43 protein-coding genes and 3 pseudogenes are annotated in these 57,671 nt (G+C 70.4%); 17 read left to right on the top strand and 29 right to left on the bottom strand.

The features are described from left to right. Window positions 1-64 precede the first annotated feature (64 nt). Complete coding sequence (locus ACQY0Z_RS24195) at window positions 65-1,282, top strand: thiolase family protein (RefSeq protein ID WP_189899263.1); 1,218 nt, start codon at window positions 65-67, stop codon at window positions 1,280-1,282. Continuing rightward, complete coding sequence (locus ACQY0Z_RS24190; protein WP_439812795.1) at window positions 1,279-3,408, top strand: 3-hydroxyacyl-CoA dehydrogenase NAD-binding domain-containing protein; 2,130 nt, start codon at window positions 1,279-1,281, stop codon at window positions 3,406-3,408. Before ACQY0Z_RS24195 ends, ACQY0Z_RS24190 begins: the two co-directional genes overlap by 4 nt. Before the next feature lie 92 nt (window positions 3,409-3,500). Here the strand turns inward: ACQY0Z_RS24190 and ACQY0Z_RS24185 are convergent, their stop codons facing one another. The 5 genes from ACQY0Z_RS24185 to ACQY0Z_RS24165 all read right to left on the bottom strand — a co-directional run bounded on the left by ACQY0Z_RS24185 (window position 3,501) and on the right by ACQY0Z_RS24165 (window position 12,031). Next, complete coding sequence (locus ACQY0Z_RS24185) at window positions 3,501-4,889, bottom strand: GDSL-type esterase/lipase family protein (RefSeq protein WP_439812794.1); 1,389 nt, start codon at window positions 4,887-4,889, stop codon at window positions 3,501-3,503. Between the two features lie 94 nt (window positions 4,890-4,983). Further along, entirely contained in the window at window positions 4,984-7,860 is a 2,877-nt protein-coding gene (locus ACQY0Z_RS24180; protein WP_347225918.1) for a stealth conserved region 3 domain-containing protein, read from the bottom strand. Window positions 7,861-7,869: 9 nt separating this feature from the next. After that, a complete protein-coding gene (locus tag ACQY0Z_RS24175) occupies window positions 7,870-8,817 on the bottom strand; it encodes a hypothetical protein (protein ID WP_347225917.1) in 948 nt (315 codons plus the stop codon). Beyond that, a complete protein-coding gene (locus ACQY0Z_RS24170) occupies window positions 8,814-10,538 on the bottom strand; it encodes a stealth conserved region 3 domain-containing protein (RefSeq protein WP_189899270.1) in 1,725 nt (574 codons plus the stop codon). The genes ACQY0Z_RS24175 and ACQY0Z_RS24170 overlap by 4 nt, the downstream gene beginning before the upstream one ends. Before the next feature lie 371 nt (window positions 10,539-10,909). Beyond that, window positions 10,910-12,031, bottom strand: coding sequence for a hypothetical protein (locus ACQY0Z_RS24165; RefSeq protein WP_381731176.1), 1,122 nt, complete (start codon window positions 12,029-12,031; stop codon window positions 10,910-10,912). 332 nt (window positions 12,032-12,363) lie between these two features. Between ACQY0Z_RS24165 and ACQY0Z_RS24160 the strand changes: the two genes are divergently transcribed. Next, on the top strand, window positions 12,364-13,446 hold the full coding sequence (locus tag ACQY0Z_RS24160; protein ID WP_189899272.1) for an LCP family protein: 1,083 nt from the start codon (window positions 12,364-12,366) through the stop codon (window positions 13,444-13,446). Window positions 13,447-13,497: 51 nt separating this feature from the next. On the opposite strand, the gene ACQY0Z_RS24155 is transcribed toward ACQY0Z_RS24160, so the two are convergent. After that, entirely contained in the window at window positions 13,498-14,517 is a 1,020-nt protein-coding gene (locus ACQY0Z_RS24155) for a hypothetical protein (RefSeq protein ID WP_189899274.1), read from the bottom strand. Window positions 14,518-14,619: 102 nt separating this feature from the next. On the opposite strand from ACQY0Z_RS24155, the gene ACQY0Z_RS24150 reads away from it, so the two are divergent. Then, window positions 14,620-15,015, top strand: a complete 396-nt coding sequence (locus ACQY0Z_RS24150; protein ID WP_189899276.1) for an NTP pyrophosphohydrolase — start codon at window positions 14,620-14,622, stop codon at window positions 15,013-15,015. A gap of 80 nt (window positions 15,016-15,095) precedes the next feature. Here ACQY0Z_RS24150 and ACQY0Z_RS24145 read toward each other — a convergent pair whose 3' ends face one another. From ACQY0Z_RS24145 to ngcE, 9 genes are all read right to left on the bottom strand, one after another. Then, entirely contained in the window at window positions 15,096-16,592 is a 1,497-nt protein-coding gene (locus tag ACQY0Z_RS24145; RefSeq protein WP_254585245.1) for an amino acid permease, read from the bottom strand. A 180-nt stretch (window positions 16,593-16,772) separates the two neighbouring features. Beyond that, window positions 16,773-18,707, bottom strand: coding sequence for a 1-deoxy-D-xylulose-5-phosphate synthase (gene dxs / locus ACQY0Z_RS24140; RefSeq protein ID WP_189899278.1), 1,935 nt, complete (start codon window positions 18,705-18,707; stop codon window positions 16,773-16,775). A gap of 225 nt (window positions 18,708-18,932) precedes the next feature. Continuing rightward, window positions 18,933-20,228, bottom strand: a complete 1,296-nt coding sequence (locus ACQY0Z_RS24135; protein ID WP_189899280.1) for a sugar ABC transporter permease — start codon at window positions 20,226-20,228, stop codon at window positions 18,933-18,935. Next, window positions 20,225-21,016 carry an ATP-binding cassette domain-containing protein gene (locus tag ACQY0Z_RS24130; RefSeq protein WP_026243626.1) on the bottom strand — a complete coding sequence of 264 codons (792 nt, stop codon included), beginning with the start codon at window positions 21,014-21,016 and terminating at the stop codon, window positions 20,225-20,227. The genes ACQY0Z_RS24135 and ACQY0Z_RS24130 overlap by 4 nt, the downstream gene beginning before the upstream one ends. Window positions 21,017-21,195: 179 nt before the next feature. Beyond that, entirely contained in the window at window positions 21,196-22,296 is a 1,101-nt protein-coding gene (locus tag ACQY0Z_RS24125; protein ID WP_347225913.1) for an ABC transporter substrate-binding protein, read from the bottom strand. A 134-nt stretch (window positions 22,297-22,430) separates the two neighbouring features. Next, on the bottom strand, window positions 22,431-23,642 hold the full coding sequence (locus ACQY0Z_RS24120) for an ROK family transcriptional regulator (protein ID WP_439812793.1): 1,212 nt from the start codon (window positions 23,640-23,642) through the stop codon (window positions 22,431-22,433). Window positions 23,643-23,868: 226 nt separating this feature from the next. Further along, window positions 23,869-24,777, bottom strand: coding sequence for a carbohydrate ABC transporter permease (locus tag ACQY0Z_RS24115; protein ID WP_189899284.1), 909 nt, complete (start codon window positions 24,775-24,777; stop codon window positions 23,869-23,871). Continuing rightward, window positions 24,774-25,835, bottom strand: coding sequence for a carbohydrate ABC transporter permease (locus tag ACQY0Z_RS24110; protein WP_189899286.1), 1,062 nt, complete (start codon window positions 25,833-25,835; stop codon window positions 24,774-24,776). Before ACQY0Z_RS24110 ends, ACQY0Z_RS24115 begins: the two co-directional genes overlap by 4 nt. 6 nt (window positions 25,836-25,841) lie before the next feature. Further along, on the bottom strand, window positions 25,842-27,185 hold the full coding sequence (gene ngcE, locus ACQY0Z_RS24105) for an N-acetylglucosamine/diacetylchitobiose ABC transporter substrate-binding protein (RefSeq protein ID WP_198427667.1): 1,344 nt from the start codon (window positions 27,183-27,185) through the stop codon (window positions 25,842-25,844). A gap of 676 nt (window positions 27,186-27,861) precedes the next feature. On the opposite strand from ngcE, the gene ACQY0Z_RS24100 reads away from it, so the two are divergent. Next, on the top strand, window positions 27,862-31,665 hold the full coding sequence (locus tag ACQY0Z_RS24100; protein ID WP_439812792.1) for a GH92 family glycosyl hydrolase: 3,804 nt from the start codon (window positions 27,862-27,864) through the stop codon (window positions 31,663-31,665). A 134-nt stretch (window positions 31,666-31,799) separates the two neighbouring features. Next, window positions 31,800-33,758 carry an alpha-glucuronidase gene (locus ACQY0Z_RS24095; RefSeq protein WP_439812791.1) on the top strand — a complete coding sequence of 653 codons (1,959 nt, stop codon included), beginning with the start codon at window positions 31,800-31,802 and terminating at the stop codon, window positions 33,756-33,758. Between the two features lie 13 nt (window positions 33,759-33,771). Here ACQY0Z_RS24095 and ACQY0Z_RS24090 read toward each other — a convergent pair whose 3' ends face one another. Genes ACQY0Z_RS24090 through ACQY0Z_RS24070 form a run of 5 tightly spaced genes read right to left on the bottom strand, consistent with a single transcriptional unit; the run spans window position 33,772 to window position 39,537 of the window. Then, on the bottom strand, window positions 33,772-34,455 hold the full coding sequence (locus tag ACQY0Z_RS24090) for a hypothetical protein (RefSeq protein ID WP_254585242.1): 684 nt from the start codon (window positions 34,453-34,455) through the stop codon (window positions 33,772-33,774). Then, complete coding sequence (locus ACQY0Z_RS24085; RefSeq protein WP_254585241.1) at window positions 34,452-35,960, bottom strand: GH39 family glycosyl hydrolase; 1,509 nt, start codon at window positions 35,958-35,960, stop codon at window positions 34,452-34,454. The genes ACQY0Z_RS24090 and ACQY0Z_RS24085 overlap by 4 nt, the downstream gene beginning before the upstream one ends. Next, window positions 35,957-37,612 (bottom strand): ABC transporter substrate-binding protein, encoded by a 1,656-nt coding sequence (locus ACQY0Z_RS24080; RefSeq protein WP_189899296.1) that lies wholly within the window; start codon window positions 37,610-37,612, stop codon window positions 35,957-35,959. The genes ACQY0Z_RS24085 and ACQY0Z_RS24080 overlap by 4 nt, the downstream gene beginning before the upstream one ends. Before the next feature lie 57 nt (window positions 37,613-37,669). Next, window positions 37,670-38,551, bottom strand: a complete 882-nt coding sequence (locus ACQY0Z_RS24075) for a carbohydrate ABC transporter permease (RefSeq protein ID WP_254585240.1) — start codon at window positions 38,549-38,551, stop codon at window positions 37,670-37,672. Next, the gene (locus tag ACQY0Z_RS24070; protein WP_381727378.1) at window positions 38,545-39,537 is read right to left on the bottom strand and encodes an ABC transporter permease; all 993 of its coding nucleotides are present in this window, start codon (window positions 39,535-39,537) and stop codon (window positions 38,545-38,547) included. The genes ACQY0Z_RS24075 and ACQY0Z_RS24070 overlap by 7 nt, the downstream gene beginning before the upstream one ends. Before the next feature lie 254 nt (window positions 39,538-39,791). Between ACQY0Z_RS24070 and ACQY0Z_RS24065 the strand changes: the two genes are divergently transcribed. Next, window positions 39,792-40,784, top strand: a complete 993-nt coding sequence (locus ACQY0Z_RS24065; protein ID WP_439812790.1) for an acetylxylan esterase — start codon at window positions 39,792-39,794, stop codon at window positions 40,782-40,784. Between the two features lie 464 nt (window positions 40,785-41,248). Here ACQY0Z_RS24065 and acnA read toward each other — a convergent pair whose 3' ends face one another. Beyond that, window positions 41,249-43,972, bottom strand: coding sequence for an aconitate hydratase AcnA (acnA, locus tag ACQY0Z_RS24060; RefSeq protein WP_337662753.1), 2,724 nt, complete (start codon window positions 43,970-43,972; stop codon window positions 41,249-41,251). Window positions 43,973-44,426: 454 nt separating this feature from the next. On the opposite strand from acnA, the gene ACQY0Z_RS24055 reads away from it, so the two are divergent. The 7 genes and pseudogenes from ACQY0Z_RS24055 (at window position 44,427) to ACQY0Z_RS24025 (ending at window position 50,376) form a co-directional block, all read left to right on the top strand. Further along, window positions 44,427-44,630 carry a DUF4236 domain-containing protein gene (locus tag ACQY0Z_RS24055; protein ID WP_387831996.1) on the top strand — a complete coding sequence of 68 codons (204 nt, stop codon included), beginning with the start codon at window positions 44,427-44,429 and terminating at the stop codon, window positions 44,628-44,630. Window positions 44,631-44,723: 93 nt separating this feature from the next. Next, window positions 44,724-46,253 carry a helix-turn-helix domain-containing protein gene (locus ACQY0Z_RS24050; RefSeq protein WP_019523500.1) on the top strand — a complete coding sequence of 510 codons (1,530 nt, stop codon included), beginning with the start codon at window positions 44,724-44,726 and terminating at the stop codon, window positions 46,251-46,253. Window positions 46,254-46,390: 137 nt separating this feature from the next. Then, complete coding sequence (locus ACQY0Z_RS24045; protein WP_161107131.1) at window positions 46,391-47,155, top strand: hypothetical protein; 765 nt, start codon at window positions 46,391-46,393, stop codon at window positions 47,153-47,155. A 136-nt stretch (window positions 47,156-47,291) separates the two neighbouring features. After that, window positions 47,292-47,657: pseudogene (gene arr / locus ACQY0Z_RS24040) on the top strand (NAD(+)--rifampin ADP-ribosyltransferase); the annotation flags it as partial. Between the two features lie 199 nt (window positions 47,658-47,856). After that, on the top strand, window positions 47,857-48,135 hold the full coding sequence (locus tag ACQY0Z_RS24035; RefSeq protein WP_158688200.1) for a hypothetical protein: 279 nt from the start codon (window positions 47,857-47,859) through the stop codon (window positions 48,133-48,135). Next, a complete protein-coding gene (locus ACQY0Z_RS24030) occupies window positions 48,132-49,709 on the top strand; it encodes a sodium:solute symporter family transporter (protein WP_189899309.1) in 1,578 nt (525 codons plus the stop codon). Before ACQY0Z_RS24035 ends, ACQY0Z_RS24030 begins: the two co-directional genes overlap by 4 nt. A gap of 58 nt (window positions 49,710-49,767) precedes the next feature. Next, the gene (locus tag ACQY0Z_RS24025) at window positions 49,768-50,376 is read left to right on the top strand and encodes a dihydrofolate reductase family protein (protein WP_028961656.1); all 609 of its coding nucleotides are present in this window, start codon (window positions 49,768-49,770) and stop codon (window positions 50,374-50,376) included. Between the two features lie 85 nt (window positions 50,377-50,461). On the opposite strand, the gene ACQY0Z_RS24020 is transcribed toward ACQY0Z_RS24025, so the two are convergent. Then, window positions 50,462-50,653 carry a DUF397 domain-containing protein gene (locus tag ACQY0Z_RS24020; RefSeq protein WP_439812789.1) on the bottom strand — a complete coding sequence of 64 codons (192 nt, stop codon included), beginning with the start codon at window positions 50,651-50,653 and terminating at the stop codon, window positions 50,462-50,464. Further along, window positions 50,650-51,549 carry a helix-turn-helix domain-containing protein gene (locus ACQY0Z_RS24015; RefSeq protein WP_439812788.1) on the bottom strand — a complete coding sequence of 300 codons (900 nt, stop codon included), beginning with the start codon at window positions 51,547-51,549 and terminating at the stop codon, window positions 50,650-50,652. The genes ACQY0Z_RS24020 and ACQY0Z_RS24015 overlap by 4 nt, the downstream gene beginning before the upstream one ends. A gap of 318 nt (window positions 51,550-51,867) precedes the next feature. On the opposite strand from ACQY0Z_RS24015, the gene ACQY0Z_RS24010 reads away from it, so the two are divergent. Beyond that, window positions 51,868-52,092, top strand: coding sequence for a DUF397 domain-containing protein (locus ACQY0Z_RS24010; RefSeq protein WP_189902167.1), 225 nt, complete (start codon window positions 51,868-51,870; stop codon window positions 52,090-52,092). A gap of 91 nt (window positions 52,093-52,183) precedes the next feature. Continuing rightward, a complete protein-coding gene (locus tag ACQY0Z_RS24005; RefSeq protein WP_189902169.1) occupies window positions 52,184-52,651 on the top strand; it encodes a hypothetical protein in 468 nt (155 codons plus the stop codon). A 7-nt stretch (window positions 52,652-52,658) separates the two neighbouring features. Here the strand turns inward: ACQY0Z_RS24005 and ACQY0Z_RS24000 are convergent, their stop codons facing one another. From ACQY0Z_RS24000 to ACQY0Z_RS23980, 5 genes and pseudogenes are all read right to left on the bottom strand, one after another. Continuing rightward, a complete protein-coding gene (locus ACQY0Z_RS24000) occupies window positions 52,659-53,732 on the bottom strand; it encodes a hypothetical protein (protein WP_198427678.1) in 1,074 nt (357 codons plus the stop codon). A gap of 180 nt (window positions 53,733-53,912) precedes the next feature. Beyond that, a pseudogene (locus tag ACQY0Z_RS23995) lies at window positions 53,913-55,283 on the bottom strand (phytoene desaturase family protein); the annotation flags it as partial. A gap of 92 nt (window positions 55,284-55,375) precedes the next feature. Beyond that, window positions 55,376-55,582: a hypothetical protein gene (locus ACQY0Z_RS23990; RefSeq protein WP_189902171.1), complete on the bottom strand. Its 207-nt coding sequence runs from the start codon at window positions 55,580-55,582 to the stop codon at window positions 55,376-55,378. 40 nt (window positions 55,583-55,622) lie between these two features. After that, the gene (locus tag ACQY0Z_RS23985; protein ID WP_439812787.1) at window positions 55,623-55,955 is read right to left on the bottom strand and encodes a hypothetical protein; all 333 of its coding nucleotides are present in this window, start codon (window positions 55,953-55,955) and stop codon (window positions 55,623-55,625) included. Window positions 55,956-56,108: 153 nt separating this feature from the next. Further along, window positions 56,109-56,342, bottom strand: a complete 234-nt coding sequence (locus ACQY0Z_RS23980) for a response regulator transcription factor (RefSeq protein WP_439812786.1) — start codon at window positions 56,340-56,342, stop codon at window positions 56,109-56,111. Between the two features lie 378 nt (window positions 56,343-56,720). Between ACQY0Z_RS23980 and ACQY0Z_RS23975 the strand changes: the two genes are divergently transcribed. Then, a complete protein-coding gene (locus ACQY0Z_RS23975; protein WP_381727367.1) occupies window positions 56,721-57,155 on the top strand; it encodes an ATP-binding protein in 435 nt (144 codons plus the stop codon). 146 nt (window positions 57,156-57,301) lie between these two features. On the opposite strand, the pseudogene ACQY0Z_RS23970 reads toward ACQY0Z_RS23975, so the two are convergent. Further along, a pseudogene (locus ACQY0Z_RS23970) lies at window positions 57,302-57,652 on the bottom strand (protein kinase domain-containing protein); the annotation flags it as partial. Between the last annotated feature and the right edge of the window lie 19 nt (window positions 57,653-57,671).

Genomic DNA, 57,671 nt, shown 5'->3' with positions numbered 1-57,671 from the left:
TTACCCGCAAGTAGCATGGGCCGTAAGCAAGCGCTCAGCATCCCGTACCTGGAGGAGAGCCATCGTGCCTCGTACCGTCAGGGACGTCGTCTTCGTCGACGGCGTCCGTACCCCGTTCGGCAAGGCGGGCCCGAAGGGCATCTACCACGAGACCCGTGCCGATGACCTCGTCGTCAAGGCGATCCGGGAGCTGCTGCGCCGCAACCCGGGCCTGGACCCGAAGAAGATCGACGAGGTCGCCATCGCCGCGACCACGCAGATCGGCGACCAGGGCCTGACCATCGGCCGTACGGCGGGCATCCTCGCGGGTCTGCCGCAGTCCGTGCCGGGTTACTCCATCGACCGCATGTGCGCCGGCGCGCTGACCGCCGTCACCACGGTGGCCGGCTCCGTCGCCTTCGGCGCGTACGACGTCGCCATCGCGGGCGGTGTCGAGCACATGGGCCGCCACCCGATGGGCGAGGGCGTGGACCCGAACCCGCGGTTCGTCTCCGAGAAGCTGGTCGACGAGTCCGCCCTGTTCATGGGCATGACCGCGGAGAACCTGCACGACCGCTACCCGTCGATCACCAAGCAGCGCGCCGACGAGTACGCGGTGCGCTCCCAGGAGAAGGCCGCCAAGGCGTACGCCAACGGCAAGATCCAGGCCGACCTGGTGCCGGTCTCGGTGCGCCGCACCAGCCCCGAGGGCGGGGAGACGGGCTGGGGCCTGGTCACGGCCGACGAGCCGATGCGCCCGGGCACCACCCTGGAGAACCTGGCCGGTCTGAAGACGCCGTTCCGCGTGCACGGCCGGGTCACCGCGGGCAACGCGGCCGGTCTGAACGACGGCGCCACCGCCTCGGTCATCGCCTCCGAGGACTTCGCCCGCGAGAACGGGCTGCCGGTCAAGATGCGCCTGGTCTCCTACTCCTTCGCAGGCGTGGAGCCCGAGGTCATGGGCTACGGCCCGATCCCGGCCACGGAGAAGGCGCTCGCCCAGGCGGGCCTGTCCATCTCCGACATCGGCCTGTTCGAGATCAACGAGGCCTTCGCCGTCCAGGTCCTCGCGTTCCTGGAGCACTACGGCATCGCCGACGACGACGCCCGCGTCAACCAGTACGGCGGCGCCATCGCGTTCGGCCACCCGCTGGCCTCCTCCGGCGTCCGCCTGATGACGCAGCTGGCCCGCCAGTTCGAGGAGCAGCCGCACGTCCGCTACGGCCTGACCACCATGTGCGTCGGCTTCGGCATGGGCGCGACGGTCATCTGGGAGAACCCGCACTTCGAGGGGGACAAGTGAGCACCACCGCTGAGCTTTTGAAGGGTGCGGCCGAGCTGTTCCCGGGTGAGGTCGTCACGCAGGCGCACGTGCGCCACTTCGACCTGCCGCTGGGTGCCGGGCGCTTCGCCCTGATCACCCTGGACAACGGCCACGACCACACCAAGCCGACCACCCTCGGCCCGCAGTCGCTGGCGAACATCGACGCCGCGATCGACCAGGTCGAGAAGGAGGCCGCGGACGGCGAGATCGTCGGCGTCGGCGTCACCGGCAAGCCGTTCATCTTCGCGGTCGGCGCCGACCTCAAGGGCGTCGAGCTGCTGAAGCGCCACGAGGACGCGCTGGCCATCGGCAAGGGCGGCCACGACGTCTTCAAGCGTCTGGCGAAGCTGGCCGTGCCGACCTTCGCGTACTACAACGGCGCCGCCATGGGCGGTGGCGTGGAGATCGGTCTGCACTGCACCTACCGCACGGTGTCCGCGGCGCTGCCCGCGTTCTCCCTGCCCGAGGTCTTTCTCGGCCTGGTGCCCGGCTGGGGCGGCTGCACCCTGCTGCCCAACCTGATCGGCGCGGAGAAGGCCGTCTCGGTGATCATCGAGAACAGCCTCAACCAGAACCGGCAGCTCAAGGGCAAGCAGGTCTACGAACTCGGCATCGCGGACGCGCTGTTCGAGGGCGCGGACTTCCTGGAGCAGTCGCTGATCTGGACCGCGTCCGTCCTCAAGGGCGAGATCACGGTCGAGCGTCCGGCGATCGACCGCGGCGAGGCCTGGGACCAGGCCGTCGCCAAGGGCCGCTTCGTCGCGGACTCCAAGGTGCACGGCGCGGCCCCGGCCGCCTACCGCGCCCTGGACATCATCGCCGAGGCCAAGGACGGCGACCTGCAGAAGGGCTACGACGCCGAGGACCAGGCGCTCGCCGACCTGATCATGGGCGGTGAACTGCGCGCCGGCATCTACGCGTTCAACCTGGTGCAGAAGCGCGGCAAGCGTCCCGCGGGCGCCCCGGACAAGAGCCTGGCGCGCCCGGTCACCAAGGTGGGCGTCGTCGGCGCCGGCCTGATGGCCAGCCAGCTCGCCCTCCTCTTCCTGCGCCGCCTCGAGGTCCCGGTCGTCCTCACGGACATCGACCAGGAGCGCATCGACAAGGGTGTGGGCTACGTCCACTCCGAGATCGACAAGCTGCTCGGCAAGGGCCGGATCAACCAGGACAAGGCCAACCGCCTGAAGGCCCTGGTCACCGGTGTGCTGGACAAGGCCCAGGGCTTCGCGGACGCCGACTTCGTCATCGAAGCGGTCTTCGAGGAGATGGGCGTCAAGCAGCAGGTGTTCGCGGAGGTCGAGGCGGTCGCCCCGGCGCACGCGATCCTCGCCACCAACACCTCCTCGCTGTCGGTCTCGGAGATGGCGTCGAAGCTCCAGCACCCCGAGCGGGTCGTGGGCTTCCACTTCTTCAACCCGGTCGCGGTGCTCCCCCTGCTGGAGATCGTGCGCGGCGAGAAGACGGACGACGCGTCGCTGGCCACGGCGTTCGGCGTCGCCAAGAAGCTGAAGAAGACCGCGGTGCTGGTGAAGGACGCCCCGGCGTTCGTCGTCAACCGCATCCTGACCCGCTTCATGGGCGAGATCCAGAACGTCATCGACGAGGGCACGCCCGTCGAGGTCGCGGAGAAGGCGGTGGAGCCGCTCGGCCTGCCGATGTCCCCGCTGGTCCTCCTCGAACTGGTCGGCCCCGCGATCGGCCTGCACGTCTCGGAGACGCTCAACCGGGCGTTCCCGGACCGCTTCACGGTCTCCCCGAACCTGAAGGCGGTCGTCGAGGCCGGCAAGCGCGGCTTCTACGTCTACGACTCGGGCAAGCCGGAGCTCGACCCGGAGGTCGCGGCGCTGCTGAAGCAGGGCGACACCGTCCTGACGGAGGAGCAGGTCCGCGACCGGGTGCTGGACGCGGTGGCCCAGGAGATCGGCCTGATGCTCGACGAGGGCGTCGTCGCCGAGGCCCAGGACATCGACCTCTGCCTGATCACGGGCGCCGGCTGGCCCTTCCACCTGGGCGGAATCACTCCGTACCTGGACCGGGAGGGTGTGTCGGAGCGGGTGAACGGGAAGCGGTTCCTGGAGCCGGGGGTTGCCTCGGTTCCGGCGTGAACCGGGTGTGACGCGCGGATGTGACGCGTGAAGGGGGCCTCCGCCATGGGCGGGGGCCCCTTTGTCGTGGGTGCCGCTTCACGGCACGCGGGTCACCACTCGGGCATCGCCGGGTAGTGCTCGCACGAACCCGAGCAGGGCTCCCGGGAGGACAACGACGTGTTCAGCCAGCTGTCCTCGGGGATGCCGTGCACCCGCAGCGGGTGGGAGACGGCCGGCGAACGGATGGCGCTGAACACCGACACGAACTGCACCTCGTAGGTGCCGGGCCGCCAGTCGTGCGCATGGGTCACCCGCCAGGTCCCGTCCTCCTGCACGGGGGCCTCGGCGATGAGCCTGCCCTGTTCCAGCATCATCACCTTCTGCGTGCCGCGGGCCGCCGTGCCCGAGAAACGGGGCCGCGGGCCGCACCAGCCGTCGGGCCGGGGCCCGGTGACCACCGGGGGATCCAGCCGGTCCAGGACGTGGAATTCGGCGACGGCCGTCGGTGACACGGCGTTGCCGGTGACGCCGAGCACGTCGACGGTGTGCGGTCCCGCCGGCCAGTTGACGACGCGGCGCCACTGCCAGGTCCCGGAGGGGGAGACGGTGGTGCCGCCGAGGTACCGGCCCTGTTCGTAGAAGAGGACGTAACCGGTTCCCGCAGGCGCCTTGCCCGTCAGCTTCCGTGCCGCGCCCACGACTTCCCCGGGCGCGGGTGAGACGACGACTGGTCCCTCGGGCACACTCGGAGCCATGGTGAGGGCCAGCTCCGGGCGGCTCACGGTGAACTCGGCCAGCACCGGGGGAATCGTGCCGGCGGCGAGGGTCTGGGGGTCGACCATGTTCTGCGGCAGCCCGGCCGTGTCGAGCGTGCTGATGGCCACGCGCCGCGCCACCTCGCGCGCTCCGACGTCGTTGAAGTGGCTGGCGTCGATGATGCCGTAGGGGTGGTTCGGATGCTCCCCGGGGTCCAGCCACCGGTAGAGCCGGCGCGCCCGTGTGGGCCCCAGTTCGGCAAGCATGTTCGTGGTGAGGGCGGTCATGTCGATCAGCGGGCTGCCCGTCTCCGCCGCGGCCTCACGCGTGAGGTCGGGGTACTCGTCGTGGGTGTTCACGACGTTCCCGGCCTCGTCGAACGCGCAGCGTGCCGCTGGTGTGAGCAGGACGGGAATCGCCCCCTCGCCACGGATGGCCTCGGCGTACAGACGCAGGTACTCCTTGTACTCGCGCGGTCCGTGATGGCGGTTGAGCTGGTTGATGCGTTGTTCGACGTCGCCGAAGGCGAGGAACACCATGTCGCCGGGGGCGAGAGCGGTGAGGAGTGTGGCGAACCGCCCGGTGAAGTAGCGACGCAGGGTCATGGCGTCGCGGGCGTAGTTGCGCACTTCGTACCGGGGGCCCAGGAAGCCGCCGAGGTACTGGCCCCAGCCCGCGAGCGGTGCTTCCTCGGCGGTCCGCGGGGCAGCCACGGAGTTCCCGATGACGCAGATCTTGTTCATGTGTTCCTCACATCGTCCCGTCACGCCGTGACGTACGGGATCACCGTGTCTCGCAGGGGCGGACGTCCGTGGAGCCGGAGCCGGACGGCGGGCCTCACAGCGGCCAGTCCCCGAGGCGGCCCTCGAGGGCGAACTGGTTGCGCCGGGATCCTGTCTCGAACTGGCTGGGCACAGGGAAGTAGCTGGGCAGGAAGGCCGCGAGAACGGCGTCCTGCTCCTCCTCCGGCACGTCGCCGTCGTGGTAGTCGTTCAGGCAGAACACGTCGTGCGGGCGCACGGACAGGATCCGGTTGAGCCGTGGGGCGTGCTCGCTCAGGCCGACGTTGACGAAGCCGCAGGAGATGCTGCCGGGGACGCTGCGCAGGGTGTGGAAGCCGACGTAGTGGTGCAGGGAGGAGGCGACCGACACGTCGCTGTGGTCGCGCAGCCGGTTGGCCGCGGTGGTGGCCACGGCGTGCCGGTAGTGCTCCTCGATGTCGGCGAGGACGCTGCGCCGCAACGGGTGCGGCGCGTGCAGGAAGGAGTGGACCAGGGTCTGCCCGAAGGACTGCTCGACGAGGGCCCTGTTGTTCTTGGCGGCACTGATGTTGAACTCGTCGTCGCGCGACGCCGGGGCCATCGGCACGGAGGTGGGCGACATGAAGTACTTCGCCTGCCCGTTGCCCAGGAAGAACATGTCGGGCTGCAGCGTGCGCCCCAGGAAGACGTCGTCGTTGAAGTACAGGAAGTGCTCGGCCAGGCCCTCGATGTGGTGCAGCCGGCTCTCGATGGCGTGCGAGTTGTACGTGGGCAGGGCGCCGCGGTCACCGAAGATCTCGGTGTGGTCGACGACCCGCACACGCGGGTGGGAGAGGTCGAGCCACTCGGGTACCTGCTGGTCGGTGACGAGGTAAATGTTGCGGATCCAGGGGGCGTACATGTCGATGGACCGCAGGGAGTACCGCAGTTCGTCGCGGTCCCGGAAGCGCGCGGCGCTGGTGGCGGCGTCCTCCGTCTCCATCCCCATCGCGGCCAGGACGGCGTTCTTGCGCTCGAGCCAGGCGAGGTCTGCGCCGTTCACCCAGGTGTAGACGGCGTCCACGGGGAACCCGATGTCACCGTGGAGCACACGGCGGAAGGCCTCGATCGTCGGGTACGTGCGGCCGCCCAGAGTGCAGGCGCTGCGCCGCAGCGCTGAGTTGGGCACCCGGTCGCCGATGAGGGTGCGCGCCGGCGCCTTGAGGTGCGAGCCGCTCTCGTCGTCGGGGTCGGTGTCCCAGAACGAGATGGTGCAGCCGTAGACGGCGCCCAGGCGCAGGGTTCGGGAGGGCGACACGAGGTTTCGGTACACCCGGACGCCCGACGAGGGCATGTCGGTGTACGCCGCCACGTGACCGGCGAGGACGGTGGCCACGGTGTTCTGTCCCTCGTTGAGGACGGCGGCGTACACCGCCTCCTGCGCGTACCGGTCGGCGAGGGCCTTGAAAACCGCCTCGCGGTACATCGCGTGCACCGCGACGGTGTGCCGCACCAGATGGTCGCGGACCACGAAGTAGGGGATGTCGGCGCCCTCGAGCACATCGGCCGCCAGCGCCAGGTTCTGCTGAACGGCGTCCCAGGGGGATTCCCACTCCAACAGCCGGCAGATCTGCCCGCCGTCGCTCACCAGTCCGCTCCGCTTGAGCAGGCGTGCTTCCAGGGCGCGCTGGTCAGAGGTGCGCACCGTGCTGGCGGGGGCCGCGGCAGCCGCGGAGACAGTGCCGTCGGGGCCGCTGCGGACGTCGTGCACGGCCTGCCGTTCGGCCTTGACGACTGCGCGACGGCCACTGTCGCGCTCCGCCACCAGCTCGTGGAACAGGCGTTCCCAGGTGGCGGTCACCACCGCGGGAGAGAAGCGGTTGGCCGCGGCGAGGGCCGCGGCCCCCATCCGTCCGCGCAGTTCCGTGTCCCGGATGAGCAGCATCAGGGCCGAGGCGAGTGCGTCGGTGTCGCCGGGCGGCACGAGGATGCCGGTCTGCCCGTCGATGACCACCTCGCGGGGGCCGTTGGGCGAGTCGTAGGAGACGACCGGGACTCCGGCCGCCTGTGCCTCGGCCAGGACCAGGCCGAACGCCTCGTTGCGGGAGGTGAGGGTGGCGATGCTGGCCTTCGCCCACTCCTCCGCCAGGTACTGGGAGTTGCCGTTGAGCTGGACGCAGTCGTGCAGCCCGAGCGTGTCGATCTGCCGGCGCAGGGCCCCGCTGAGCGGTCCGTCGCCGAAGATGCGCAGCTGCCAGTCGGGGTGTTCGCGGGCCACGGTGGCCCAGGCGGTCACGGCGTGGTCGATCTGCTTCTCCGCGACCAGGCGGCCGGCGATCACCACGGTGCGGGTCTGCAGGGTGGAGCGCGGCCGGAAACCTCCCGGCAGAGCGTTGGGCACGACCTCCAGGCGGGGCGCGGCGCCGGCGAGGGTCTCGGCGAACCAGTCCCTGGTGCGTTCGCTGAGGACGGCGAGCGCGTCCAGCCGGGGCGTGTACCGGCGCAGCGGCTCGCCGCTGGTGCCGCGCAGTTCGGAAACCCGGTGTTCCTGGTGGACCGTGATGACGTGTGCCGGCGCCAGTTCCACGGCGAGTGCCATCAGGGCCGGGGTCGTGGTGACCAGGACGTCCGTGTCGGTGGCCTGGAGGGCGAGTTCGAGTTCGAGGTCTGAGAGCCTGCTGAAGGCCGCCTCCCAGGAGCGGTCGACGATCCGGCTGGGCTGCGTGGCCAGTTCAGCCCGTACGCTCTCGTCCATACCGGTGGTTCGGAACGGGCGCGGGGTGCCGGACGTGAGGTCGACGAGGTAGCCGAGCCGCACCCGTTCGTGCGGAGTGAAGAACTGCTCACGTCTGCTCTTGAAGACGCTGAGGACCCGGACGTCGTGCCGTCCGGCGAGCTCCGACGCCTGGTTGAACACGGCGCGTTCGGTGCCGCCCACCGCGTCGGCGGTGGTCAGCAAGTAGGTGATCTTCATCGGTGGGTGTCAGCCTGCCTCGGGCATACGCGTGCAGGTGACCCGGAGATTGCCTGCTGGGGTGTAACGGGGTTGGACGATCATCGGCGGGTGGCCCGGCGGGGTGATCGCGAGACTGCGCATGGCGAAGACACGCAGGGGGTTGCGGACGTCGTGCAGCCGGCGTCCGAGCCGGAGCCGCCGTCCGTCGGCGCCGCACAGGACGACGTCCCAGTGGTCGGGCCGGTTTCCGCGGGGCGGCATCCGGTCCAGCGGCACGTCGACGCGGAGGACGCCGGGGGCCGGGCAGGTGACTGGCTGCTCGAGCCGGCGTCCGGAGGCGACGAACTCGGCCCACGGCTGCTCGGCCCGGATGCCCAGGAGCCGGAAGTCGACGGTGACGCCGGCATGGGTGAGGTGCACCTTGAGCACTTCCGCCGAGGGGCGCGCCCCGGTGCTGACGACGCGGGCGCTTCCCCGGAAGGAGCGTCCTAGCCGGTGCCGTTCTCCCGTGACCGAGGAGGCCGTCATGGGCTTGGTGGGTCCGCTGTACGGCACCGGAGGGGTGACCAGCAGCAGGGGCACGACGCGGGTGCGGCGCCCGGAGCGCAGGCGCAGCCGCAGCCGCCAGCGGCCGGGTTCCGTGGGCGCTCCGCCGACCTCGGCGCCGAGCAGGACGACGGCGTCCACCAGGGCCTCACCGTCCGGCCCTTCGTACACGCGGGCCTCCGCGGTGAAGGTGTGCCTGCCGCGGCTGAGGACGACCTCGGCGCTCTCGGGCAAGCCGGCCGACTCGGGCAGCCGGGCGTGCAGATTGACGGTGTGGCCGTCGAGGATGGCGGCGTACCGGAGCTGGGCGGTCCGGTCCTGTCGAAGGGGCAGGAAGACGCTCTGCAGGAGCTGGTTGCGCAGTGCGGCGGCCCGGGCGCGGGCGGCGCGGCCCGGACGGGCCACGGCGGACTTGGGGCGAGGACTCATCGGCCGGAGTACCCCAGTTCCGCCATGCGCTCGGCCTGCGGTGCGAGCCGGTGCGGTGCGGGTGTACCGGTAACCGCCTCGAACGGGCTCGGCACGGGGAAGTAGGCGTCCAGGAACTCCGCCACCATCCGGGACTGCGCCGCCTTGTCGGCGGCGGGGACCGTGTCGTTCATGCAGAAGGTGTCGAAGTTGCGCCGGGCGAGGAGGTTGTCGAGCCGGCGCTGGGCCGTGTCGGCGGCCAGGTCGACGTAGACGTAGCGGATGTCGCCGACCGTGGCGCGGGCCGAGTGGTAGGCGTAGTAGTGGTGCAGTGACGACGCGATCGGGACGTCGTGCGGCGAGCGGAACCGGGAATGCTGCGTCACCCGGTGCGCCTTGGCGTAGACCTGCTCGATCTCGGCGAGCACGCTGCGCCGCAGGGCGTGGGGGGTGTGCTTCATCTTCTGGGAGATGACGGTGCCGAACTGCTGGGCGACCAGGCCTCGGCTGTTCTTCCCCGCCGCGTCGACCGGCAGGTCCCCGGTGCGGGCGCGTCCGGACGGGATGAGCGCCTTGGACGGGAAGAACTTGGTCAGGCCGTTGGCGTGGAAGAACTGGCCGGGGTGGGCGGGACGGCCGAAGAACACGTCGTCGTTCAGGTAGAGGAAGTGCTCGGCGAGTTCGGGGATGTGGTGCAGCTGGCTCTCGATCGCGTGCGAGTTGAACGTCGGCAGCGCGCTCGGGTCCGAGAAGATCTCGCGGTGGTCCACCACCCGCAGGCCCGGGAACTCGGTGCTCAGCCAGGACGGCACCTGCCCGGCGGTGACCAGGAAGATGTTCCGCACCCACGGGGCGTACTGGTGGATCGAGCGCAGGGAGTACCGCAGCTCGTCACGGCTGGTGTAGCGCGAGTCGTTGGCCGCCAGGTCGTGCAGGCCGCCGCCGGGGATGCCGGTGAGCCGCGCACGTGCGGCGTCCCGGCTCGCCCGCCAGCGCGGGTCGGAGTCGTCGACCCAGGTGTAGACGACGTCGATCGGGAAGGCGTGGTCGTCGGGAAGCGTGGCCGCGAATTCGGGCAGGGTGCGGGCGTGGCCGGTGTTGTAGACGGCGGGAATGACGCTGAATCGGTTCTGCTCCGCCCAGCACCGCCCCGCGTCCACCGGGACCTCGGTCACCACCTTGTTGGGGCGGGGGGCGACCAGCCGGCCGTCCTGCTCCGCCCAGAACTCGATGTCGCACCCCTGGTCGGGGCCGAAGACCAGGTTCCCGGTCGGGTCGCAGACCACCCAGGTCATGCGCAGCACGCGCTGCCCGCGCAGGGCGCGCCAGGAGCCCTGCGCGGAGGCGGGCCGCGGCTGCCCCTGGGACGCCTGGCTCACGTAGCCGGGGTGCTCGGCGCAGGTGACACGCAGCAGTTCCTCGACGTCGGCGCGCCACCGCCCGGGCACGGCCACGCACGGCGTCCGGGACCCGTTGCCCCGCACGCAGAAGTAGTCGATCCCGGCTTCCTCCAGGAGGGCGACGAGGATGTGCAGATTGCGGGCGCGGGCGGCCCAGGCAGTGGCGCCGGGCACCTCCACGGCGCGCAGGTGCCGCCCTTCCAGGCGGACGACCCGCACGCACGGTTCGTCCTGCTTGCCCGCCTTACGGGTGCCGCCCAGAGCTCGGACGACCACGGCCGAACGCACGGCGTCGGCGGACGCGAGCGAGCGCTTCACCGAGTTGCGTACCGGCCCCGGCACCCGACGGACGATCCGGCGCCTCGCCCCTGCAGGCACCAAAGATCGATATGTCGACACGAGCGCGCTCGCCTCGGGGTTGTTGAGGCTCACCAGACTTCCGCACCATTCACATCAAGGCCGGAGCTCGTCGCTCCGGAAAATGACCCCACCCTGGTCGGCGTGCGCACCTGCGGCGTGCCGTGTACGGGGACCGGTTGGAACCGGCCTGTTCACCGTCAGCACCACCAGTTGTCACACACTACTCACCGACCTGGCGGAATGTTTACATTACAAGCACTTCATGTCCACCGAAGATCGCCGTTGTCGGCGATCTGTCAGACATGCCACATCGGTACAACCTTTTCGGCTGTCGCCGTATCCGCGTGCGAGCGTCACGACGGCATCCGCAGCCAGTCCGTGAACGTCAGCCCCGGACCGTCGCCCTGCCTCGTCACCCACAGTTCCCCGCCGGAGCCGACGACGGCGAGCACGACCCTGCCCTGGGCGTCGTGCGCCAGGGCCGGGTCGCCCAGACAGGCCCGCCCGGTGTCCCCCCACCAGAGACCTGACGCCTCGGCCTCCGTCCCGCAGACGCCGACAAGCACCGTACCGGCGCGACCCCGGTGGGCGATGACCGTGCAGTCGTACCCGTCGAGGACCTGACGCAGCAGCACATTGGCCCCGTCCGCGGGGGTGCCGCTCAGCGGGACGGCCCACGAGCCGGGCCGCAGACAGACCAGACCTGCGCCGGCCGGGTCGGTCCAGAACCAGGTGAGCCGGCCGGACGCGGTCTCCAGGGCGGCGGCCGATCCCGGCAACGCACCGGGCCGTACGTCGGGGAACCGCCGCGGCACGGCGCCGGGCTCCGGCTGACTCCAGGTCAGCGTGACGCCGCCCGCCGGGGCGAACACCTCGACCCGCCCGGCCGCGGCGGTCGCCGTCACCCCGTCCCGCAGACCGGCCCCCCGCAGATCGGCCCAGGGCTCCCATCGGCCGCCCCGCCCCTCCCTGCGCATCATGAGCCCGCCGCCCGCGTTCCGTGCGAAGACGTGGACGTCGCCGGACGGGGTGACCGCCGCGGCCGGCGCCCCGAGCAGCGCCGCCTTCTCGGGCGCGCGGTGCGGATTGCCCAGGGAGCGCCACTCCGTGAGGGGCCGTCCGGTCTGGTACTGCACGGCGTGCACCAGGTCGACCTCGGCACCGCCGTCGGCTCGCCGCTCGCGGCGGCCCAGGAAGTGCACATAGGCGTCGGCGCCCTGGGCCACGGTCAGGTGGGTGAGGTCGTCGACGGGGAAGAAGGCGGGTTCCGACCAGTCGGGCCCGCCGGGCCGGTTTTCGGTCCAGCGCAGCAGTCCGCCCTCGCAGGGGACGTAGGCCGTGAGCCGGCCGTCCTTGCCGCGGAGCAGCCAGGAGCCGGTCGCCGTGCCGGTCACCGGCGGGCGCGCGGGTATGGAAGCGGCTCCGCCGGCGCGGCCGCGGCGCGGGGTGCGCGCGGACCGATCCCGTATCGCCATGCCGGACTCCCTGGAACGTTCACCCGATATGGACACGGGACCTGGAACGCACACATGATATGCACACTGCATACATGTATCGGACACCCAGCGATCGCGCCGGTCCGTGACGGACGAGAGCCGCTCGCCCGCCCCTCCCCCGCCGCAGACGACGTTCGTGATGTGGATCACTGTCGTACAACGCCGGGGCGGGGTCGTGGGTCTGTCCGTTCGCCCGAGCAGCCGCGTGCCGGGCATCCCGCGCCCGGCACCACCGCCGGGCCGCGTACCCGCAGTTCCGGCATCACACGCACCGGCACCATGCGCCGCGCACAGACGAGGACACCCATCGGATGACGACCCCAGCCACCGACACCCCCAGCACGTCGCGCCGCCGGCGCGGGCAGGAGGCGCCCCGCCGGCGGCGCACCGGCCGGTGGATCCTGCTGACGCTGGCCGTACTCCTCGTCGCGGGCGCCGGCGCCGCGTACTGGCTCTGGAGCGATCTCGACGGCAACATCAACGGCGTCGACATCAACGAGGCGATCGGTGACGACCGCCCCGAGAAGCTGCCCACCTCCGGCCAGAACATCTTGATCCTCGGCTCCGACTCCCGCGCCGGCGACAACGCGGAACTGAACACCGGCAAGATCGCCGGCGCCCGCTCGGACACGGCGCTCGTGATGCACATACCCGAGGGCCGCACCCAGGCCGTCGCCGTCAGCATCCCGCGCGACACCCTGGTGACCCGGCCCGAGTGCAAGGACGCGAACGGCTCCACGGTGGCCGGGGCCGAGCGCGTGATGTTCAACTCCATCTACTCGCAGGCCGGTCCGGCCTGTGTGGTCAAGACCGTGGAGAAGATGTCCGGCGTCCGCATGGACCACTACGTCGAGATCGACTTCGCCGGCTTCAAGGACCTCGTGGACGCCATCGGCGGCGTCGAGGTCACCGTCGACCAGGACATCCACGACAAGTCCAGCGGCCTCGACCTGACCGCCGGAACCCACCGCCTCGACGGCACCGAGTCCCTGCAGTTCGTCCGCACCCGGCACGGCATCGGCGACGGCAGCGACCTCGGCCGCATCGGTCTCCAGCAGGAGTTCATGATCGCCCTGCTCGGCGAGATCAAGAAGCAGGACCTGCTGGGCAGCCCCACCAAGACCTACAAGATCGCGGACACCCTGACCGCGGCGCTGACCACCGACTCCGAGCTCGCCTCCCTCACCGCGCTCGCCGACTTCGGGCGCAGCATGAACGGGGTCGACCCGGGCTCCATGGAGACGATCATGCTGCCGGTGGCGTACGACAAGCAGGACCCCAACCGGGTCGTGGCCGCCGAACCGCAGGCGTCCACGCTCTGGAAGGCCATCCGCAGCGACCAGGAGATCCCGGAGTCGGCGAAGAAGTCCCCGGCCACCGGGGGCGGTTCCTGACCTGACGGCCCGGGTCGGGAGACGCCGCGACCGGCGTCTCCCGGCGGGATCTCAGACCTCCCGCCACCCCTCCAACGCCAGCCCCGCCTCCTCCTTCCGCCGCGTGACGCGGAGCGTCGACGTCGTCGGGTCGAGGGTCGCGGCGACCAGGGTGCCCTGGGCGTCGACCGCCAGGGCGAGCGCCGCCGTGGGCGGGAGGGGCGGGCCGGACTCGGTCCACCAGGCGCCCGCCTGTTCCTGCTCCGTGGGGTACGCCGCGAACGCCACCCGGCCGCTCGCCGCGCGCTGCGCCAGCACCGTGCAGTCGTGGCCGTCTATCGCGCAGCGCACCGCCGCGACCGGGCCGGGGCCCGCCGCCCGGAGCAGCGGCACCGGCTTGTTGCCGGGGCGCCAGGACCACAACTCGCCGTCCTGGCCGGTGAAGAAGAGGGTGGTCCGCTCGGCGGAGGTGCGCAGGGCGCGCAGGGTGCCGGGGAGGGCGGCCACGTCGGCGGTCTCGTCCCGCGTGGGCGTCCTGCCGGGCTCCTCCTGACGCCAGTGGAGTATTCGCTCCGGCGTGGACGCGTAGACCTCGACCAGGCCCGACTCCCGGCTCGCGGCGGCGAGTTGGTCCTGGACGCCGGAGCCCTTGAGGTCCCGCCACGGGTACCAGCCGCCCCGCTCCTTCTGCACCAGCAGGCTGACCCCGCCACCCGCGTTGCGCACGAAGACGTACGCCCGCCTGCGGTCGTCCACGGCCACCGCGGGCGTGCCCGTGCGGTCGCCCTTGCCGTTGGGGTGGCCCACCGGGGACCAGTCCAGCGGGGCGAGCAGCGGGCGGAAGTGCGTGCAGTGCACCAGCCGGGACTCCCCCGGCCCCGCCTGCCGCCACGCGGCCAGATGGGCGTACCCGTCCGCGCCCTGTCCCACGGCCGCGGGTCCCTGCTGGAGCCCCAGGTCGCCGCCGGCCCGGCGGAAGGGCTCCCAGGGGCCGCCGGGTGCTGTTTCCGCGCGGCACAGGACGGCGTCGTCCGATTTCATATAGACGGTGAGGCGGCCGTCGCGGCCGCGGAGAAGCCAGTCGCCGTTCACCTGTTCACCTTACGCACTGCGGTGCGTGCCGTGGACGCGGGATCCCGCCGTACGGCCTCCCCCGCGGGGGTATTGCCCGGGCTTGCGTGGGACCCTGACCGTATGGAAGACGCCGGTTCCCTGCTCGTGATCGTCGACGCCGCGAACGTCGTGGGGTCGGTGCCCGACGGGTGGTGGCGGGACCGCCGGGGCGCCGCCGAGCGGCTGCGGGACCATCTCGCGGCCCAGGGCGTGCCCGGGCACGAGGGGCCCGTGGACATCGTGCTGGTGGTGGAGGGCGCGGCCCGGGGTGTGGAGCCGGTCCCGGGCGTCCGGGTGGCGGCCGCGCCCGGCAGCGGGGACGACCACATCGTCGACCTGGTGGCGGAGGCCGGCGACCGTCCGGTGCTGGTCGTCACCGCCGACCGCGAGCTGCGCCGCCGGGTGGAGGAGCTGGGCGCCGACGTCGCCGGGCCGCGTACGGTACGTCCCGCCCCGCGCCGGGACGGGACCGACTGAGCCCCGGTCACGGCACAGCACGGAACGGCCCCGCACCCCCGGTCGGGCCGAGAGCATGGGGCCGCGGAACCGTCGGGCGGTCAGGCCGCCGGTGACGTGGTGTTCTCCTCCTTCGCCATCCGGCTGTGCGTCCGGCTGTACAGGAAGTACACGACGATGCCGATCGCCATCCAGATGCCGAACCGGACCCACGTCTCGGCCGGCAGGTTGAGCATCAGCCACAGCGAGGCGGCCACCGACACGATCGGCAGCACAGGCACCCACGGGGTGCGGAACGCCCGGTGCAGGTCGGGGCGGGTACGGCGGAGGATGATCACGCTGATCGCGACGATGACGAACGCGAACAGCGTGCCGATGTTCACCAGGGCCGCCAGTTCGTTCAGCGGGGTGAAGCCGGCCAGCACGGCGATGAGGACGCCGAGCAGGATCGTCGGCCGGTGCGGGGTGCGGAAGCGCGGGTGGACCCGGGAGAAGAAGGTGGGCAGCAGCCCGTCGCGGCTCATCGCGAAGAAGACGCGGGTCTGGCCGAGCAGCAGGATCATGCAGACGGTCGTCAGGCCGACGGCGGCGCCGAAGCTGATGAAGCCGGCGAACCAGGGATGCCCGGTGGCCTTGAACGCGTCCGCGAGCGGGGCGTCCACCGAGAGTTCGCTGTAGTGCTGCATACCGGTGACGACGATCGACACCAGGACGTACAGCAGGGTGCAGATGAACAGCGAACCGAGGATGCCGCGCGGCATGTCGCGCTGCGGGTTGTGGGTCTCCTCGGCGGCCGTGGCGACGATGTCGAAGCCGATGAACGCGAAGAACACCACCGACGCGGCGGTGAAGATGCCCATCACGCCGAAGTTGGCCGGGGCCCAGCCGAAGATGAGCTGGATGAGCGGGGAGTCCAGACTCTGGCCTGCCGGTACGGGCTCGGACTCGGGGATGAACGGGTCGTAGTTGTCCGCCGTGATGAAGAAGGCCCCGGCGATGATGACGACCAGGACGACGGTCACCTTGATGGCGACGACGAGCGTGGTGACCCGGGCGGACAGCTTCACGCCGAGGACCAGGATGCCGGTGAGGACCAGCACCAGGACGGCGGCGAGGATGTCGAAGCCGAAGACGTCGGAGCCCTCACGGCTGCCGAGCGCGGCGGGCATCTCCCACCCGGCGTTCTCCATCAGCGACTGGATGTAGCCCGACCAGCCGACGGCCACCACCGCCGTGCCGAGCGCGAACTCCAGGACCAGGTCCCAGCCGATGATCCAGGCCGGCAGCTCGCCCAGGGAGGCATACGAGAACGTGTACGCGGAGCCCGCCACGGGGACCGTGGAGGCGAACTCGGCATAGCAGAGCGCGGCGAGCGCGCAGACGACACCGGCCACCACGAACGCGAGGGCGGTGGCCGGACCGGCGTTGTCCTTGGCGACGGTGCCGGTGAGGACGAAGATGCCGGTGCCGATGATGACACCGACACCGAAGACGGTCAGATCCAGCGCGGACAGGGATTTCTTGAGCGCGTGCTCGGGCTCCTCGGTGTCGCGGATGGACTGCTCTACCTTCTTCGTCCGGAAGAGGGGGCTTGTCACGGGTACCTCCCACGCTTGTCGTCCTCGACATGATCGAGAGGGGGCGTGATGCGTATGCCCCGGCGCGGGCGCCCTCACGCGAACGGGCCGCGCGCGCCACTCTTCACAGTGGCCCGCGCGGCCCATCCGGGCTACGCCCGCACGACCGCCCCGTGACGGCGTGTCGCGCGTGGCGGCGGGTCAGTCCCTGGCGGGCTCCACCGAGTCGACGGCGTCCGCGGAGGAGCGCTCGTACTTCCCGTCCAGCTTGGCCACCAGGCCGGTGACCTGGCGGGCGACGTCCGGGGCCGTCAGCCCGATCTCCGCCATGACCTCGGCGCGCGAGGCGTGGTCGAGGAAGCGCGGCGGGATGCCGAAGTCGCGCAGCGGCATGTCCACCCCGGCGTCGCGCAGCGCCTGGGCGATCGCGGAGCCGACGCCGCCGACGCGCGAGTTGTCCTCGACGGTGACGACGACGCGGTGCTTGGCGGCGAGCGGGGCCATGGCCTCGTCGACGGGCTTGACCCAGCGCGGGTCGACGACGGTGGTGGAGATGCCCTGCCGGTCCAGCAGGGAGGCGATCTCCAGGCACATCGGGGCGAGCGCGCCCACGGAGACCAGCAGCACGTCGGGGGTGTCGGTGCCGGGCTCGCGCAGCACGTCCATGCCGCCGACGCGGCCCACGGCGGGCACGGCGGGGCCGACGGCGCCCTTGGAGAAGCGCACCACGGTGGGCGCGTCGTCGACGGCGACGGCCTCGCGGAGCTGGGCGCGGACCTGGTCGGCGTCGCGCGGGGCGGCGAGCCTGAGGCCGGGCACGACCTGGAGGATCGACATGTCCCACATGCCGTTGTGGGAGGCGCCGTCGGTGCCGGTGATGCCGGCCCGGTCCAGCACGAACGTCACGCCGCACTTGTGCAGGGCGACGTCCATGAGCACCTGGTCGAAGGCGCGGTTCAGGAAGGTGGCGTACACGGCGAAGACGGGGTGCACGCCCGCGTGGGCGAGGCCGGCGGCGGAGACGGCGCCGTGCTGCTCGGCGATGCCGACGTCGTAGACGCGGTCGGGGAAGCGCTTGGCGAACTTGTCCAGGCCGACCGGCTGGAGCATGGCGGCCGTGATGGCGACGACGTCCTCGCGCTCCTCGCCGAGTTTGACCATCTCCTCGCCGAAGACGGACGTCCAGTCGGCGCCGGAGGTGGCGATCGGCAGGCCCGTGTCGGGGTGGATCTTGCCGACGGCGTGGAAGCGGTCGGCCTCGTCCTGGAGGGCGGGCTGGTAGCCGCGGCCCTTCTCGGTGATGCAGTGGACGATGACCGGGCCGTTGAACCGCTTGGCGCGGGCCAGCGCGGACTCCAGGGCCTCGATGTCGTGGCCGTCGATGGGGCCGACGTACTTCAGGCCGAGGTCCTCGAACATGCCCTGCGGGGCGATGAAGTCCTTCAGGCCCTTCTTCGCGCCGTGCAGCGTGTCGTAGAGGGCCTGGCCGACGACCGGGGTGCGCTCCAGGAGGTCCTTGGTGCGGGTCAGGAAGCGCTCGTAGCCGTCGGTGGTGCGCAGGGTCGCCAGGTGGTTCGCCAGGCCGCCGATGGTGGGCGAGTAGGAGCGCTCGTTGTCGTTGACGACGATGACCAGCGGGCGGTCCTTGGCGTCGGCGATGTTGTTGAGCGCCTCCCAGGCCATGCCGCCGGTGAGGGCGCCGTCGCCGATGACCGCGACGACGTGGCTGTCGTCCCGCTTCATCAGCTGGTTGGCCTTGGCGATGCCGTCGGCCCAGCCGAGCACCGTGGAGGCGTGGCTGTTCTCGATGACGTCGTGCTCGGACTCCGCCTGCGAGGGGTAGCCGGACAGGCCGCCCTTCATCTTCAGCTTGGAGAAGTCCTGCCGGCCGGTCAGCAGCTTGTGCACGTAGGACTGGTGGCCGGTGTCCCAGAGGACCTTGTCCTTCGGGGACTCGAAGACCCGGTGCAGGGCGATGGTGAGCTCCACCACACCGAGGTTGGGGCCGAGGTGGCCGCCGGTCTTGGAGACCGCGTCGACGAGGAAGGTCCGGATCTCCCCGGCCAGCTGGTCGAGCTCCTCGAGGGTGAGCCGGTCCAGATCGCGCGGTCCCCTGATGCGGGTCAGCAGCGGCACCCGTGCCTCCTTGCAGTAGAGCTGATCGAGCTGTTGCCGGGCGGGTCGAGTCTAATCTTCCGCTCAACCGATCGTTCCCGGGGCAGTGCGTCGTACATCACCCGTTCGCCCGGTACCCCCGTAAGACGCACCTGTGCCCGGCACCGAGAAGGCACCGGGCACAGGTCACCCCTGTGGGGCGCGGGGAACCGCGCGGACAGCCACAGCGCACCCGCAGACGGGCGGCTAGGCCCGCCCAGCCGTCTTCTGCGTCTTCCGGGTGACGGCGTCGATGACGACCGTCGCCAGCAGCACACCACCGGTGATCATGTACTGCACCGGAGAGGCGATACCCTCCAGCGCCAGACCGTACTGGATGGACACGATCACCATCACACCCAGCAGCGCGTCCCACGTACGCCCACGACCGCCGAACAGCGACGTACCACCGATCACCGCGGCCGCGATGACGTTCATCAGGAACTCACCGGTACCGGCGCCCTGGTTCGCGGAGGCGATCTTCGACGCGACGAACAGACCGCCCATCGCGGCGAACGTGCCGGCGATCGCGAAGACCGAGATCCGGATCAGCTCGACGTTGATGCCCGCGCGGCGGGACGCCTCGACGCTGCCGCCGAGCGCGAACACCTTGCGGCCGTAGGAGGTGCGGCGCAGCACGAAGTCCGTGAGGACCAGGAAGGCCAGGAAGATCACCACGGCCAGCGGCAGGCCCTTGTACTGGTTGAACACGATCGCGACGGCGAAGGCCAGGATCGCGAGCAGCGCCGTGCGGACGATGATCTCGTTCAGCGGGCGGGAGGGCACCCCGGCGGCCTCGCGGCGGCGGTTGTCGAAGAACGAGGCGAGGAAGTACGCCACGGTCGCGAACAGCGCCAGACCGTACGCGGCGGCCACGTCGCTGAAGTAGTAGCTGGTCAGCTTGACGACCAGGCCCTCGGAGTCCAGGTTGATGGTGCCGTTGTCACCGAGGATCTGGAGCATGAAGCCCTGCCAGAACAGCAGGCCGGCCAGGGTGACGGCGAAGGCGGGCACGCCGATCCGGGCGAAGATGAAGCCGTGGATCGCGCCGGCGACCGTGCCGGTGAGGATCGCCAGCACGAGGGCGAGTATCTCGTTCATGCCGTGCGTGATGTTCAGCACGGCGAACGTGGCGCCCGCGACACCGCTGACGGAGCCGACCGACAGGTCGATCTCGCCGAGCAGCAGGACGAAGACGATGCCGACGGCGATCATGCCGGTGCCGACCATGGCGACGGACATGTCGGAGAAGTTGCCGGCGGTGAGGAAGTTGCCGTTCAGGCTGGTGAAGATGGCCCAGATGACCAGGAGGCCGACCACCACGGGGATGGAGCCGAGGTCACCCGCCTTCATCTTCCGCTTGAACTCGTTCCAGTAGCCCAGCAGGCCCTGTTCGCGCACCAGCAGCCGGGGGTCGACCGCGGTGACCGCCTTGGCGGCCGCGTCGGGGTTCGCCACGGAGTGTTCCCCGGCGGTGGGGGTGGAGGTCTTCTCGGTGCTCACTTCTTGATCTCCCCATTGGTGCGCGCCGCACGACGGGTCACGGCGTTGTCCGTGGCGCCCGTGATGGCGGAGATGATTTCTTCCTGCGAGGTCGACTTGACCTCGAAGACGCCGTTGTTGCGCCCGAGGCGCAGGACGGCGACCTTGTCCGCCACGGCCTTCACGTCCGCCATGTTGTGGCTGATGAGGATGACCGCGTGGCCGCGCTCGCGCAGCCGCTCGACCAGGTCGAGGACCTGCGCGGTCTGCTCGACGCCGAGGGCCGCGGTGGGCTCGTCCAGGATGACCAGCTTGGGCTCGCCGAGCATGGACCGGGCGATGGCGACCACCTGGCGCTGACCACCGGACAGCGAGGCGATCGGGATGCGGACGCTGGGGATGCGGATCGACAGGGTGTCGAGGAGCTCGCGGGAGCGGCGCTCCATCTCCACCTCGTCCAGGACGCCGCGCCTGCGCAGCTCCCGGCCCAGGTAGAGGTTGCCGACGACGTCGATGTTGTCGCACAGCGCGAGGTCCTGGTACACCGTCGCGATGCCCAGGTTCTGGGCGTCGTGGGGCTTGTTGATCTGTACGGCCTTGCCGTCCCACTCGATGACGCCCTCATCGATGGGATGCACACCGGCGATCGTCTTGACCAGCGTGGACTTTCCGGCGCCGTTGTCGCCCACCAGGGCGACCACTTCACCGGCGTGGACCTCAAGCTCGACGTCGGTGAGCGCCTGGACGGCACCGAACCGCTTGGAGACCCCGCGCAACGCCAGCACGGGCGTAGCGGACACGTGAACCATCTCCTTCGCCGCCTGACCCGGCGGGAGGTTGTGCAAGGGATTGGGGGGTTGTTCCGTCCGGCGCCCCGCGTAGCTTGCGGGGCTGGTGTGTGCGGGGCGCCGGCGGAAGCGCTGGGCAGCCGTCCCGTCGGGGGAGTCCGGGTCTGCGGACTCCCCTCGGTCACGGGATGCGGGACTGCTTACTTGAGGCCGATCTTGTCGCAGGCGGCCTTGTACTTGCCCGTGCAGATCTCTTGGACGGTGTAGATGCCGTCCTTGATCACGGTGTCCTTGATGTTGTCCTTGGTCAGCGAGACGACCGGGACGATCACCGCCGGGATGCCCTTGTCGGTGGGGCTGTCGACCTTGTCCTTGGCGATGGAGTCCAGCGACTTGCCCTGGGCCAGCGCGACGGCCATCTCCGCGGCGACGTTCGCCTCCTGCGGGTACGGCTTGTAGACGGACATGTACTGCTCACCGGTCACGATGCGCTGCACGCCGGCGAGCTCGGCGTCCTGGCCGGTGACCGGGATGTTCTTCAGGCCGGCGGCCTTGAGGGCGGTGATGATGCCGCCCGCCATGCCGTCGTTGGCGGAGTAGACGCCGACGATCTTGTCCTTGCCGAGGGCGGAGATGGCGCCCTCCATGTTGGCGTTGGCGTTCTCGGGCTTCCACTCCTTGGTGTCGTACTCGCGCCCGATCTTGACCTTGCCGTCGAGGACGGAGTGCGCGCCCTCCTTGAACATGGCGGCGTTCGGGTCGGTGGAGGAGCCGTTCATCATGACGATCTGGCCGCTCTTGGCCTTGGCGCCCAGCGCCTGCAGCAGGGCCTCACCCTGCGTCTTGCCGACGGTCACGTTGTCGAACGACGTGTAGGCGTCGATCGGGCCCTCGGCGAGGCGGTCGTAGGCCACGACGGGGATGCCCGCGTCCTTGGCCTTCTTCACGGAGCCGGCGATGGCCTTGGAGTCCACCGCGTCCACGATGAGCACGTCGACCTTGTTGGTCACCATCGTGTCGACCTGCTGGTTCTGCAGGCTGGCGTCCTGCTTGGCGTTGGCGTAGACGACCTCGCCCTTGTTGTTCGTGAGCTCCTTGACCTTCTTCTCGATCAAGGGCTTGTCGAGCTTCTCGTACCGCGCGGTCTGGTTCTCCGGCAGGAGCAGACCGACCTTGATGTTGTCGCCCTTGGCGGCGGAGTCGCCCGAGTCGCTCTTGTCGCCGGACTCGGCGGCGCTGCCACAGGCGGCGAGCGAGACGGCCATCGCACCCGCGGCGATGGCGAAGGCGGCACGACGCATACGCGTGTTCACTTCTACAAACCTCCCTGACGAGGCCGCGTCGTTGCGGCCGAGGTGGCTGGAAGTCAACTCGGCCGCACGTGCGACGTCAAGAAGTAAATCCTTAACGAGATGGCAACGGTGCCATCCGTTCTCTAAGTGAAGGCATGGGTGGAGGCGGCGAGGGACCCCGTCGCCGTGCCGTCCAGAAGGGTCGAATCGCCCATCTCGCTCAGCGCGAGCGCGAGAGCGCCGAGCACCTCCGCGCGGCCCCCAAGTGCCCCTGGAAGCACGGACAGTTGGCGCGCGGCACTGGGGATGGCATAGCGTCCCACGGACTCTCTTATGGGGCCCAGGACCAGCTCCCCGGCCTCCGCGAGATCGCCGCCGAGGACGACCCGGCTCGGGTTCAGGAGGTTGCAGAGATTGGCTACACCGCTGCCGATGTGGCGGCCCACGTCGGCGACGACCCGGCGGCATCCCGGGTCGCCGTCCCTGGCCATCCGTACGACGCTCTCCATGGTCAAGTCCGTGCCGTGGCTGGGCTGGAGCAGCGGCAGCACGTAGCGGGCGGCCGTGAAGGTCTCCAGGCAGCCACGGTTGCCGCAGCGGCAGACCGGGCCGGACTCGTCGAGGGTGATGTGCCCGATCTCGCCCGCGGTGCCGCCCGGGCCGCGGTAGATCTTCCCGCTGATCACCAGGCCGGCGCCGACACCGCTGGCGACCTTGATGTACGCCAGGTCGCGCACGCCCCGGCCGCTCCCCCAGACCATCTCGCCGAGCGCGCCCAGGTTGGCGTCGTTGTCCACGTGCACCGGCACGCCGAGCCGCCCCCGCAGCTCCTCGGCGGGACGGGTGCCGGACCAGCCGGGCAGGATGGCGGTGGAGCCGAGGGTGCCGGACTCCACGTCGATGGGTCCGGGCACGCCGAGCCCGACGCCGGCGACCTTGGACCGGTCCACGCCGGTGGCCTCGATCAGCCGGTTGACCAGCTGTTCCGCCCGGTCGAAGCCCTGCGTCGAGGAGGCGTCCACGTCCAGCGGCTCGGACTCCTCCGCGAGCACCTGGTGGGCCAGGTTTCCCACCGCCACCCGCAGATGGGTGTGCCCGAAGTCGACCCCGATGACGATGCCGGCGTCCCCGCTCAGCGACACGCTGCGGGCCCGGCGGCCGCCCGAGGACGTGGGCGTGACCTCGACCGTCCCGCCTTCCTTCAGTTCCCGGACGATGTTGGAGACCGTGGCCGCGGACAGGCCGGTGGTCCTCGCGATCTCCGCCTGGGTCAAGGACCCCGCCAGACGCACTGCTCGGACGACCCGCTCCAGGTTGGCTCGGTGCAGCGACGACTGCGACCCCGGAGTCTCCATTGACTCTCACCCTCATCCCTGGCCCGCGCCACCCTGGGACGACGGGACCTTGTACAAGTTATGAACTCCAAGCTCCGCTGATTCGCCCAGTGCCGTCAAGACCTTGACAGAAATCGGTTCCTGCCCGTGTCCGGCCGACTACCGCTGGTGCGCCACAGGGGTCCGGCCCCGGAGAGCTGTCTCTCCGGGGCCGGACCCCTGTGTACGACGGGTGGAGCGGCGGGCGTCAGCGGAAGGTGCCCTGGGACACCGAGCCGGCGATCCGCCGCTGGAAGACGCAGTACACGATCAGTACGGGCACCACCGTGATCACGATCGCCGCGAACAGCGCGCCGTAGTCGATGTCGTAGACCTGCGAGGACGCGTAGGCGGCCATGCCCTGGGTGAGGACCCACATGTCCTGGTCGGTGTTGAGCGCCACCGGCAGCAGGAACTGGTTCCACAGGCCCAGGAAGTTGAAGATCGCCACCGCCGCCATGCCCGGACGGGCCATCGGCAGCATCACCTGGAAGAACGCCCGCCAGTCCCCGGCGCCGTCGATCAGCGCGGCCTCGTACACGTCGTGCGGCAGCGACCGGAAGAACGAATAGAGGAAGAACATCGTGAACGGCAGCGCGAACGCGACATAGGTGAGGATCAGCCCGGCACGGGTGTTCAGCAGCCCGAAGTTCTGCAGCTGGAAGAAGAGCGGAACGATCGCCAGGAACACCGGGAAAGTCAGGCCGGCGAGCATGACGTAGTAGATCAGCCGGCGGCCGGGGAATTCGAACCGGGCGAGAATGTAGGCGCACATCGCGCCGAGCAGCATCACCAGGATCAGTGCCGAGACCACGACGATCACGGAATTCAGGAAATACCTTCCGATGTTCGCGTCGGTCCACGCGTTCGCGTAGTTCTCGAACCGCCAGTGATCGGGCAGCGAGAACGGCGACGAAAGGATCTCGCCGGTCGATTTGAACGACGACATCAGCACCCACAGCATGGGCACGATCACGATCACGGACCACACGATCAGCAGGGCGTGCGAGACCGCCGCGAATCTGCGGTCGCTGCTCGCGGCGACGCGCGTCAGCTTCCGGTCCCTCGCCGGTTCACGTTCACCGGCTGTCTTCGGGTCGGCGGCGATGACGCTCACCCGGCACCTCCCTCGGCTGCGGCACGCCGAGCCTTGGACCCAGGTGCCTTCTTCTTGCCCTCGCCCTCGCCGCCGCCCGTGAGGCGGTTGACGAGGAACACCAGCGCCGCGAACACCAGGGTGACGACGGCGAGGACGACGCCCATCGCGGTGGCGTAGCCGAACTGCTGCTTGGCGAAAGCGACGTTGAACAGACGCTGGCTGATGGTCAGGGTCGAGTTGTCCGGGCCGCCGTTCGGCACCATCGCCTGGACGTAGACGAACGCGTCGAGGGCGGCGATGCCCAGGTAGATGTACGCCGTCTGCACGCTGTCCCGGATCGCCGGCAGGGTGATCGAGACGGTGGTGCGCAGCCGGCCGGCCCCGTCGATCCTCGCCGCCTCGTACAGTTCGGCGGGGACGCCCTTGATCGCGGCGATGAAGAGCACCGCGTAGAAGCCGACGAGCCCCCAGATGATCACGAACATCACGGACGGCATCGCCGTCGCCTTCTCGCCCAGCCACGCGAACGTGTCGAACCGGTCGAGGCCGAGGCCCGTGAGGACGCCGTTGAGCAGGCCGGCGTTCGGGTCGTACATCTGCGCCCAGATCAGACCGACGATGATCGCCGGCACGACGTAGGGGAAGAACGAGACGATCCGGTAGAACGACGCGCCCCGGATCCCCCGCACGGGGCCCTTGCCGGGCCCGCCCAGGGTGATGGCCACGGCGACCCCGAGGGCGAGCGTCAGGGTCACCAGCGGCACGAAGGCCGCGAGGAGCGCGACGTTGCGCAGCGCCTTCAGGAAGATGTCGTCCCGGAACATCTTCGTGAAGTTGTCGAAGCCGACGAAGTTGTAGTCCGGGCTGAAGCCACGCCAGTCGGTCATCCCCCAGAAGATCGCCTGGCAGAACGGGATCAGGACGAAGATCACGAAGATGGCCAGCGGGAGACCGAGGAACGCGAGGAAGAACGTCACCCGGTCGAACGTGAGCTTGCGGCGCCGTGGCCGCCCGCCGCGAGCGGCCGGCTCGGGCCGGCGGCTCGCGGTCTCGGCTTTGAGGATCGTGTCCTTCATCGGGTGCTAGCTGACCTTGACCTTGTCGACGGAGTCGTCCTCCCGGACCTTGTCGGAGATCCGCTGCAGGGCCGCGGTCAGCCCCTTGCCGTCGAGGTCGCCCGCGAGGAACGAGTTCCACGGCACCAGCTGGTCGGTGTTCATCCCGTAGGTCTCGACGAACATGTAGTTGAAGATGTTGGTGCCCGCGGCCTCCAGCATCTTCGTCTGCGAGACGAGGGCCGTCGATCCGTAACCGTCGGCGGGCACGGTGCCCTTGACGATCGTCGGGGCCAGCTTCGTCTTGGAGAAGTTGGAGGCCGCCTTCTCCGACAGCATCGCCCGCAGCACCTCCTTGGCGCCGGCCGGGTTCTTGCCCTGCCGGGGCACAATGAAGGGCTCGCCGGCGGCCGCGCGGAGCGACTCCCAGGGCAGCGCCGGCTTGTCGGTGAGCGTCATCGACGGGAAGCCGGTCATCTGGAAGTCGGCCTTCGTGGCCTTCTTCATCTCGTTCTCGATCCAGCCGCCGGACGGGTAGAGCAGCGCCTTCTGGTCGTTGCTCCAGATCGCCTGCGCCTTCTGGAACTGGGTGCCGGAGCCGCCGGGGACGAACATCTTCTGCTTGACCATGGTCTCCATGACCTTGATCACGCCCTGGACGGCCGGGTGCGACCAACAGCCCTTCTCCAGGTTCTCCAGGGCCAGCCGCACCTCGTCGCCGCCCTCCTTGATCGCCGAGTCGATCAGGAGCGTGCGGTAGTAGGTCGCCGCCTCCTTGCCGTGGACGAAGAGGTACTTGCCCTTCTTCTTCGCCTGCTGGCCGAGGTCGAGCGCCTCGTCCCAGGTCTTCGGCGGGGCCCAGCCGTTCGCCTCGAAGAGCGTCTTCGAGTACCAGACGCCGTACACGGTCATCACGTAGTTGAGCGCGACGAACTTGTCCTTGAACGTGCCGGGGGCCTTGACGCCGGGGTAGACGATGTCGGCGATCTTCTTGCCCTCGTAGGTGTTGGCCTCGAAGAGGTCGTCGAGCTCCTCCAGTTGGTCGAGGATGCCGAGGAAGCCGATCTGGTCCTCGCCGGAGTTGTCGATGAGGTCCGGCGGGTTGCCGCCGACGAAGCGGGGCTGGAGCTGGGGGGCGATGTCGACGACCGGGTCGACCTTGACCTTGAGGCCCTTGACCTGACCGGCGAGCACCTGGTTGGTGTAGTCGACGTAGTCGGTGCCGTAGCCGCCGTCGAAGATGGCCGCCTCGACCGTGGAGTTCTCGGCGACGCCGAACGGGTTCGTGGCGCTCTTCTCGCCCTTCGGGCCGCCGCCGCCTTCGCTGTCCTTGCTGGAGGGAGAGCTGCACGCGACCGCGAACGAGCCCACCGCCGCGGTGGCGATGGCCCCGCGCAGCAGCGTCCGCCTGTCAAGAGAGCCGGCACGAATGGTCATCTCTGCATCCTCACTGATCGGTTGGCTTTGTACGGGTGTGCTGCGTGGGCGCCCGCCGTGGCCGGACCGGTCCTGGACCGGCCGCACACAGGGGCGTTGTCGCCGTCGTCCCGGCGCCGCGGCGCGGCGCCGGTGATCAGCTGAGCGATGCCGGCACAACGGTCGCCGGGGCCGGAGCGGCGGTCGCAATCCGCCTGATCAGATCGCAATGGCCTACGCCGGAAGTGGATCCCATGCTCAAGTCCTCGCCTTCTCCAGGACTCAGGCGGTGAACCGGATCCTTCCCGGCACCGCGTTCGGGTCAAGCTGGGTCGTGCAGGAAGTGCGGCTGGTACGGGGCGGGTGCGGTGAAGATTGCCCCGGAGTGCCGACAGGTATAGTCCACTTCACGCCGACGGAGCAAGATCGAATGCAAGGTTCCCCATACGTCTTTTCCGAGTTGAGACCTCGCGGAAATAAGAGCCCTGGGCACCTTACGCAACGGAAAAGTCCCCGCCATTGCCTGCGAATGCCACAAGCAACCCCTTGACATCACAGGCCACTTGACCCACTACTGGTCCTTGCGCACTGCAATTGACAACGTTGTCCAGCGCAGGGAGGGTGCTCGCGCATGCAACAGAGGGTTCGGCACAGATGGGGAACGGCGGTCGTCGCGACGACCGCCTTCGCTTTGGCCGCGGGCTCGCAGGGCGTCGCCGTGGCGCTCCCCGAGGCGCCGCCGAGGACCGACCGGGAGTTCTCCTCGTCGTTCGAGTCCGGGGATCCCGCCCCGGACTGGCTGAACACCGTGGAGACCACGCGCGGCGGCAAGCGCGCCTCCGGCGTGAACGGCGGCTACAGCGCCGGAATCCCCGGCAACGTCACCGACCATGTGACGGAGGTCCGCGCGAGCGCGGAGAACACCGACGGCCGGGAGGTGAAGGAGCACCTCGTCGACAGCCTGTCCAGCACCAAGTGGCTGGCCTTCGAGCCCACCGCCTGGGTGGAGTTCGACTTCGACGCGCCGGTCGAGGTGCGGCGGTACGCGCTCACCTCCGCCAACGACCACGAGGAGCGCGATCCGCGGGACTGGGTGCTGAAGGGCTCCGCCGACGGCGAGGACTGGACGACCCTCGACACCCGCACGGGCGAGACGTTCCAGGAGCGCTTCCAGACCAAGACGTACGCGCTGGACGACTCCGTCATCGGCGAGTACCGGCATTTCCGGCTGGAGATCACCAAGAACGGCAGCGGCAACCTGGTGCAGCTCGCCGATGTGCAGTTCGCGTCCGGCGGCGAGGACCAGCCGGTGCCCGAGGACATGCTGTCGCTGGTGGACCGCGGCCCGACCGGCTCCCCGACCGCCAAGGCGCGGGCGGGCTTCACCGGTGTGCGGGCGCTGCGTTACGCGGGCCGGCATCTCGCCGACGGGCGGGCGTACTCGTACAACAAGGTCTTCGACGTCAACGTGAAGGTCGAGCGGGACACCCAGCTGTCCTACCGGGTCTTCCCGTCGATGGCGGACGGCGACCTCGACTACGACGCCACGAACGTCGCCGTCGACCTGGCCTTCACCGACGGCACCTATCTGAGCGACCTGCGCGCCACCGACCAGCACGGCTTCCCGCTCACCCCGCGCGGGCAGGGCGAGTCGAAGGTGCTGTACGTCAACCAGTGGAACAACGTGGTCTCCCGGATCGGCTCGGTGGCCCGCGGCAAGACCGTGGACCGGATCCTGGTGGCGTACGACTCCCCCAAGGGCCCGGCGAAGTTCCGCGGCTGGCTGGACGACGTGGCGCTGAAGCAGGTGCGGCCCGAGCCGCCGAAGACGCATCTGTCGGACTACGCGGTGACCACCCGCGGCACCAACTCCAGCGGCAGCTTCTCGCGTGGCAACACCTTCCCGGCGACGGCGGTGCCGCACGGGTTCAACTTCTGGACCCCGGTGACCAACGCCGGTTCCAAGAGCTGGCTGTACGAGTACGCGGCGGGCAACAACGACGACAACCTGCCGACGATCCAGGCGTTCAGCGCGAGCCACGAGCCGAGCCCGTGGATGGGCGACCGGCAGACCTTCCAGGTGATGCCGTCGGCCGCCGAGGGCACCCCGGAGACCGGCCGTGACGCGCGCGAGCTGGCCTTCCGGCACGAGAACGAGACCGCCCGGCCGTACTACTACGGGGTGCGGTTCGAGAACGGCGTGAAGGCCGAGATGGCGCCGACGGACCACGCGGCGATGATGCGCTTCACCTTCCCCGGTGACGACGCGAGCGTGATCTTCGACAACGTCACCGACGAGGCGGGACTGACGCTGAACAAGGAGGAGTCCTCCTTCACCGCCTACTCGGACGTCAAGTCCGGCCTGTCGACCGGCGCGACCCGCCTGTTCGTCTACGGCGAGTTCGACAGGAAGGTCACCGGCGGCGACTCCAAGGGCGAGCGCGGCCGTCTGAGCTTCGACGCGGGCGAGGACCGCACGGTCACCCTGCGCCTGGCCACCTCGCTGATCAGCGTGGACCAGGCGAAGGACAACCTGCGCCAGGAGATCGGCCGCAAGACCTCGTTCGACGACGTCAAGCGGGACGCGCGGAAGCAGTGGGACCGCATCCTCGGCAAGGTCGAGGTCGAGGGCGCCACGCCGGACCAGCTGACCACGCTGTACTCCAGCCTGTACCGGCTGTACCTGTATCCGAACTCGGGCTTCGAGAAGGTCGACGGAGAGTACAAGTACGCCTCGCCGTTCTCGCGGATGCCGGAGCCGGACACGCCGACCCACACGGGCGCGAAGATCGTGGACGGCAAGGTGTACGTCAACAACGGCTTCTGGGACACCTACCGGACGACCTGGCCGGCGTACTCCTTCCTCACGCCGACCAAGGCCGGTGAGCTGGTCGACGGGTTCGTGCAGCACTACAAGGACGGCGGCTGGACCTCCCGCTGGTCCTCCCCCGGCTACGCGGACCTGATGACCGGCACCTCCTCGGACGTCGCCTTCGCGGACGCCTACGTCAAGGGCGTCGACACCTTCGACGCGAAGGCCGCGTACGACGCGGCGCTGAAGAACGCCACCGTGGTGCCCCCGTCGTCCGGTGTGGGCCGCAAGGGCATGGCGACCTCGCCGTTCCTCGGCTACACCAGCACCGAGACCCACGAGGGCCTGTCCTGGGCCCTGGAGGGCTACCTCAACGACTACGGCATCGCCAAGATGGGCGAGGCGCTCTACAAGAAGACCGGCGACAGGCGCTACCAGGAGGAGTCGGCGTACTTCCTGAACCGGGCGCAGGACTACGTCAACCTGTTCGACCCCGAGGCCGGCTTCTTCCAGGGCCGTGACCTCAAGGGCGACTGGCGGGTGAAGTCCTCCGCGTACGACCCCCGGGTGTGGGGCTACGACTACACGGAGACCAACGGCTGGGGCTACGCGTTCACCGCCGCCCAGGACAGCCGGGGCCTCGCCAACCTGTACGGCGGGCGCAAGGGCCTCGCCGACAAGCTCGACGAGTACCTCTCCACTCCCGAGACGGCCTCCCCGGACCTCAAGGGCTCCTACGGCGGTGTCATCCACGAGATGATCGAGGCGCGCGACGTCCGCATGGGCATGTACGGCCACTCCAACCAGGTGGCCCACCACGCCCTGTACATGTACGACGCGGCCGGGCAGCCCTGGAAGACGCAGGCGAACGTACGCGAGGTGCTGTCCCGCCTCTACACCGGCAGCGAGATCGGGCAGGGCTACCACGGCGACGAGGACAACGGCGAGCAGTCCGCCTGGTACCTGTTCTCCTCGCTCGGCTTCTACCCGCTGGTGATGGGCAGCGGCGAGTACGCCATCGGCTCCCCGCTGTTCACCAAGGTCACCGTGCACCTGGAGAACGGCCGCGACCTGGTCGTCAAGGCGCCGAGGAACAGCGCGAAGAACGTGTACGTGCAGGGCCTGAAGGTCAACGGGAAGAAGTGGAACTCCACGGCGCTGCCGCACTCGGCGATCGCCAAGGGCGGCGTGCTCGAGTTCGACATGGGTCCGCGCCCGTCGGCGTGGGGCACCGGCAAGAACGCCGCGCCGGTGTCGATCACCCAGGACGACGAGGTGCCCGCCCCGCGCGAGGACGCGGTGAAGGGCGAGGGCCCGCTGTTCGACAACACCTCGGGGACCAGCGGTGCGGTGACCGAGGTCGAACTGCCCGTGGAGAAGGCCGCCACGGCGGTGCAGTACACGCTGACCTCCGCTCAGGCCGCCAAGGCCCCCACCGGCTGGGTGCTGCAGGGCTCCGCGGACGGGAAGACCTGGCAGAACCTGGACCGGCGGACGGACGAGTCCTTCCGCTGGGACAAGCAGACCCGCGTCTTCTCGGTGGCGAAGCCGCAGCCGTACGCGCACTACCGGCTGGTGCTGACCGGTGAGGCGACGCTGGCGGAGGTGGAGCTGCTGAGCTGACCGACGCTCATCTGGCGGGTCCGGACCTGTGTCCGGGCCCGCCTTTTCCTTGCCCGCGTCCTTTCCGCGCCTGCGGGGGCATTTCGCGATCACCACGGGTACCTTCGGAGCCCCCTGTGCACGAGAATGGAGCCATGACGGACTCGGGGGACTTCGACGCCGCCTGGCTGCCCGACGCCGCGTTCCGCGCGGTCGGCTCCCGCCGTTCTCTCGTCCGGGGCGGCCCGGATCCGCTGGCGGACACGGTGCGCGCCGAACTCGCCGGCGCCTGCGCCCGGTTCGGCGGCGAAGTGGTGCGGGACGGGGACGCGGCGGAGTTCGTCCTCCACCTGACCGGCGAGGCCCCGTCCGACGAGGGCTACACACTCCAGCGCCGTGACGGCGTCACCACGGTGACCGCGTCCGGCGGGCGCGGGCTGCTGTACGGGCTGTTCCATGTCGTGCGGCTCGGCGAGGACGCCTTCGCCGGGGACCTGGCGCCGCGCACGCACCGGCCCGCCCTCGCCACCCGGATGCTGGACCACTGGGACAACGTGGCCGTGCACCCGGTGACGGGCCAGGTGGAGCGCGGTTACGCGGGCGGCTCCCTGTTCTGGGCGGACGGCGAGGCCCGCGGCGACCTCGGCCGGGTGCGGGCGTACGGCAGGCTGCTGGCCGCGTGCGGGATCAACGCCGTCGCCGTCAACAACGTCAACGTGCACGCCACGGAGGCGCGGCTGCTGACCGACCGGATCGGCGACGTGGCCGCGATCGCCGACACCTTGCGGCCGTACGGCGTCCGCACGCACCTCTCCGTCAGCTTCGCCGCGCCGATCCTGCTGGGCGGGCTGCCCACCGCCGACCCGCTGGAACCGGCGGTGCGCGACTGGTGGGCGGCGGCGACCGCCCGCGTGTACGAGGCCATCCCCGACTTCGGCGGGTACGTCGTGAAGGCCGACTCCGAGGGTCAGCCGGGCCCCTTCGCCTACGGCCGCTCGCACGCCGACGGCGCGAACATGCTCGCGGCCGCGCTGGAGCCGCACGGCGGCACGGTGCACTGGCGGGCCTTCGTCTACGACCACCGCCAGGACTGGCGGGACCGCTCCACCGACCGGGCGCGGGCCGCGTACGACCACTTCACCCCGCTGGACGGGGAGTTCGCGGACAACGCGGTGCTCCAGGTGAAGCACGGCCCGATGGACTTCCAGGTGCGCGAGCCGGTCTCGCCGCTGATCGGCGCGATGCCGGACACCCGGGTGGCGGTGGAGCTCCAGGTCACGCAGGAGTACACCGGGCAGCAGAAGCACGTGTGCTGGCTGGGCCCGATGTGGAGCGAGGTGCTGCGGTTCCGCCCGGACGGCGAGGTGCCCGCGGGGCGGCTCGCGGACGGTCTGGTCGCGGTGTCCAACGCCGGCGACGACCGCTTCTGGACCGGGCACCCCCTCGCCCAGACCAACCTGTACACCTTCGGACGGCTGGCGTGGGACCCGGCGGCGGACCCGCGGTCCGTCCTCGACGAGTGGATCGCGCTGACGCACCCGGGCAGCCCCGACCGGCTGGCCGAAGGGCTGCACACCGTCCTGGACGGCTCCTGGGCGACGTACGAGAAGTACACGGCGCCGCTCGGCGTGGGCTTCATGGTGCAGCCGGGCCACCACTACGGGCCGAGCGTGGACGGCTACGAGTACAGCCCCTGGGGCACCTACCACTTCGCCGACCGGGACGGCATCGGCGTCGACCGCTCCGTGGCGACCGGCACCGGCTACGCGGGGCAGTACGCCGAGCCGTGGGCGAAACTCTACGAGTCCCCCGACACCTGCCCGGACGAGCTGCTGCTGTTCTTCCACCACGTCCCGTACGGCCATGTGCTGCACAGCGGCAGGACGGTGATCCAGCACATCTACGACACCCACTTCGAGGGCGTGGAGGAGGCCGAGGAGGCCCGCCGGGTGTGGGCGGGCCTCGCGGACCTGGTGGAGCCGGAGCGGCACGCGCGGGTGGCGGAGCGGTTCGAGGAGCAGCTGCGCAGCGCGCGGGAGTGGCGGGACCAGATCAACAGCTACTTCCTGCGCAAGTCCGGGGTGCCGGACGCGCACGGGCGCACGATCCACTGAGCGCCCGCGCGGCTCAGGCCGTGAAGTGGTCCCGGGTCTCCTCGATCACCGGGCGGCCGGCGTGCAGCAGCGACAGCAGCAGCGGTGCGGCGAGCAGGGCGGGCAGCGCCTCCGTGAGCAGCGCCGTGGCGGCGGCCGTGAGGATCAGCAGGGAGAGGGCGCCCAGGGTGGAGCGCGGCCGCCTCGCCAGGAAGTACGCGGCGAGGCGTGCGGTGTCGCGGGCGCGGAACGTGAACAGGGCGGTCAGCACCAGCGCGTGGGCGCCGCACAGCAGGCTGCCCACGCCGATCAGGGCGAGCAGGAACGCCCACCAGCCGGGCAGTCCGGTCGCCGGGAAGTGGGTGAGGGTGAACGCGATCACCGTGAGCCAGCCGAGCAGCGGCGCCCACAGCTTCAGCGCGGGCACGGCGTTCATCCGCCAGCCGCGCAGGAAGGCGCGGGACGGGCGGAGTTCGGTGAGGTCGCCGCTGCGGTGGTGCAGGGCGTAGAGGGCCGCGGCGGCGGACGGGCCGAGCGGCAGCAGGCAGAGCGCGGCGAGCGGCAGGTTGGCCGGGTCGGGGGCGAGCAGGAAGAGGCCGGCGAGGCCCGGCGCCGCGGTGAGCAGCAGCAGGGCCTCGACGGTGACGAGCGTGTGGATCAGGGCGGCGGCCCGGGACAGCGGGCCGGTGCCGAAGGCGTCGGCGCGTACGGTGCTCATGCCGTCCCCTCACCGAGCAGCCGCCGCTCGTCCCACCAGGGCGGGGTCTCGTCGTCCACGGGGGTCAGCTCGACGAGGGTGACCTCGTGACGGGCGAGGGTGAGGGTGAGATCCACTCGGCCGTCCTCGACGGGGAGCCGGGTGTGGCTGCGGGCGGGCTCGGAGGCCTCGTGCAGGATGTCGAGCTGGCCGGGGCGCGGGGAGCGGGGGGAGCCCATGTGCCGCCAGGCGGTGTAGGCGTTGCCGCGCTCCTCGTCGACCGAGGAGCGTCGCACGAACAGCTCGCCGCCCCGCGCGGGGAGGGACAGGCGCAGGGTGTGCCGGTCCGGGCCGGGTGTCTGCCCTGTGGGGTCGACGGGGGCCCAGGCGAGGACGGTGATCCGCCCGTCCGGGTGCCGGGTCACCAAGTGGCCGTCACCGCGCGCCAGTCGCTCCTGCCCCATCCGTGCCATGAACGCGTACAGGTGGTAGGTCGGCTTGCGGATCTGTCGGTGGGTGAGCAGGCCGAAGCCGCCGTGGAACAGGGCGGTGGGGATGCCGGTCTCCTCGAAGACGTCGCTGAACGTCCAGTAGGAGAAGGAGTCGGCGTGGTCGCCGCCCGCCGCCACCACGGGGGCCAGGTAGGCGGCGTGGAACGCGGTGTCGTGGATCAGGTTGTCCGGCCGGTAGGAGGAGTTGAACTCCGTGATGTGCACCGGGAGTCCGGCCAGACGGGTGCCCGCGAGGGCCTGGCGGGGCTGGGTGAACTGGTCGAGGAGGGTGCTCGCCGGGGCGAGGGTCTGGTGGGTGCCGAACGGGACGTTCTGCGCGGGCCCGGAGGCGTAGGCGTGCCGGGACACGAAGTCCACGGGCACGTCCCGGCGTTCGGCGAACTCGGCGAACCGCTCCAGCCAGCCGTCGGCGGCCGGGGACAGCGCGGGCCCGCCGACCGCCAGCTCCGCGTCCACCTCCTTCACGGTGTGCGCCGTCGCCTCGTACAGCCGGTGGTAGGCCGCCTCGTCGGCGTCCTTCCAGAACGGGGGCAGGTCCGGTTCGTTCCACACCTCGACGGGCCAGGTGCGCACCTCGTCGAGGCCGTAGCGGTCGATCAGGTGGGTGAGGACCGCGCGCACCAGGCGGGTCCACTCCTTCTCGTCGGCGGGCGGGGTGACGTTGCCCTCCCACCAGAACACCGTCTGCGTGCCCGACGCCATCTCCCGTGGCATGAAGCCGAGTTCGAGGAAGGGGCGGATGCCCGTGGCGAGGAGGGCGTCGAGCACCTGGTCCAGGTAGGTGAACGAGTGGTGGGTGCGGCGGGCGCCCTGCCACTCGTAGGGACGGTGGACGCCCATGCCGTCGCTGAGCAGGCCGTGGCCGCGCAGATGGCGGAAGCCGATGTCGCGCTGGAGGAGGGCGAGGGAGTCCTGGTAGTCGCGGCGCAGGGCGAGGTCGAGCCGGCCGGTGCCGACGCAGGCGCGCCAGGCGCCGGACAGCCGGCCGACGGGCTCCTCCGGTACGCGGATCACGCGTTCTCCTTCTTGAACCGCTCGTACGCCTGGTTGTGCAGCTCGATGTAGCGGTCCATGTTCTTCGCCTTGAGTTCCTTGACGTAGTCGTCCCACTCGGAGAGGGGGCGCTTGCCGAGGACGAACCGCAGGGCGTTCTGGGTGACGTGGTCCTTCAGCGGGGTGTCCCAGAGGGTGGCCTGCTCCTGCTCCTCGGCGCGCAGCGGGTGCGGCGGGTCGGTGGGCAGCTCCTTGCGGGCGGCCATGGCGTCGGTGAACTTCTTCTCGTCCGGGCTGAAGGACGAGGACACGAGGGCCCAGCTGCCGCCGTAGGTGAACACGCCGTTGAAGAAGCCGAAGTCCTTCTGCAGGTCCTTCGGGGCGTCCGGGTCGGAGCCCATGAGGGAGATGCCGGGCTTGAGCCGGTAGCCCGCGCCGGAGCGGGTGAACGTGATCTTCTCCACGCCCCACTTGCAGAACTCCTGGCCGGCGTCGGAGTACCAGAGCCAGTCCACGAACTGCATCAGGGCGACGAAGTCGTCCCGCTCCAGCGCCTTGCTGGAGATCATCATGCCGTTCTCCAGCCGTCCGCCGCCCATGACGACGGGGCCCGCCGGGCCGAGCGGCACCGGGATCATCTCGATGGTGGCGCCCTTGACCTGCCGCTGGAGGTTGTAGCGGTAGTTCTGCACCAGCTCCTGCGCGTTGGCGCTGATCGCGAAGGACTTCTCCCCCAGCAGCTTCTTCACCGCCTCCTCGTCGGTCTGGGTGAAGCTCTCCGGGTCCATCAGCTTCTCCGCGACCAGCTTGCGCAGGTACTCCACGACCTGGCGGAAGGCGTCGGTGGCGCCGGTGAAGACGAACTGCTCCGCCTGGGCGTCCCAGGTGGTGTTCAGGTACGACCAGCCGGCGCGGACGCCGTGCGCCTGCCCGAGGTACTGGAACAACGCGCCCGCCGGGAAGGGGGTGTTGGTGCTCCAGCGGTCGGTGAACGGGTAGCGGTCCGGGTACTCCTCACGGAGCGCCTTCAGGGTCGTGTAGACCTCGTCCCAGGTGGCGGGCAGGGCGAGACCGTGCTTGGTCAGGACGTCCGTGCGGAAGGACAGCGAGTACTGCTGGCGCACCTTCTCGTGGAGTCCGGGGAGCAGGTAGTAGCGGCCGTCGGACTGGCGCAGCGAGTCGACCTCCGGCTGGAGGTTCCATCTCTTCACCTTCTCCTGGAAGTTGGGCATCAGGTCGGTGTACTCGCTGACCGGCAGGATGGCGCCGGAGGAGACGAAGGCGGTCTCCGCGCCCGGGTAGGTCTTGGGGATGAGCAGAGGGGCGTCGCCCGCGCCGATGAGGAGGCTGCGCTTCTTCTCGTAGTCGCTCAGCGGGACCGGGGTGGCGTCGAGGGTGACGCCGGTGCGCCGGGTGAGCTCCTTCCAGAACAGCCAGCTCTTCTTCGACGGGTAGACCGGGTTGTCGTTGTGCAGGACGGTGAAGGTGAGCGGCTCGGTGGCCTTGAACTGCTGTCCGGCGCGGTAGTTCTTCATGGCGCCGTCGCGCTTCTTCGACAGGTCCTTGGTGTCCTCGCCGTCGCCGCCGCTGCCGCAGCCGGTGAGGGTGGCGAGGCCGATGAATCCGGCGGCGGCCAGTATCTGGCGCCGGGAGAGCTGTCCGTCGTTCTTCACGGGGACTCCTGTGACGTGGGGGTGGGCTGGAGGGGGTGGCTGGAGCGCCTGCGGCCGTCAGCCCTTGACCGCGCCGAGCATCACGCCGGAGACGAAGTAGCGCTGCACGAACGGGTACACGCAGAGGATCGGCAGCGAGGTGAGCACGATCGTCACCGCCTGGATGTTGGCGTTGACCTGGCTGAGGTTCTCGGTGCCCGCGCCGGCGGCGGTGCCTCCGGTGGCGCCCGCGAGGAGGTTGCGCAGATACACCGTGACCGGCATCAGCTCGGTGCGGTCCATGTAGAGGAACGCCGAGAACCAGGAGTTCCAGAAGGACACCGAGTAGAACAGCACCATGGTCGCCACGACCGCCTTGGACAGCGGCAGCACGATCCGCAGCAGGATGCCGTAGGTGCTCAGGCCGTCGATCTGCGCGGCCTCCTCCAGTTCCGACGGCAGGCTCTCGAAGAAGGCCTTCATCACCAGCAGGTTGAAGACGCTGATCGCGTTCGGCAGGGCGATGGCCCACACGCTGTTCTTCAGCCCGAGGCTGGTGATCAGGACGTAGTGGGGGATGAGGCCGCCGCTGAAGAACATGGTGAACACGGCGATCCCGACCAGCGCGCCGCGGCCCTTGAGGTGGTGCTTGGACAGGACGTAGGCGTAGCAGGTGGTCAGCACCATGGCGACGGCGGTGGCGACGACCGTGTAGAGGACGGTGTTGCCGTAGTTCCGCCAGAACATCGCGTCGGAGAAGACGATCTCGTAGGTGGTGAGGTTGAAGCCCTTGGGCCACAGCGTCACGTCACCGGCGCGGATCTCCTTCTCGCCGCTGAACGAGCGGGCGACGATGTTCACGAACGGGTACAGCGTGACCAGCACGACCAGGGTGAGGATCACGCCGTTGACGCCCTGGAAGACGCGGTGACCCCGGGAGGGGCGGATGGTGCTCACCACAGGCTCGTCCCCACCGTGCGGCGCGACAGCTGGTTGGCCGAGGTGATCAGCACCAGGCCGATGACCGCCTCGAACAGGCCGATGGCGGCGGCGTAGCTGAAGCTGTTGGACTCCACACCCGTGCGGTAGAGGTAGGTGGAGATCACGTCGGCGGTGGGATACGTGAGCGGGTTGTACAGCAACAGGACCTTCTCGAAACCGACGGCCAGGAACGTGCCGATGTTGAGGATCAGCAGGGTGATCATGGTGGGGCGGATGCCGGGCAGGGTGACGTGCCAGATCTGCCGCCAGCGGTTCGCGCCGTCGATCCGGGCGGCCTCGTACAGGTCCTCGTCGATGGTGGTGAGCGCGGCGAGGTAGAGGATCGTGCCCCAGCCGGCGGTCTGCCAGATCTCGGAGCCGACGTAGATGGTGCGGAACCAGTCGGGTTCCTGGATGAACCGGACCGGGTCGTGCCCGAACCAGCCGAGGACATGGTTGACGGGACCGTCCGTGGCGAGCATCTGCATCGTGATGCCGGCGACGATCACGATGGACAGGAAGTGCGGCAGGTACGACACCGACTGCACGAATCGTTTCAACGACCTGCGGCGGACCTCGTTCAGCAGCAGGGCGAGCACGATCGGGATCGGGAAGCAGAAGACGAGCGTCAGTCCGCCGATCCACAGGGTGTTGCGGAAGACCTGCCAGAACGTCGGGTCGGACAGGAACATCTCGACGTAGCGCAGGCCCACCCAGTACTCGCCGAAGACCGAACCGCCCGGCTCGAACCGGCGGAACGCGATCACGTTGCCGAGCATCGGCAGATAGCGGAACACCAGGAAGAACAGCAGCGGCAGCACCGCCAGCGAGTACAGCTGCCAGTCCTTGCGCAGCGCGCGCCGCCAGCCGGTGGGCGAGGGCGACCGGGTGCGCCGCCGTGGCGGGGGCGCCGACGGCGGCTCCTGAATGCCCGGAGGTGGAGCCGACGTGGTGGAGCTGCTCATTGCCCGGGCCTCCCGTGCCTGACACAGAACCGAAACTTTCGAGCCCTTCCCGGTAACTCCGCGGCAACTTATGAGCCGCGGTAAGCGCTGTCAATGGGTGGTGCGCAGGCGACTTTTGCTACGTCACGGCCGCACGGAAGTCCGGAACGGACCGGTGTGGAACCGGGCCGAGATCTGTTACCGTCCACCGAAATTTCCTGCGGCACGCCCGCAACGATCGGGGGTGCCGTCCGTCCGATCCTGCGAGGTGCCGCGTGCCCGCGTTCGACCTGCCCCCGGCCGACCTGGAGCGCTACCGCCCGGACGTCGCCGAACCGGCGGACTTCGACGGCTTCTGGAAGCGCACGCTGAGGGAGGCGGCGGACGCGGGCGACGCGCTGGTCTCCGCCCAGCCGGTGGACAACGGGCTGCGGCTGACGGAGACCTGGGACGTGACGTTCCGCGGTTTCGCGGGCGATCCGGTGCGGGGGTGGTTCAGCCGTCCGGCCGGGGCGGGCGAACCCCTTCCGGCGGTGGTGGAGTTCGCCGGGTACGGGCGCGGACGGGGTCTCCCCCACGAGCGGCTCACCTGGGTCAACGCCGGGTACGCGCATCTGCTGATGGACAACCGGGGCCAGGGCGACCAGTACGGGTGCGGCGGGGACACCCCCGACCCGCACGCCGGAGCGCCCGGCGGTCCCGGACCGGCCGCGCGGGGCCTGCTCGATCCGCACGACCACCACTACCGCCGGCTGATCACCGACGCGGTGCGCGCGGTGGAGGCGGTGCGCGCGCTCCCCGGCGTGGACGCCTCCCGGGTCGCGGCGGTGGGCAACAGCCAGGGCGGGGGCGTCGCGCTGGCGGTCGCGGGCCTGGTGCCGGACCTCGCGGCGGTCCTGGTCACGGCGCCCTTCCTGTGCGGGATCCGGCGCGGGCTGGACCTCACGGACGCCTCCCCGTACGGCGAGATCGGCGCGTACCTCGCCGTGCACCGGGGCGCGGAGGAGGCGGCCTACCGCACGCTGTCCTACGTGGAGGGCGTCTCCTTCGCCCGCCGCGCCCAGGCGCCCGCGCACTTCGGGGTGGGCCTGCGCGACACGGTGTGCCCGCCGAGCGGGGCGTACGCGGCGTACAACCGGTACGCGGAACTGGCGGGCGGCCAGGAGGAGAAGGTCCTGCACGCCTACCCGTTCAACGGGCATGAGGGCGGGGACGCGGTGCATGTGCGGCGGCAACTGGAGTGGCTGCGGCAGGTGTTGGGGGCGTGAGTGCACCGGGTCCGGTGAGGGGGACCGCGCGGCAGAGCAGCAGGCCGCGCAGTTCGGAGCGGGCCAGTGTGTCGGGGCGGGCGGGGGTGACGGCGCCCGCGGTCAGGGCGAGGCCGGCCGCCGGCAAGGCGGCAAGGACGCAGACGAGGACGACGAACAAGGCCCGGTCGCCCTTGCGCCGGGCCGTCCTCGCGCCGGCGCGGTCGCGCGGTGACGTGATCATGACACTCCCGTCCGCGACTGTGGGGGCGGACGAGGTGGCGGCGCCCCGGCGACGGGTTCCGGTCCGCCACGCTCATATATGGGAGCGCTCCCACCTCGTCCGTGGAAGGGACGGTAGCGCCGGGGAGCGGGGATGTAAACGGTTACCGCGCGTATCGGTCGCGGACACGGGCGCACACCGGGAACGCCCGAGGGCCGCATCCCGCGCGGGGATGCGGCCCTCGACCGATCTGCTGGGGTGCTTACTTGCGGATCAGGCTGCGCAGCACGTACTGCAGGATGCCGCCGTTGCGGTAGTAGTCGGCCTCACCGGGGGTGTCGATGCGGACGACCGCGTCGAACTCGACACCGGTGTCGGTGGTGACCTTCACCGTGCGGGGCGTGGTGCCGTCGTTCAGCTCGGTCACGCCGGTGACGGAGAAGGTCTCCTCGCCGGTCAGACCGAGGGACTCGGCGGTGTGGCCCTCGGGGAACTGCAGCGGCAGGACGCCCATGCCGATGAGGTTCGAGCGGTGGATGCGCTCGTACGACTCGGCGATGACGGCCTTGACGCCGAGGAGCGCGGTGCCCTTGGCCGCCCAGTCGCGGGACGAGCCGGAGCCGTACTCCTTGCCGGCCAGGACGACCAGCGGGATGCCGGCGGCCTGGTAGTTCTGCGAGGCGTCGTAGATGAAGGAGACCGGGCCGCCCTCCTGCGTGAAGTCACGCGTGTAGCCGCCCTCGGTGCCCGGCGCGATCTGGTTGCGCAGGCGGATGTTGGCGAACGTGCCGCGGATCATGACCTCGTGGTTGCCGCGGCGGGAGCCGTAGCTGTTGAAGTCGCGGCGCTCGATGCCGTGCTCCGTGAGGTACTTGCCGGCCGGGGTGTCGGCCTTGATGGCGCCGGCCGGGGAGATGTGGTCGGTGGTGACCGAGTCGCCCAGCTTGGCCAGCACGCGGGCGCCGGTGATGTCCTCGACCGGGGCCGGCTCCATCCGCATGCCCTCGAAGTACGGGGGCTTGCGGACGTAGGTGGACTCGGCGTCCCACTCGAAGGTGTCGCCGGTCGGGATGGGCAGCGCCTGCCACTGGGCGTCGCCGGCGAAGACGTCGGAGTAGGACTTGGAGAACATGTCCTCGCCGATGGCGTTCGCCACGACGTCGTTCACCTCGGCCTCGGAGGGCCAGATGTCCTTCAGGAAGACCGGGTTGTTGTCCTGGTCGTAGCCGAGGGCCTCACGGGTGATGTCCACCCTCATGGAACCGGCGAGCGCGTAGGCGACCACCAGCGGCGGGGACGCCAGGTAGTTCATCTTGACGTCGGGGTTGATCCGGCCCTCGAAGTTGCGGTTGCCGGACAGCACCGAGGTGACGGCCAGGTCGTGCTCGTTGACGGCCTTGGAGACCTCCTCCGGCAGCGGGCCGGAGTTGCCGATGCAGGTGGTGCAGCCGTAACCGACCAGGTTGAAGCCGACCTTGTCGAGGTACGGGGTCAGGCCCGCCTTCTCGAAGTAGTCGGTGACGACCTTGGAGCCCGGGGCGAGGGTGGTCTTGACCCACGGCTTGCGGGTCAGACCCTTCTCCACCGCCTTCTTGGCCACCAGCGCGGCGGCGACCATGACGTACGGGTTGGAGGTGTTGGTGCAGGAGGTGATGGCCGCGACCGTCACCGCGCCGTGGTCCAGGGTGTAGGTGGTGCCGTCGGGGGCGGTCACCTCGACCGGGTTGGACGGGACGCCGTTGGAGACGGCCGGGGCGTCGGAGGCCGGGAAGGACTCCTTGATCGCCTCGTCGACGTCGCCGCCGTCCTTGACGTAGGCGCGGACGTCCTGCTCGAACTGCGACTTGGCGTCGGCGAGGACGATGCGGTCCTGCGGGCGCTTCGGGCCGGCGATGGACGGGACGACCGTGGACAGGTCCAGCTCGAGCTTCTCGGAGAAGTCCGGCTCGGCCTTCGGGTCCAGCCAGAGGCCCTGCTCCTTGGCGTACGCCTCGACCAGCGCGACCTGCTGCTCGGAGCGGCCGGTCAGGCGCAGGTAGCTCAGCGTCTCGTCGTCGATCGGGAAGATCGCGGCGGTGGAGCCGAACTCCGGCGACATGTTGCCGATGGTGGCGCGGTTCGCCAGGGAGGTGGCGGCGACGCCCTCGCCGTAGAACTCGACGAACTTGCCGACGACGCCGTGCTTGCGCAGCATCTCGGTGATCGTGAGCACCAGGTCGGTGGCGGTGGTGCCGGGCTGCAGCTCACCGGTGAGCTTGAAGCCGACGACGCGCGGGATCAGCATGGAGACCGGCTGGCCGAGCATGGCGGCCTCGGCCTCGATGCCGCCGACGCCCCAGCCGAGGACGCCCAGGCCGTTGACCATCGTGGTGTGCGAGTCGGTGCCGACCAGGGTGTCGGGGTACGCCTTGCCGTCGCGGGTCATGACGACGCGGGCCAGGTGCTCGATGTTCACCTGGTGGACGATGCCGGTGCCGGGAGGGACGACCTTGAACTCGTCGAACGCGGTCTGGCCCCAGCGCAGGAACTGGTAGCGCTCGCGGTTGCGGCCGTACTCCAGCTCGACGTTCTGCTTGAAGGCGTCGTTCGTGCCGAACTTGTCGGCGATGACGGAGTGGTCGATGACCAGCTCGGCCGGGGCCAGCGGGTTGATCTTGGCCGGGTCGCCGCCGAGCTCCTTCACGGCCTCACGCATCGTGGCGAGGTCGACGACACAGGGCACGCCGGTGAAGTCCTGCATGATCACGCGGGCCGGCGTGAACTGGATCTCCTGCGACGGCTGCGCCTGGGAGTCCCAGCCGCCCAGGGCGCGGATGTGGTCGGCGGTGATGTTCGCGCCGTCCTCGGTGCGGAGGAGGTTCTCCAGCAGCACCTTCAGGCTGTAGGGAAGGCGCGCGGAGCCCTCGACCTTGTCCAGCCGGAAGATCTCGTACGACTCGTCGCCCACCTGCAGCGTGCTGCGGGCGTCGAAGCTGTTCGCCGACACGACAGTCTCCTTCATTGATGTGCGCGTACCACCGTCAATCGTGCCGCCACGCCGGCTTGGCCGTTCCGGTGAGGTCAGGCTAAGTTAGGTATGCCTAACTCGCGTGGCGACCGCGGTGCGCCTCGGCAGATATCTCGATGTCGAGATAACTCTAGTACACGGGGGCGGAATGGTCATGCCCGGGTTCCGGTGTGGCCCCTGGGCGCGCCTTCACTCTTCCCTCCTTTGCTTCCCCCACCCTCCCGCCGGGGGCGGCTCGGCGCCACGGCTGGCGCGGCCGGAGGGCGCCGCACCCGGAAGGCGCCACGTCCCGACGGCGCCCGCCCAGACGGTGCCGCCGCGCCCGGCGGCTGTCACGGGTTGTCATGGCTGCGGCGGACCGGGGTAACCGACTGAGGCACAGTCAGTCATCCAGTCATCGACAAGCCCCAGCGGCCCGACCAGGGAGACGAGGATGCCCCTCACGTTCCGTAAGAGTTTCCGGATCCTTCCGGGGGTACGGCTGAACATCAACAAGAAGTCGTGGTCCATCACCACCGGAGGCGGGAAGAACGGCCCCCGGTACACACGGAGCAGCACGGGACGACGTACGACATCGATGGATTTGCCCGGACCTTTCGGGTGGAGGCGCACCAGCCGCAGCCGCCGGACCAGCTGATGGTCGGGGGACATTGACGTCACATCATCCGACTGTCACCCGAATGGACCCCCCGAAGAGGTGCCATCTCATATCTGAGATAGCCTCAACCCCATGGCAGACGACTACCTCGTACGCATCGGTAAGCTCATCCGTGACGCAAGGCAGCACCGCGGCTGGACACAGACCCAGCTCGCGGAGGCTCTGGGCACCAGCCAGAGCGCGGTCAACCGGATCGAGCGCGGCAACCAGAACATCAGCCTTGAGATGATCGCCCGCATCGGCGAGGCGCTGGACAGTGAGATCGTCTCCCTCGGCTACGCCGGTCCGATGCATCTGCGTGTGGTGGGCGGCCGCCGACTCTCCGGCGCCATCGACGTGAAGACGAGCAAGAACGCGTGCGTGGCACTGCTGTGCGCCTCACTGCTCAACAGCGGGCGCACGGTGCTGCGCCGCGTCGCTCGCATCGAGGAGGTGTACCGCCTCCTGGAGGTACTGAACTCCATCGGCGTGCGCACCCGCTGGATCAACGACGGCGTCGACCTGGAGATCGTGCCGCCGGCCGAGCTGGACCTCGCGGCGATCGACGCGGAGGCGGCCCGCCGTACCCGCTCCATCATCATGTTCCTCGGCCCGCTGCTGCACCGCATGGACCGCTTCATGCTGCCGTACGCCGGCGGCTGCGACCTCGGCACCCGCACGGTGGAGCCGCACATGATCGCGCTGCGCCGCTTCGGCCTGGACATCGCCGCGACGGAGGGGCAGTACCACGCGGTGGTCGACCGCGCCGTCGCCCCGGACCGCCCGATCGTGCTGACCGAGCGCGGGGACACGGTCACCGAGAACGCGCTGCTGGCCGCCGCGCGGCACGACGGCACGACCGTCATCCGCAACGCGTCCTCCAACTACATGGTCCAGGACCTGTGCTTCTTCCTGGAGGCGCTGGGCGTCAAGGTCGACGGCATCGGCACGACGACGCTGACCGTGCACGGCGTGCCGAAGATCGACGTGGACGTCGACTACTCCCCCTCCGAGGACCCGGTCGAGGCGATGAGCCTCGTCGCGGCCGCGGTGGTGACGGAGTCGGAGCTGACGGTCCGCCGGGTGCCGATCGAGTTCCTGGAGATCGAGCTGGCGGTCCTGGAGGAGATGGGCCTCGACCACGACCGCACGCCGGAGTACTTCGCGGACAACGGCCGTACCCGGCTGGTGGACCTCACCGTCCGGCCCTCCAAGCTGGAGGCGCCGATCGACAAGATCCACCCGATGCCGTTCCCGGGCCTGAACATCGACAACGTGCCGTTCTTCGCGGCGATCGCGGCGGTGGCGCAGGGCCAGACCCTCATCCACGACTGGGTCTACGACAACCGCGCCATCTACCTGACCGACCTCAACCGCCTCGGCGGACGCCTGCAGTTGCTGGACCCGCACCGCGTCCTGGTCGAGGGCCCGACCCGCTGGCGCGCGGCGGAGATGATGTGCCCGCCGGCCCTGCGCCCGGCCGTCGTCGTCCTCCTCGCCATGATGGCGGCGGAGGGGACGTCGGTGCTGCGGAACGTGTACGTCATCAACCGGGGGTACGAGGACCTGGCGGAGCGGCTGAACTCGATCGGGGCGCAGATCGAGATCTTCCGGGACATCTGAGAGGCGTAGGACGCGAGGGTGCGGACCTCCTTCCGGCTGCCGTGCTGGCGTGAGCCGGGAGGGGGTCCCGCTGGTGTCGGCCGCCGTGGCCGACGGCCCCCAGTGACGTTCTTGCCGCCTCGTGCGCAGGGAGGATCATGAACTTCCGCCCCTCCCCGCGCTCCTGGCTGGTCCTCGCGCTGCCCGTCGTGGGTGTGCTGGTACTGACGTACTCCGCCACGACACCCGAGCCGCGCGCGGCCGTGGACCGGCAGGCCGCCGCCGAGCCGTTGCGGGACGGTCCGCTCCCGTCCGGCGGCACGGCCCAGTTGTCGAAATGCGGGGTGAACGAATGGCCGCGCCCGGAACCCCGGGGCAAGGCCGAGCGCAGCAAGCACCCCCAACTGACGCTCAGAAGCTGGGGGTACTACGACCCAGGGCCGAAGATGCCGGGTGACCCCCGCTTCACCGTCCGAGCCTCCATCCGCACGGGCGACCGCCCGCTGGTGCTCGAGGCCCCGGTGGCCGCGGGCCGGGTCACCGTCGACTTCTACGGCCCCCACGGCGAGGGCGTCCGCGCCTCCGCCCGCGGTCTCACCGCGACCGTCGTGGACGGCGGTTACCTGGGCAAGCCGCTGGACGTCCCGGCGTCCGGCCGTTTCCGCGTCGATCCCGGCGAGGAGCTGCTCCTGGAGGTGGAGTTGCCTTCCGGAGCCGTGTGTCCCGGACACAGCCTGCGCGACGTCAGCGCCTGCTCCCCCGAGGGCACCAACGACGCCGCGGACTGCCCGATGGTGACACTCACCCTCAGCGACCCCGCGATCCGCGCGTACCGGGCGGGGACGGCGGGCGGTGGTGCGGCGGGGGCCTTCAGCGACCGGCTCGTCGCGGTGTTCCTCGAGCCGGATGTCTCGCGGGTGTGAGCGGGGCTCGCCCGGTGCCGGCTGGGTCAGCCGTCGGACAGGCTTCGCACGACGAACGTCATGTGCTGGAGATTCCCAGCTCGTAGCCAGTCCCTCGGGCCACCCGTACCTGTGCTGGTGGTAGGAGCCGACGAGCATCGTCCCCGTTCCCTTCCTGGTGTACAAGGAAGGCGCGTACCTGCGCGGGACGAAGGCGGATCTCTCTCCCGGGGATCTGCTCGTCCCCGGGCACGCGAGCAACTGGGAGAACGGGCGCGTGTCCCGTCACGTCCATCTCTCCGAGACCCTCGACGCCGCCGTCCGGGAGGCCTGGCTCGCCGTCGGGACGGCCCCGGGCGTGTCTACGTCGTCGAGCCGACCTGGGCGCTCGAGGACGATCCCAACGTCACCGACAAGAAGCTGCCCGGCAACCGACCCGGTCGTACCGCACCGGCGAACCCGTGCGTGTCGTGGTGGCGTTGAAGGTTGGGTCGGGGTCGGGCACTCCCCCGAGCAGATCCAGGCCGGTGCGGGACGGGCTCGCCGAGCTTCGGCGGCGGTGGGACGCCACGATTCTGGACTGAACCCGGGGCGGTGGAGTGCTTCGGCACCGTCCCCCGCTCCTCTCGTTGGGCGCGGGAACAATCTCCCGCCTGCGCCCCCTCCGTCCCTGGTTGACTCCACGACCTCCCGTATCGGCGTGATCGGCGTAACCGACGTATGTGAGCGGAGTTGTCGTGGAGTTCTACGAGGCGGAGCGTGTGCGGCTGGGGGTGGGGCTGCGGGTCGGTGTGCGGATCGCCGGCGTGTGGCTGGTGTACGTGGCGGGGGCCGCGCTCGTGCCCGGGGTGTACGGCGTCGGCATTCTCGCGGGCCTGAGTGTTGGGGCGTTGGCCGCCCTAGTGCCGCTGGCCGTCGGGCTGCACGGCGTGGTCGTGTACGGGCGGCGGGTCGACGCCGTCGGGGCCGCCGAGGCCGACGACCGGAGGTGGGCGGCGTGACCGCGTTGCTCGACCCCTCCTCCCGGTCCCTCGTGTTCGCCGTGTTCTCCGTGTTCGTCGTCATCTGCCTGATGCTGTGCGTCATCACCGGCGCCGACGAGGACGACCGCGCGCTCGTGCGGTCGGACAGCCGGCGGCTGCGGTCCTGGCAGCAGGGCATCGCGATGGGCGGCGACACGACCACCGTCGCGACCGTCACCGTGCTGGTGGGCATGGTCGCCACGACGGGGTTCGACGGGCTCAGCGTCATGCTGGGCAGCATCGTCGGGGTGCTCCTCTTCCTCGTGCTCGTCGTCGAGCCGCTGCGGGCGCACGCCTCGCTGACCGCGCCGGACCTGCTGGACGCCCGTGGGAGCGGCGGATCCGGTGTGCGGGTGGCGTGGGGTGTGGTGACGTTGCTGGTCTGTTTCCCTTTGCTGGTCGTGCAGTTGGTGGTCGTCGGGAATGTGGCCGCTGCCGTGCTCGGGCAGCCCGGCGCGCGGACCGGGTGCATCGTCGTCATCGGGTGTGTGATGACGGCGCTGGCCGTCAGCGGCGGGATCCGGGGCACGGGGGTGGTGATGATCGTCAAGTCGGCGATCGCGCTGCCCGTGCTGATCGTCGCCGCCTTCCTGGTCCTGCACCGCTTCGGCGGGGACCTCGGGCGGCTGCTCGACGCGGCCGCCACCGGGTCGGGGGCGGGAGAGGCGTTTCTGCGGCCGGGCGGCTACACCGGTGACGGATGGGTCGGGGCGGTGAACCGGGTCGGGCAGATCTTCGGCATGACCATGGCCACGCTCGCCATGCCCGCCGTACTGATGCGGGCCATCGCGACGAAGAGCCCGCGCGGGGCGCGGACCGTCGGCCGGTGGATGCTCGGTGAGCTGGTCCTGCTGTACGGGGCTCTCGCCGTCGTCGGTGTGGGCGCGGCGGCGCTGGTCGGCGGGGTGCTGCGGGAGGCCGGGCCGTCGGCGCAGGTGTTCACGCCGCTGCTGCTGGGGCGGGCGCTGGACGACGGCGGCCTCCTGGTCGCGGCCCTCGCCTGCGTGCTGTTCCTCACCGCGCTGGCCGCCGTCGTGGACGTCACCCTGGCCGCCGGGATCACCCTCGGCCGGGACGTACTGGCCGCCGCCTCCGGTGACCGGCCGGCCGGGCGCCTCGACGGCACCGCGTCACGCTGGTCGGCCGCGCTGACCGGGCTGGCCGCCGCGGCCGTGGCCGTCGTGTGCGCCGACTGGAACCTGGTCGTCGTCTCCACGCTCTGGCTCGCCCTCTGCGGGGCCGCCCTCGCGCCGGTCCTGCTGTACGCCCTGTACTGGCCCGGCTTCACCGCGCGCGGCGCGCTGTGGTGCCTGTGGGGAGCGACGGCGGTGTGCGTGGTCGCGCTCGCGGTGTCGCCGTACGCGTCCGGCACGCCGACGTCGATCTGGCCGGGGCACGACTTCCGGCTGTGGGACGTGACGATTCCGGGGGTGGTGACGGTGCCGACCGGATTCCTCCTGGGGTGGCTGGGCAGCGTCACGGACCGCCGGCGCCGGGCGGGCGGGGCGGGACGGCCGTCCGGAGTCACTTATTCGCGTGCCGTCGGGCGATGAGTTCCGGGGGCTGCCACGGTCGTAACCAGTGCACGGACCGACAGCACAGGAGGACCCCATGTCCCGCAAGATCGTGGCCAGCGTGTTCATCTCGCTCGACGGCGTCGTCGAGGCGCCCGACCAGTGGCACTTCCCCTACTTCAACGACGAGATGGGCGCGGCCGTGGGCGCGGGTCTGAGCAACGCCGACACCATGCTCTTCGGCCGCGTGACGTACGACAGCTTCGCCGGCGCCTGGCCGGAACGCGAGACCGCAGGCGGGGAGGACGCGGGCTTCGCCAAGCAGCTCGGCGACATGCGGAAGATCGTGTTCTCCCGCAGCCCCCTCGACTTCCAGTGGCGCAACTCGGAGCAGGCGCAGGGCGACGTCGCCGAGGTGGCGGCCGCGCTGAAGCGGGAGCCGGGCGGTGACATCGGGCTGAGCGGCTCCATCTCGATCATCCGGCAGCTGCTCGCGGCCGGGCTGCTGGACGAGTTGCAGCTGCTGGTGCACCCGATCGCGGTGCGGAAGGGGATGCGGCTGTTCGACGAGGGGGAGTCGTCGATCCCGCTGAAGCTGCTGAAGTCGGAGACGTTCAGCACGGGGGTGCTGAACTTGGTGTACGGGCCGGACACGGCTCCACCGACGGGGGGTTACGAGGAGGCGGTGGCTTCGCTCGGGGAGTAAGGCGCCCTCGCAGCCAACCCTCCGCCCCGAACGCGCTGATGGTGTGCCGTCCGCCACTCCAGCGGACGGCACGCCTTCAAGTCGCTCATCGCTCCGACGCGAACCGTACGAACTGCCCCCAGCCTTCGCGACCGACGGCGAAGGCCGGGCGGGTCACGTCCTTGGAGTCCCGTACGTGGACGGCCTGTTCGGCGATTGCGACCTCCACGCAGCTGTCGCCCTGGGTGCCGCTGTAGCTGGACTTGAACCAGGCGAGTTCCGACATAATGCTGCTCATAGCTCTCCTCGCAGTCGCTCCAGCAGGTCCCGGGATTCCTGTGGGTTGAGGGCCTGCGAGCGCAGTGTGTCATAGCGTCGGCAGAGCAAGCTCACCTCTTTCGCGTCGGAGATCAATCGCCCGTTCTGCTGCCCCTCGGAGTATCCGAGCCGCCGCCCCTCCGAGGTCTCCACCAACTGGACGGGCCCGTCCAGGCACCCGTGGAACTCCAACTTCAACGTCACCACTTGAAGCGTCACGTTGCGCGGCGCAGTCAGCTCAAGTACATGGTCAAGCATGTTCGCCTGCACCTGCGCGCCGCCCAACCCGCGCCGGAACACCGACTCCTCCACGATGAAGCCGAACGGCACGGTCGGCCGCTCCCGCATCATGGCCTGCCGTTCCATTCGGGCCGTGACCTGCGCCTCCGTCTGCTCGTCGGTCAGCAGCGGGATGCTGTTGTCGAACACCGCCCGCGCATACGCCTCCGACTGCAACAACCCCGGCACCAACCGGCACTCATACGTACACAGACTCACCGCCTCCCGCTCCAGCCTCGCCCACCGCCGGAACCACGCCGCCAGCCCCGCCTCCCCCCGCGCCAGGTGCCGCGCGGCCTTCCGCAGCGCACCCGTGTTACCGAGCGCCTCCTCCGCCCGCTCCACGAATGCCTCGTCCGGCATCCGGCGCCCCAACTCCACCGACTCGACCGTGTGTTTCGAGTACTGGACCCTCGCACCGAGGTCCGCCCGACTCAGCCCCGCGTGCTCGCGCAGCGCCTGCACGACCGCCCCGAACGTCCGCAGGCTGTCCGACGGTTGCGGCTCCCGCTCCCACTCCCCCACCGGCCCCGCCGGAACCGCCCGCACACCGCCGGCGCTCCCGGTCGCCTCCCCCTCGACCCCGACCACGTCCATCCGCCGCCCCTTTCCTCGCCTCCGCGCCGCACCACGCCGACGTCTCTCACACCGCTCGGCTCCACCCCAAGCCTGACGGATCATCAGACGTACCGTCCACTCTTCGTGTCCGTACGCTGACTCAGCGTACGGGGTGCCACACTCGTCCCCGCCCCCGTCCGACCGCCACTCTGAGGTCACGGAGATCCGGGACGAGCCGTCCGTGTCCACCGCTCACCTGCGGAAACACCAGGCGGCACGCTCCCTCCGTGCACTCCCGCCCCTCACGGGCGGCGGCGGCCGGACCCGGCCGCGTCAGACGAGCTGGAAGGTGCAGTCATGCAGAACGGAACCAACCTCTACGCCCTCGACATCAGCGCGGCCTCGTTCGCGAAGGCGTGCGGCGGCCCCTGCACCGAGGGGTGCGTGACCCTCGCCCGGATCGGTGAGGACGCCTGGGCGCTGGGCGACAGCAAGCGGCCGGACGTAACGCCCCTGCGGTTCACCACGGAGGAACTGGACGCCGCCGGTATCGACCCGGCCCGCTTCGGCCTGGGCGCCTGACACCTCCCTCCCCTTCCCCCGCCCGCCGGCCGGACCGCGTTCCTCCCGCGCGTCCGGCCGGTACTCCTCGTCACGGAAACGGGAACAGCACGTGCACCACCACGCCTACCTCTGGACCGGCCCGAAGGCCCGCTTCGACGACGAGGCCCTGCGGCGGCTCCCGCACCCCGAACCGCCCCCGGCCGGCAGCAGGCCGGAACTGATCGAGCGCTACCGCCTGATCGCCGCGGAGTTCCGCACGGCGGACCTCCCGCCGCTGGAGACGGCGTACTGGCTCGTCAAGCCCCCCTCGCTGGTGCGGGGAACCTGGGAGGAGGCGAAGGAGGCGGCGGCCTGGCTGGGCGAGCGCCTGGCCGAGTACGCCCCGCGGTTCGCCGCGGAGCACGACCGGGACACGGCGCGCCTGGCCCGGCTGGTGGACGCCGCCGCCGAACGGCTGCACGCGGGCGGCGACGTGTCGTACGGCCACTACCTCGAACGCCCCGCCTACCTCGCCCTCGCCGTGGTCACCTGCTCCCCGAACCGCGCGGCCCCCGACTTGCCTTGCCCGTGCGCATAGACCGCTTTCACTGGATCAAGTCGGTGTGCGGGTGCTCGGGGGACTCCGGGCAGACGTAGAGCTGCATGTTGTCGGTGCTGCCCACTTCCACCCGCGTCGGCTGTGCGGGGTTCAGGCCGGCGAGGTGGCCGCGGGCGTAGGCGGCGTCCCGCTCCTCCTGCGGCGCCCAACCGTACGTTTCGCCGTCCCATTCGAAAGAGGCGATGGTCAGCAGCGGGACCATCCGGGCCTCGCAGACGGCGCAGTACCGGGGGATCGGGTCGGTACGGCCCCACGGCGGCCAGCCGCCGGCCTTCCAGCCGGGAGTGTCGGCCAGGTGGGCGTCGTAGTACTCCGCCGGGTACTCCTCGTACGATCCGTCCACCACCGCACGTGCCGCCTGCCATCGGCTCCAGTCCCCCACCACCTGCCTCAACTCCGGGCTCAGATCGAGGCTGCAGGGGTACTCGGTGATCGCTTCCGGGGCCAGCAGACACGGCTCCGGCACATAGCCGTCGTAGTTGGCCTCGTACGGTTCCGGTGGCGTGGCGAGGACGTCGGTGACCGAGGCGGCTGAGCGCCAGAACACCCTGGTCGCGGGCTTCCAGTCCGGCTTGTGGTCGTATGGGCACCACAGGATCTGGAGCAGATCGGCCTCTACGGGCGGACGCAGCAGGGGCACGTCGCGCAGATACAGCTGGGCCACGGGCAGCAGCGGGACCGGGCACTCCTCGGGCAACGGAGGGCCCGCGTCGAGCCGCTCCGCGAGCCTCGCGGCCTTCTGCTCCAGGGCCGCCACCTCCTCGGGCGTGAACAAGGGGCCGTAGGAGTCGTCATGCTGCTGAGCCCGCCGGTATCTGCCGAGCCGTATCGCTGCGGGTGACTCACGGAAGCCGCTGTCACCGTGCAGGTGCGCGTCCTCGCAGTGCGGCCAGGGTTCGTCGGCCGGCCACAGCAACGGTCCCCCGACGGAACTGTCCTTGACCGACGGCGATCCCGGGCGGGGGTGCAGCCGGACCGCGGGACGCGCCAGCGGGGCCAGTTCGGGAAACAGCTCGGTCACCTCGACCGGCCGCGGTGGAGTGGTACGTACGAGAACCATGCCGGTGATCCTGTCACCCGCCACCGACAGTCCCCCGCCTGCGCGGAGGCTCCGGGACATCGGGAACTCCGTTCCGGCTTCCCGCCTTCCTCATGGCCCGGCCGCCGGGCGCCTCCGGGTCCGAGTCCAGCCGGGAGCTGCAAGTGCCGGCGAGGCCGGGTCCGGTCGTCGCGGTCGGCGTCAGCCTTCGAGCAGGTGCGCGCTCGCGGGCCGGTCCGCCTTCCGCCATGTCTCCAGTGCCGCCCGGGCCGCGTAGTACCCGCACATTCCGTGCACCGAGGGACCCGGCGGGGTCGCCGAGGAGCACAGCCAGGTGCCGGGCAGGGGCGTCCGGTAGGGGTTCCAGCGCGGGACGGGGCGGGCCAGCGTCTGCCACAGGGTCATCGCGCCGGAGGCGATGTCGCCGCCGACGTAGTTGGGGTTGTACGCGCCCAACTCCGCCGCCGACACGACGCGTTCGGCGATCACCGTGTCGGTGAAGCCCGGCGCGTGGCGTTCGAGGGCCTCGCGGATCATCGGCAAGGGATCGCGGGGATCGCCGTGGGGCACGTGGGCGTAGGCCCAGACCGGTCGTCTGCCCCGGACGGCCCGTGCCGGGTCCGCGGCGGCCGGGTCGACCACGATGATGTACGGGTGCCGGGCCTCCAGGCCCCGGGCCGTCGCCGTCTCGGCTCGGGCCAGTTCCGGTGCCTTGCCGCGGGCTCCGCCCAGGTGGATCGTGGCAGCCTGGGACAGGCGGGGGTCGGCCCAGGGGATCGCGCCGTCGACGAGGAAGTCGGCCTTGGCCGCGCCCGGTCCGTACCGGTAGCGGGACAGCGCGCGGAGGTACCCCTGGGGCAGCGGGGCGATCCGGGCCAGTTCGCGGGGCGAGACGTCCAGGAGGGTGAGCCCGCGGGTGGGCAGGTCCCGCAGATCGTCCACCCGGACACCGGTGTGGATCCGGCCGCCGAGCCGTTCGATCTGTCGGGCCATGACGGCGGCGACGGCCTGGGAGCCGCCCTGGGGGACGGGCCAGCCGGTGGTGTGGGCGAGGTGCCCGAGCAGCAGGGCGACAGCGGCGGACGCCGGTGAGGGCAGTCGGCCGATGCCGTGGGCGGCCACACCGGTGAGGAGCGCCCGGGCCGCCTCCGTGCGCAGGCCTCCGCCGACGCGCAGGGCCTGGGCCGGCAGGCGGGTGGCCAGCAGGGCCAGGGCCTTCGGGTTCGGCGGCGTGCGTTGTGTGGAGAGCATCAGGTCCACCACGTCCGCGGAACGCTCCATCAACGGGAGCATCGGCCGCCGCCATCGCTGCCCGTCACGGCCGAGTCCGGCGCAGGTGGCGTCGAGGTCACGCCATGCCAGTGCGGCCGGTCGGCCCTGGAGGGGGTGCCCGCAGGCGGCGGGAGAGTGCAGCAGGGGGACGCCGTGCGCCTCCAGGTCGAGTGACCGCATGAACGGGGACGCCGGCGCCATGGGGTGGACGGCCGCGCAGATGTCGTGGAGGATTTCGGAGTCGAACAGCGCTTCCGTGCGCAGCCCTCCGCCGATGCGCTGGTGTGCCTCGAACACCTCGACCCGGAGCCCGGCACGGGCGAGGGTGAGCGCGGCGGCGAGACCGTTCGGTCCGGAACCGAACGACGACGGCGTCCGTCATGAGGGTCCTCTCAGTGGAAGGCCAGCCAGCCGATGCCCAGGGCGCACGTGACGCCGGCGGCGGCCATGGCGGCGGGCCGGTTGCGGTGCAGCGCGAACCAGAACAGCGCGGCGGTCACCAGCACGGCGCCCGTCCCTGTCGAGGCGCGCAACGGCCCGTCGCTGTAGCCGTATTCGTCGGCGTGCTGTGCCAGCCAGGCGAACCAGGTGATTCTCAAGACGCTTCCCGTGGACCTTTCGTGGTGGTGGTGTTGTTGTTCAGGTCCGGCCGTGCGGCGCGGTAGCCGCGAGGAGGGTTTCTCTGGCGAGACGGTCGGTGCGGTCCGCGGCGCCCAGGCGGTGCAGGACGATCCAGCGGCCGTCGTCGTGCGCGGCGGCCACGACGGACGCGCCGCGCGTGGCGCCGTTGTGCCACGTGATCGACGCACTCCGCTGCCAGCTGGGGGCGGGCGGGCCCAGTCGGCGTTCGACGAGCAGTCCGGTCACGACCTGGGACAGGGTCCGGCAGGTGGACCACAGGCCGCCGGCCGGCAGGATCGGCCCGGTCAGCGTCCACCGGGGACGGGGCCGCCCGAACAGGCCCCGTGGCACGAGACACCGGTCCCGCGGCGGCAGCGCGGTCACCGCACCCGCGTCCAGGCCCAGCGGCAACAGAACGTGCCGCTGGCCGTATGGGGCATGGCCGTATGGGGCAATGCCTCTTGCGGCAATGCCTCTTGCGGCAATGCCGTAGGGGGCAATGCCTCAGGAGGCGGTTGTCTCCTCGGAGAGGGCCTCGTAATGATGGAACGCCACCAGACTGGCCTCGAATCTGGATCCCACGTCCAGCTTGCGCACGACGCTCGTGACGTGCGCCCGGACGGTTCTTTCCGCGATTCCCAGCCGCCGGGCGAGCAGGCGGTTCGTCTCGCCTCTCGCCAGGCAGCGCAGAACTTCACGCTCCCGGGACGGGGGGGCGTGCCAGCGTCTCCCCGTCAACGGAAACGTCGAACGGCCGGGTCTCTACGACCGTGGTCAAGTGAAATCTCCCCCTGCGTACGTACCCCCGCTGAGCCGAATGCGGCGCAGCAGGGCAAAGCGGGCACGCCGGCAGCGGTGGTCAATCGCTGCACCGAGGCGTCGCCCGCATCATTTCCTTACTGGTCAGTTTAGTGTCGCGCGGTGGTTGGAAAGCCCTTCCGGTGACTTGAATCACAGTCAACTTCGTTAGGGCAACCACTCTTTGACACCTGTCGGAGTTCCTCACACAGCGCCGCGCGACTCCGGCGTACCGCGCACTCTCCCCCTTCGTACGCCTGCTCCGCGTACGGGGCGCGGCACTCGCGCCCGCCGGCACCGAGCCGCCAGTCTGACGCCATGAACCACGCAACACCTCGCATCGCAAGCCCCCTTCGCGCCTTCACGCAGTTGCTGTCGTCCACACGGCGCGGCGCCCGTCTGGCGCGGCTGCTCGCGGTGGCCGAACTGCGTTCCTGGGGCGTCTCGCGGGACCTCGTGGAGCGCGCCGAGCTGGTCGTCGCGGAGCTGGCCGCCAACGCCGTGCTGCACGGCCGCGTGCCGGGGCGCTGCTTCCGGCTCACGCTCGCCCTCGACCCTGCGGCCGGCCGCCTCCGAGTCGAGGTCAGCGACGCCCGCGGAGACCTCCGCCCCACGGACACCACGCCTGACCCCCTGTCCACCGGCGGACGCGGCCTGACCCTCGTCGCGGCCCTCGCCGACCACTGGGACTGCGTCCCTTATCCGCCCACCGGCAAGACGGTCCGGGCGGATCTGGTCGACGCGGTTGCTTGACCACCTCGACGGTCGGCCCTCAGCCGACCATCCCTCTGGGTCAGTACAGGTAGTCGACGTCGCCGGCCGGTGCCTTGGGGCTGCTCAGCTCGGTCCACCCAAGCGTCCACCAGAACAAGGGCCAGGTGAGAAACGCGGCCGGCGTCGAAGGGGAGGCGCCCGGACGCCGCGAAGGCCAGCACGGCGCCGAGGGAGAAGATGTCACTGGCCGGGGTGAGCCGCTCGCCGAGAATCTGCTCGGGAGCCATGAATCCGGGTGAGCCGATCACCACCCCGGTGGATGTCGGACCGCTGGTGGTCGAACCGTCCAGTGCCCGGACGATGCCGAAGTCGATCACCTTGGGTCCGTCGATGGTGACCATCACGTTCGACGGCTTCAGATCACGGTGTACGAGCCCGGCTCCATGGATGTCGCCCAGAGCCCGGCACAGACCGGAGGCCAGGCCGCGCACGGGGCGAGCCGTCCCGGGGGCAGCCGCCGAGGACCGGGCGGCCGGACAGGACGTAGTGCGAGTT

The organism is Streptomyces sp. P9-2 (assembly GCF_051903975.1).
Taxonomy (GTDB): domain Bacteria; phylum Actinomycetota; class Actinomycetes; order Streptomycetales; family Streptomycetaceae; genus Streptomyces; species Streptomyces cellulosae.
The sequence above is the reverse complement of the archived record's forward strand: the minus strand, read 5'-3'. Positions and strand labels throughout refer to the sequence as shown.

Bases quoted from the DNA above. Each gene is read 5' to 3' on its own strand.
- ACQY0Z_RS24185 (WP_439812794.1), bottom strand. From the start codon at position 4,889: ATGAACAAGATCTGCGTCATCGGGAACTCCGTGGCTGCCCCGCGGACC.
- ACQY0Z_RS24180 (WP_347225918.1), bottom strand. From the start codon at position 7,860: ATGAAGATCACCTACTTGCTGACCACCGCCGACGCGGTGGGCGGCACC.
- ACQY0Z_RS24175 (WP_347225917.1), bottom strand. From the start codon at position 8,817: ATGAGTCCTCGCCCCAAGTCCGCCGTGGCCCGTCCGGGCCGCGCCGCC.
- ACQY0Z_RS24165 (WP_381731176.1), bottom strand. From the start codon at position 12,031: ATGGCGATACGGGATCGGTCCGCGCGCACCCCGCGCCGCGGCCGCGCC.
- ACQY0Z_RS24160 (WP_189899272.1), top strand. From the start codon at position 12,364: ATGACGACCCCAGCCACCGACACCCCCAGCACGTCGCGCCGCCGGCGC.
- ACQY0Z_RS24150 (WP_189899276.1), top strand. From the start codon at position 14,620: ATGGAAGACGCCGGTTCCCTGCTCGTGATCGTCGACGCCGCGAACGTC.
- ACQY0Z_RS24130 (WP_026243626.1), bottom strand. From the start codon at position 21,016: ATGGTTCACGTGTCCGCTACGCCCGTGCTGGCGTTGCGCGGGGTCTCC.
- ACQY0Z_RS24125 (WP_347225913.1), bottom strand. From the start codon at position 22,296: ATGCGTCGTGCCGCCTTCGCCATCGCCGCGGGTGCGATGGCCGTCTCG.
- ACQY0Z_RS24120 (WP_439812793.1), bottom strand. From the start codon at position 23,642: ATGGAGACTCCGGGGTCGCAGTCGTCGCTGCACCGAGCCAACCTGGAG.
- ACQY0Z_RS24110 (WP_189899286.1), bottom strand. From the start codon at position 25,835: ATGAAGGACACGATCCTCAAAGCCGAGACCGCGAGCCGCCGGCCCGAG.
- ACQY0Z_RS24100 (WP_439812792.1), top strand. From the start codon at position 27,862: ATGCAACAGAGGGTTCGGCACAGATGGGGAACGGCGGTCGTCGCGACG.
- ACQY0Z_RS24095 (WP_439812791.1), top strand. From the start codon at position 31,800: ATGACGGACTCGGGGGACTTCGACGCCGCCTGGCTGCCCGACGCCGCG.
- ACQY0Z_RS24090 (WP_254585242.1), bottom strand. From the start codon at position 34,455: ATGAGCACCGTACGCGCCGACGCCTTCGGCACCGGCCCGCTGTCCCGG.
- ACQY0Z_RS24070 (WP_381727378.1), bottom strand. From the start codon at position 39,537: ATGAGCAGCTCCACCACGTCGGCTCCACCTCCGGGCATTCAGGAGCCG.
- ACQY0Z_RS24055 (WP_387831996.1), top strand. From the start codon at position 44,427: ATGCCCCTCACGTTCCGTAAGAGTTTCCGGATCCTTCCGGGGGTACGG.
- ACQY0Z_RS24050 (WP_019523500.1), top strand. From the start codon at position 44,724: ATGGCAGACGACTACCTCGTACGCATCGGTAAGCTCATCCGTGACGCA.
- ACQY0Z_RS24045 (WP_161107131.1), top strand. From the start codon at position 46,391: ATGAACTTCCGCCCCTCCCCGCGCTCCTGGCTGGTCCTCGCGCTGCCC.
- ACQY0Z_RS24025 (WP_028961656.1), top strand. From the start codon at position 49,768: ATGTCCCGCAAGATCGTGGCCAGCGTGTTCATCTCGCTCGACGGCGTC.
- ACQY0Z_RS24020 (WP_439812789.1), bottom strand. From the start codon at position 50,653: ATGAGCAGCATTATGTCGGAACTCGCCTGGTTCAAGTCCAGCTACAGC.
- ACQY0Z_RS24015 (WP_439812788.1), bottom strand. From the start codon at position 51,549: ATGGACGTGGTCGGGGTCGAGGGGGAGGCGACCGGGAGCGCCGGCGGT.
- ACQY0Z_RS24010 (WP_189902167.1), top strand. From the start codon at position 51,868: ATGCAGAACGGAACCAACCTCTACGCCCTCGACATCAGCGCGGCCTCG.
- ACQY0Z_RS24000 (WP_198427678.1), bottom strand. From the start codon at position 53,732: ATGGTTCTCGTACGTACCACTCCACCGCGGCCGGTCGAGGTGACCGAG.
- ACQY0Z_RS23975 (WP_381727367.1), top strand. From the start codon at position 56,721: ATGAACCACGCAACACCTCGCATCGCAAGCCCCCTTCGCGCCTTCACG.